Genomic DNA, 55,298 nt, shown 5'->3' with positions numbered 1-55,298 from the left:
CTTCGAGATAGCGGTTGTTGGTGGCGCGCAGCACCGCGATGTGAAATCGCGCGTCGGCCAGGACATATTCGCTGTTCTCGCCGGTATGGGCTTGCATCTGGTCCACCGCGTCGCGGATCGCCGCGAGCTGCGCCGCGCTGCGCCGGCTGGCGGCGTAATAGGCGGCGTCGGGTTCGATCGATTGCCGCAGTTCCATCAGGCTGATCAGCCGCTCGTCCTCGATGGTCAGCGACTGGTGCCACATCAGCACGTCGCGATCGAGCATCTGCCAGTGGCTGACGTCCTGCACCCGGGTGCCGATCCTTTGGCGCACCTCCAGAAGCCCCTTTGCGACCAGCATCTTGACCGCTTCGCGCACCGCCGTCCGGCTGACTCCGAATTCATCGCAAAGCGCGTTCTCGTCCGGCAGGAGCTGGCCGGGCAAGAGCTGGCCGTCGAGAATGCGCTCGCCCAGCTTGCGCGAGATCTGGCCCGAGAGCGAACGGGACAGGGTGGCCGACGCGGGGTTCAGGACGTCTGTGTCAGAGGCGGGCACGATGCGGATACTCCTTTTTGATTAATCATAATACGTTTGTTGCAGAGTTCAACGCGAGTTTGCGCCGCGTTTGGCGCGGCGAGCCCGAGAAATTGCATCTCAATCCCGTCTGACCGAAATTCATTCAAACATAATATGTTTGGTTCTACGGCCCCGCGGCAGTACCAGAGACAACGTTGACCGGAGGGAGGACAGGATGACGAATTTCAAACAGGGCGTGACGGCTTCGGGCCTGGCGATCTGGTTGATCGAACACCCGCGCGCGACTCCCTGAAATCACTTTGAAAGTATCCGCATGACCGCGAAAAACATCATCCTCTTCATCACCGATCAATGGCGCTGGGACACGCTGAACCAGCCCGGCCATCCCTGCAAGCTGCCGCATCTTCAGGCGTTTCGTGACGAGGCCACGAACCACGTCAACGCCTTCACCTCGGTGCCGCTCTGCACGCCGGCGCGCGGCAGTCTCTTTACCGGAAAATGGCCGCATCAGACCGGCACCATGGACAATGTGCAGGGCTCTTCCTTCTATCCGCAGGGCAAGCTCCACCCCAGCCACAAGACCTATATGGAGCGGTTGCAGGAGGCGGGATACGACGTGTCCTTCATCGGCAAATGGCATCTTGGCGCCGGAGCGTTGTCGGATCGCGGCATCGACGCCCAACTGTCGGACGGCGGCAGCGAGCCGCTGATCCCGGCCAATGATCTGGAGTTCGCCTCGCCGCGCAAGACGCCGTTCTACGGCACGATCACCAAAGGCACCCACATGGACGAAAAGCGGGTGATGGCGGGGATTGAAAAGCTCGAGAGCCTCTCGGCCAGCGGCAAGCCCTTCTGCCTGATCGTGTCGCTCCCCGGGCCGCATTTCCCGCATCACGTGCCGGCGGAATGGGTGGGGATGTATGACGATCTGCCCGACGACTACATGCCCGAGAATTTCGTTCCGCAATTCACCGAAGCGGGCAAGCCGCAGGCCCAAGGCGCGCATTACTGGCCCTGTCAGGACACCCGTGGCCTCGACCAGCAGGACTGGCGCCGCACCGCGCAGCATTACTTTGGCTTCTGCTCCTTCATCGACGATCTCTTTGGCCGGTTCCGGCGCGAGATGACGGCGCTGGGGCTGGACGAGACCACCAGCCTCGCCTTCACCGCCGATCACGGCGAGATGCTGGGCGCGCATGGCTGGTTCGACAAGGGGCCGTTTTTTTACGAGGAGGTGATGCGCATCCCGATGCTGATCCGCGAGGCGGGGCAGGGGGCCGGTGCCGTCAACGCCGGGTTCGTGGGCTTCCGTGACCTCTTTCCGACGCTGCTGGCCGAAAGTGATGCGGCCGGTCTGCTGACGCCGGAGGAGGCCGGGCGCAGCTTTGACGCCACCGCGCATGACCACGCGACTTATGGCTACGACGCCTATCAGGGCCGGCAGTTCAAATTCCGTGGCATCCGCGAAGCGCGCTACAAATACGCCTGGAGCCCGCATGACCTCGAAGAGCTCTACGATCTCGAGACCGACCCGCAGGAGCGCATCAACCGGGCGGAGGATCCGGCGCTGAAGGCGGAAAAGGCGCGGCTGAAAACCCGGCTGTTCGACTGGATGCAGGCCGAGGGCGATGCGCTGGCCTTTGGCGGCTATCACCTGCCGGTGGGCAGCTATATCGACGGTCGCCCGGCGCAGGAACAACACGACCATCAGCAACATCTCAATCCGGCGTTGAAGCAATGACAATCACCGAAATCAGGACCTGCATGGATCATCTTCCGGGGGCATGGGATCGGGGTCGACTCCTGTTTCGGCGAGTGTTAAACATATTATGAATGTACTTACAGCCTGCGGAGACGCCCATGGTCCGGCACAAGAAGATGTATATCGGCGGTGAACTGGTGGAGGGGCAGGCCCGCCTCGACGTGGTGAACCCGGCCACCGAGGATTGCGTGGCCACGGTCGCCGCTGCCGGGCTGGACGACGTGGACAGGGCCCTGAAGGCCGCCCGGGCCGCCGCGCCCGGCTGGGCCGCGACGCCGGTGGCCGAGCGCCAGCGCTGGATGCTGAAACTGCGCGGCGCGGTGATCGCCAATCAAGAGATGCTGCGCGAGTGCATCCATCAGGAGATGGGCAAGCCCTGGGGCGGCACGCAGGAGGATTTCGACCTGCTGGAGCGGTCGCTGAAATTCTATGCCGAGGAAATCCAGCGCGTTCACGACGAGACGTTGCGCGATCTCGACGGCACTCACGACCATCGCATCGTCTATGAGCCTGTCGGCGTGGCGGTGGCCTATCTGGCGTGGAACTTCCCGCTCCTGAACCTCGCCTACAAGATCGCCCCGGCCATGGCCGCCGGCTGTCCGGTGATCATCCGCCCCTCGGCCGCGACCCCGGTCTCGGCCTATGCTGTGGGGGAATTGTGCCAGGAAATCGGCCTGCCGGCGGGGGTGGTCAATATCCTGACAACCGATGGCTACGGGCCTTCGGATGCGCTGGCCGCCTCGACCATTCCCAACCTGATCACCCTGATCGGCTCGACCAACACCGGCCGGCATCTGATGAAGGTGGGCGCGACCTCGATCAAGAAATTCTCGATGGAGCTGGGTGGCAATGCACCGGTGCTGATCTATCGCGACGCCGACCTCGACCTGGCGGCAGAGATTGTCACCACGGTGAAATTCAACAACGCGGGCCAGATCTGCGTGACCCCGAACCGGGTCTTCGTGGAACGCGAGGTCCATGAAGCCTTCCGCGACAAGGTGGTGGCACGGGCCAGGGCCGCCAAGGTGGGTTTTGACCGAGAGGCCGATATCCTCACTGGCCCGATGATCGACCGCCGGGCTTGGGCCCGGGTCAAGGGGCTGATCGACGAGGCGGTCGAAAAGGGCGCGACGCTGCTCGCCGGCGGCGACCGGCCCGAGGGGCTGGAGACGGGGCATTTTCTGGCGCCCACGGTGCTCGATCAGGTCACCCCCGAGATGCGGATTTACCAGGACGAGATCTTTGGCCCGGTGGTCAGCCTGATCCCCTTCGACGACCGCGAGGCGGTGCTCGACCGTGCCAATGACGGCGAGGAGGGCGGGTTGGCCTCCTACATCTTCACCGCCGATCTGGCGCTGGCCGAGGCGGTCGCCAAGCGCCTGCGCTATGGCGAGGTGCAGATTAACGGCGTCAAATACGACATCTACCTACCGCATGGCGGGATCGGGCAATCCGGCATCGGGCACGATTGCTCGCGGCTTGCCCTGAACGACTATCTCGTCGTCAAGCGTATCAGCCGGGGGCTGATCTGATGGAGGATTTCATGAAACTCGAAGCAATCGCCAGCTCTCTGAAGATCACCAGGATCACCAGCCACGTTCTTCAATGCGACATGCCCGAAGAGCTGGGCTATTCGCAGCAATACTATTCGAAACGCACCGCCCATATCGTCGAGGTCGAGACAGATCAGGGGATCACCGGCTGGGGTGAATGCTTTGGCCCGGGCAATGTCGCGCTGGCCAACAAGGCGATCGTGGAAAAGGTGATCCAGCCGCTGGTGCTGGGCATGGAACCGATGGACCGCGACGTGATCTGGCACCGGGTCTACAACCTGCTGCGCGATCACGGACAGAAGGGGATGCCGCTGCAATCGCTCTCGGGCGTCGATATCGCGCTCTGGGACATTGCCGGCAAGGTGACGGGCCAGCCGATCCACAAGCTGATCGGCGGCGCGCATCGCAGCCATGTGCGGTCTTATGGCTACGGCATGATGCTGAAACGCGAGAGCACCGCCGATCACGTCGCGCGCTTTGTCGATGAGGCGGCGGCGATCCGCGACATGGGTTTTGCCGCCACCAAGATGAAGATCGGCCTTGGCGCCAAGGACGATGTGAAACTGGCCGAGGCGGTGCGGCGCGGGGTGGGTGAAGATTTCGATTTCATGGCCGACGCCAACCACGCCTATACAACCTCTGACGCCTTCTACGTCGGCCGGGCGTTGGACGAGCTGGGCGCCTTTTGGTTCGAAGAGCCGATCGCCCCCGAGGATCTCGATGGCTACCGCGAGCTGCGCGCCGGGCTCAAGGTCAACATCTCGGGCGGCGAGGCCGAGTTCAACCGCTGGGGCTGGCGGGCGCTGTTGGAGAGCCGCGGGCTGGACATTGCGCAGCCCGAAGTCTGCGCGCTGGGCGGCATCACCGAATACCTGCGGGTGCTGGCGCTGTGCCATGCGCATTTCACGCCGGTGTTCAACCACGTCTGGGGCTCGGCCATCGCCGTGGCGACCAACCTGCACCTGCTGGCGGCCATGCCGCCGATGCCCGGCGGGCTGTTCCCGCGCGAGCCCTGGCTCGAGTTCGACACCACCGAGAACCGCTTTCGCGATCACCTGCTGGCGGAACCGCTGGACATTCAGGGACAGGTCAAACGCAACGACGGGCTGATCGCGGTGCCCACCGGGCCGGGGCTGGGGGTGGAGCCCGACCGCGGCTTCATCGAGGCCTACGAGATCGAAGGGTAGCCGCCGGCCCGACGGCTAGAGCGTTTCGGGAAAACCTTGAATCACCAAAACCCTGCCACGCCTTCGGCGCTCTCGGGCTTTTCGTGATGCTTGATGGCTCAGGTATTCCCCGAAACGCCTTAGGAGCCTTTGTCCGCGTCCGGCAACAGTCCCGCCGGTTCAATGCCGCGTTTTTCGGCGCTGGCGCGCACCGCCTTGCGCAACGCCTTGCTGCGCACGATCAGCCGCCGAAAGCGGTCCTCGTCCAGCACCAGCAGCGTGGTGGGGGCGATGGCATGGGCCTCGGCGCGGATCGATCTCTGCGTCAGGATCGCCATCTGGCCGAACATCTCGCCGCGCCCCAGCCGCCAGGACTGGCCGGCAGACTTCAACTCCACCGCGCCCGAGGCGATGAAAAACACCCGTTTGGCGGCGCTGTCCTTGTGGATGACGACTTCGCCGGCATTGACATAGCGGGTCTCGAGCACCCGCCCGAGCCGCTTTACCGCGCTTTCCTCGAATTCGGCGAACAGCGGGAACTGCCGGACCAGCGTCGTCCTTTGCAGCGCGATATCGAGCCGGGGGCGGGTTTCGGCGGCGGCCCGGCGTGCGGCGAGTTCCTGCATCAGCGCGGTATGGACCTCGGCGCCGATCAGCCCGTCTTCGCGCATCATCATATATTCGCGCTCTTCGAGCCGCAGCGCGGTGCGGCGGATGAAACGGCGCTCGAGCTTTTCGGCATAGCCGGGATATTGCAGGCGCAACCCCTCAAGCGCGGTTTCCACCGATTCGATCCGCCGGGACAGCAGCTCGTTCAGCAACTCGGCCACGCGACGGCCGTGAATCCTGCGAATGCGGCCATCGATAAAGCCGCCGAGATCGCGCAGGATCAGCCGTTGCGACAGCAGCAGCTCGAAGCGGTCGGCGGTCATCCTGGCCAGCGGCGCCGCCAGGCCGATCCGAGCATTCAGCGCGACCGCGGTGCGGAACGCCAGGCCATAGGCAACGCTGCGCCGCGCAGCGCGCTGGTAACCGCTGCGGCCCTGTGATCGCGCGCCCTCGATCAGCCGGTCGGCATCGGAAAGCACCTTTTCCGCCATCCTGGCCGAGATCGTCCGTTCGCGCATCCGGTGCAGGATGGTGTCGCGCTCGTGGCCGGCAAGAACGATCAGGCCCAGGGCAATCCGGTCGCGGTCGAGGATGTCGGCGCTGTCCTCGGCGGTCTTGACCGCCGCGTCGAGCCGTTCGCCAAAGCGTTTGGCTTCCGAGCGCACGATGTCGCGGCTCAAGTCGTAGTTCTCGGTGGTGCGCGCCACGTCCTCGCGCACGGTCTGAAGCGCCACGGCGACCACCTGCCGCGACAGCGCCTGATCGATCGGCGACAACTGGTCGAGGCCGAGCCGGCCGATGATCCAGCGCAGGGTCGTGCCCTGCACGATCAGGGTAAAGAGCGTGAAACCGGTGGCGAGGATGCCCACCACCCGCTGGATGCCGTCGGGCACTCGGAAGCTTTCGGTGACCGCCAGCGCCAGCGCCAGGGTCACCGCGCCGCGCAGCCCGCCCCAGAGGATCGCGACCCGGTAGGGCCGGTCGACCGGCGGCGACAGCTTGAGCCGCGACAGCAGCGGCAGCAGCCCGAACAGGATCACCACACGCGCGGCGATGGCGGCGAGGATCACCACCCCGACCAGCAGGAAATCGGCGAACCTGACCTCTTCCAGAAGCCGCGGGATCAGCAGCGCGGCAAGGATGAAGATCAGCGCCCCGGCCCAATGGGCGAGCACGTCCCAGAGCTCGCGCAGGTTGGCCCAGGCCTGCGGCGGCAGGCGACCAGGGGCGGTCAGGTTCATTGTCAGCCCGGCGGCAACCACGGCGATCACCCCGGAGGCGCCGACGATCTGTTCGGCACCGATATAGGCAAGGTAGGGCAGGGCGACCGAGATCGAGATCTGCGCCAGCTCGTGCCGGCTGAACAGCGCCATGACCCAGACCGCGACCCGCGCCGCGAACCAGCCAGTAAAGGCACCGCCGGCGATCAGCATCGGAAACCGGGCCAGCGCCTCGCCAAGTTCGGGATCGGGCAGGCCCAGCATCACAAAGCCCATGAACAGCCCGAAGAGCGCGATGGCGGCGGCGTCGTTCAGCAGGCTCTCGCCCTCGATGATCCGCGCCAGCCGACGCGGCGCCGAGATCGAGCGGAAGATCGAGACCACCGCCGATGGATCGGTCGTCGAGACGATGGCACCGATCAGCAGGCAGGCCGCCAGCGGCAGGGAACTGGCCCAGGCCAGCGCATATCCGACGCTGAAGGTGGCCACCACCACCGCCACCACCGCAAGCACCAGGATCGGCACCCAGTCGTCCAGCATCCGGCGCAGGTTCATCCCCAGCGTCGCCTGAAATAGCAGCGTCGGCAGAAAGACATAAAGAAAGACATTCGAGCGGATGGGCAGCCCGAGGATCGCCTCGGCCACCGGATTGAGCGCATCGGTGAGCTGGGTGCGCAGGAAAAACGTGGCACCAAGGCCGATCATCACCCCGAGCACCGCGAGGATCACGCTGTAGGGCAGGCGCAATCGCGCCGCCAAGGGCTCGGCCGCGCCGATGACTAGGAACAGCGATGCGATAATGGTGGTGATCAATACGATATCCATGTCTATGGAGTATCAGAAGCATTCCGGGGCGCACGCGAGATTTTGGCATTTCTGCCCGGCACTGGCGTCTTCAGCGAGAAAACCGGCATGCGTGGTTCATCGAATGGCAGAGCCGGAAAATGCGGGCGGGGCCCCGTGGTCGCGAACGAACCAATTTGCAGACCAATCCCATCTGCGGCATAGGGCGGAAACGTCGACGCGAGGAGCCTGGAATGCTGTCTTATGCCGTACTTGTCATCGCGGGCCTTCTGGCCGGGATGATCAACGCCATCGCCGGCGGTGGAACGCTGCTCAGCTTTCCGGCGCTGGTCTGGCTGGGGGTGCCGCCGATCATGGCCAATGCCACCGCCACCCTGACGGCGCTGCCCGGCTATATCGGCAGCGCCTGGGCCTACCGGCACGACATCCGCGCCGAGGGCAGCCTGCCGTTGCGGGCCATCGTGCTGGTCTCGGCTCTGGGCGGCCTGGCTGGGGCGGGGCTGTTGCTGATCACGCCTGGCGACGCCTTTGTCGGCATTGTGCCCTGGCTGCTGCTCACCGCGACGCTGCTCTTTGCACTGGGGCCGCGGCTGGTGGCGGCGGTGCGGGCGCGGGGCCACGCGGTGATCGGCCCGCTGGTGTCGGCCGTGGCGTTGCTTCTGGTGGCGGGCTATGGCGGCTATTTCAACGGCGGGCTGGGGATCATGCTGCTCGCCGCCTTCAGCCTGATCGGCTTCGAGAACCTGCACAACATGAACGGGCTGAAAAACCTGCTGTCGGCCGTGCTGTCGTTGGTGTCGGTGACGACCTATGCCACCGCCGGGCTGATCGCCTGGGAATCGGCCGTGGTGCTGGCGCTGGCGACGACGCTGGGTGGCTATATCGGCGCGCGCCAGGCACGGCGCATCCGGCGCATGGATCTGTTGCGGCTGCTGATCGTCGCCATCGGCGCGGTGCTGACCGTCGTGTTCTTTGCGCTCTGACAGCGGCCGCGCGGGTTGATCCGTCGCGCCGCGGCCCCTAGACAGACAGAAAGCCGCGAGGCGCGCGATGGCGTCGCCGCCGCAGTCGCGCGTCCAAAGCCCGTATTCTCCGTCCTGAACGCCCGGACATCCGGCCCGCTTGCGGGCCTGTCATTCGTGAGGTGATCCATGTCCGACTCGACACTCGGGATGATCTTCATGGCTCTGGCCATGCTGCTGCTGCCCATTGGCGACACCTTTGCCAAGGTGCTGACCGCCGATTTGCACCCGGCCGAAGTGACGCTGGCGCGGTTGCTGGCGCAGGCGCTGTTTCTCGTGCCGGCGGCGCTGCTGCTGCGCCACCGCTTGCGCGGGCCGATGTTTTCGCCGGTTGTCGCCCTGTCCGGCGGCCTGGTGATGGTGACGCTGGGCAGTCTGATCTGGGCCTTCTCGGTGATGCCGATTGCCACGGCGATTGCCATCTTCTTTGTCGAGCCGCTGATCCTGACCGCGCTGGTCGGGCCGCTTCTCGGCGAAAAGGTCGGCGCACGCCGGATGGCGGCGGTGGGCATCGGGCTGATCGGCGCGGTGATCGTGATCCGCCCCGGAGGCGGATTTGGCGCGGCGGCCCTGCTGCCGCTTCTGGCCGCCGTCGCCTATGCGCTGAACATGATCGTGCTGCGCCGCGCCTCGAAGCTGCGCTCGGCCCTGACGGTGCAATGCGGTGCCACCTTCTATGCCTGCCTCGGCATGGGCGGGCTGACGCTTGTCTTCGGGTCGGCAGGGGCGATCACGGCGAGTTTCGCGGCCCTGCCGCCCGCCGGCTGGATGGCGATCCTCGGCGCCGGGGCCTTTGCCGCCACCAGCTTTGTTCTGATCGCCGAGGCCTTCCGCCGGGCCGAGGCCGGCACCTTGGCGCCGTTCCAGTACCTCGAGATCGTCGGCGCCACGGCGGCAGGCTATCTGGTCTTTGGCGATTTCCCCGACCTCTGGACCTGGGTCGGGATTGCCATCATCCTGGGCTCGGGGCTCTATGTCTTCTGGCGCGAGCGGTTGCCGGCCAACCGCCCCGGCATCGCGCCGGGCCGCCGCCGCAGCCGCCGCATCCGCGCCCGCTGATCGCTCAGTCCGGGCCGGAAGAGGCGGCCCTGATCGCCTGTCGCACCAGCGCCAGGTGGCCGGCCATCTCGCGTCGGGCCGCCTCGGCATCACCGGCGGCAATGGCATCGACAATCGCCTGGTGCTGATCGGAATGAACCTGACGAAAGGCATCGACGCCGACCCGTCGGTAGGTGCGGTCCCATTCCCGCTGCCACACCGACCGGCAGCGCGTGCCGGAAAAATGCCGCAGGAGGGCGATCAGCACCGGATTGCGCGTCACCTCGGCGATCGCCTGGTGAAAGGCGTCGTCTGCGCGTTCGCAGGCCGCGTGATCGCCCGCCCGGCGCCCGGCGGCGACCCGGTCGCGCAGATGCGCGATGTCGGCCGGCTCGCGCCGTTCGGCGGCGGCCGCCGCGACCTGCGGTTCGAGCAACACCCGCGCATCCATCAGGTCGAGCGGCGTGGTTGCTTCGATCAGGATCGCATCCCGGAGCGGCTGGCCGATCGGCGCCCGGCCGCGAAAGGTGCCCTGGCCGACCCGCCGCCAGATCTGGCCCCGGGATTCGAGCTCGGCCAGCGCGGCCCGCAGCGTCGCCCGGCTGCATCCAAGTGTCTCGGCCATGCGGCGCTCGGTCGGCAACCTGTCGCCCGAAGCCGGCGCTGCGCGGTCGATCAGCCGCTGCAACCGCCCGAGGGCGTCCTGTTTCGTCATCCGCATGGGATGCGTCCCTCCCTTCAATTGCGGCGTCCCGGCCGCAGTATCGCCCGCTTGTCCGGCGCGCCGGAGTTTCGCCCCGGCCCTGTATACGCTCCGACAGCCCCAGGGCAAACCTGCGCCGTTTCGGTCCTCGTGCCAGGAGGTCGCCACGGACGATCTCGCCGCAACCGCCGCCCCGGCAATCGGATGGGCGGGCCCGAACGACTGGCCCGCAGTGATCCGGGCCGAACCGCCGCCGCCTCTGCGGCCGCGCGTCGTGACCGGGTGCAATCCAGGGCAGGTCCGGCCAGTTGAGAGCTTTTTTCGGCACGGGGCAGTTTTGCCTTGTAATCCAGACGTTGGCTTGGATATACGCGTCGGCGGAGACGTGGCCGAGTGGTCGAAGGCGCTCCCCTGCTAAGGGAGTAGGCGGGAAACCGTCTCGAGGGTTCGAATCCCTTCGTCTCCGCCATTATCCCCATTGCGAACCAGTGACACCGCCCTGACGGGGACCGATTTTTCCGTGTTATCAAAGGGGTTTGCGTGAACAGACCGAACCTCATAGACGAGCGGCATGGCCAAAGCTGGGCTCAGAATGGCCCTCAGTCTCAGTTTGGGCGAACCTCGCCCGTTCCGGTTCGGTCCACTGTTATCGTTACTTTTCAATGCTCTGTTGCCAAACCCCGCCAAAACTCGAACGCGCGTTCCGAACGATATCGATGGCGACATTTACAGAACGCGCAGTAGGCGTGTTGCTCGGGATGCCAGCGTAAACAGGCGGATTTCTTGGGTGGGTTCGTATCCCATTCCCCCGACGAAACTGCTGATGACAAATGATTTTTGCGTGTCTAGCCTGGCCGCATGTCGAACGGGCCTTGGACAGACGCAGAGAATGACCTGATCGTCGCGGATTACTTCGCGATGCTGTCTGCGGACTTTGCTGGCCAGTCCTACAACAAAGCCGCTCACAATCGCGATCTTCAGACCCAGATCGACCGCAACCGAAGTTCGATTGAGTTCAAGCACCAGAACATCAGCGCGGTTCTCAGGGCACTCGGAGAGGACTGGATTCCCGGCTACAAGCCCGCGCAAAACTATCAGGGCACACTAGAAGATGCGGTGGCGCGTTGGTTGGAACTCAACCCCGGCTGGCTGTCCCGCATTCCGGACCGGCCCGCGATGGGCCTCCGCGAGGCGGCTCAACTTTGGATTGGACCGCCCCCGACGCTCAGCAACCAGCCGCCTCCGGCTGAACTTGAGCAAACCATCGCCACCGCCCGCAAATTCGATGTGGCGGAGCGTGATGAGCGCAACCGCGCGCTAGGCCGGGCGGGAGAGGAATGCGCGCTGGCGCATGAGAAAGCGGTGCTGACTGGCTCCGGGCGCTCTGATCTTGCGTCAAAGGTGCGATGGGTCTCGGAGGAGGATGGCGATGGCGCTGGGTATGATATCGCCAGCTTTGCTCCAGATGGTCGGCCCCGACTGATTGAAGTGAAGACGACCAACGGCTGGGAACGCACACCATTCCATATCTCGCGGAACGAGCTGGCTGTTGCCGACGAACGGCGGGCGGACTGGTGCCTCATGCGGCTCTATCACTTTGCGCGCGAGCCGAAGGCGTTCGAACTGCGCCCGCCGCTCGACGCCCACGTGTCGCTGACCGCCACGAGCTTTCAGGCCAGCTTTCACTGACCCTCAGTCAAACACGCGCCCCGGCTGCTCAACCCATGGCAGCTCCGCCACGCCGCAAAGGTCGAAGATCGACAGCACCGTGGGTTCGCGTCGCAGCACGAGCCGTTCCAGCACCGATGGCGAAAGCCATGCCAGCCGGATTACGCGGCTGACATAGCGGTCGGAGATTCCTTCGGATCTGGCGAGGTCGGCGATGGTGTTTACGTCGCCGCGCTCCAGCCTGCGCCGCCAGTTCCATGCGCGGCCGATGGCACGCAGCAGACGGGCGTCCTGGCCGCGTTCCATGGCGGCCTCGATTTCCTTGGGCGGTAGGATTCGAGGGCGGCCGCCGCGATTGCGCATGGTGAGCGGGATGTGGACGCGGAGTGTATCGGGCTCTGCCATCACGCCACCTCCGACTTGGCCGGGGCCATCAGCGCGGCAATCGCGCCTAGGCCCTCGTGGCGCAGATCGACCGCCAACCCGGCGTCGCTGGCGGTGACCCGCGCCACCAGAAGCCTGACCACGCGCGCCTGCTCGGCCGGGATCAGCGCCTTCCACATGTCATCGAAATGGGTGAGCGATGCGCTGATGTCCGCCTCGCCAAGGTCTGGCCGGTCCTTGCGCAGGGTCCGCGACACCCGCGCGGCGACCTCCGGCGTGCGCAGCAGGCGGCGGATTTCGCCGATCACGGCATCCTCGACCATGCCGCCGGGTAGCCGCTGCGGCCCCCGGATCTCGGCCTTGGGCCGTTTCTTGATCGCGTCCATCGAGACATAGTAGCGATAGCGACGCGTGCCCTTCTTCGTGTGGTGCGGGGTCATCGCGACGCCGGTCTCGGTGAAGATCAACCCGCGCAGCAGTGCCGGTGAGGGTTCCTTGGCAACGGCAACCCGTTTGACGCGGTTGTTCGCGATCACATCGTGCACCTCGTCCCAAAGTGCGGAGTCGATGATCGCGTCGTGCTCGCCGGGATAGGCGTTGCCCTTGTGCACCGCGAGGCCGCGATAGACCTTGTTGTGCAGCGTCTTGAGCAGCGAGGTCTTGTCGTAAGGCCTGCCAGTCTTAGTCAGGATCGCGCGTGCGTCCATCTCGCGGATCACCTGCGTCGTGGAGCTGGACCGGGCATAGAGGGTGAAGATCGTCCGCACCGTCTCGGCCTCGGCCGGGTCCACGATCAACTTGCGGTCCTTCACGTTGTACCCCAGCGGCACCGGCCCACCCATCCAGATGCCCTTCTTGCGGGACGCAGCGACCTTGTCGCGGATCCGCTCGCCGATGACCTCGCGTTCGAACTGGGCGAAGCTGAGCAGGATGTTCAGCGTCAGGCGCCCCATGGATGTCGTCGTATTAAAGGACTGCGTGACGGACACAAAGGTAACGCCGTGCTTGTCGAAGATCTCGACCAGCTTGGAGAAATCCATCAGCGCGCGGCTGAGGCGGTCGATCTTGTAGACCACGACGATGTCGATTAGCCCGTCCTCGATATCGGCGATCAGGTCCTTTAGCGCCGGGCGTTCCAGCGTGCCGCCGGAGAAGCCGCCGTCTTCATACCGGTCGCGCAGGCAGACCCAACCCTCGGCCTTCTGGCTGGCGATGTAGGCCTCGCAGGCCTCCCGCTGGGCGTCGAGGCTGTTGAACTCCATGTCGAGCCCTTCCTCGCTCGATTTGCGGGTGTAGATTGCGCAACGCAGGCGGCGGGGTTGTTGCGGCTGTGTATGACGCGTCATTTGCTAATCCTCGGGCGTGGGGTAAAGCCAAAGAACTTCCAGCCATTCCAGTTCGCCCCGGTGATGGCCCGGGCCGCGCCGGAAAGCGATTTGTACCGGCGCCCTTGCCACTCAAAGCCCTTCGTTAGCACGGTGACGGTGTGTTCGATGCCATTCCACTCACGGACCAGCTTGGTACCCGGCACAGGACGTCGTGGGTCGGTCATCACCTGACCGGGTTCGCCGGAAGCCACCTCCGCCGCCAGAGCGTCCAGCGTCCGCCGGGTGTCGCGGCCAATGCCCCCAAGGGCCAGTTCCTGGATGCGATAGCCAAGCCGCAGTTCGAGGTTCTGGCGGCTGGTGTTCGGCGCGGGCGCGTCAAAGACCGCCGCCCATTTCTCACGCAGCTCCGGCACGGTCATGGTCTTCAGCGCGACCAGGTCTGCTAGGACAGCGTGGCCCTGCGCAGGGCAAACGCCTGTTCTCTTTCCTACTGATTTCATTCTGGTTTTCGTCATTCGTCCTCTCCAACTCGGGTTCGCAACTGGTGACGACGACGGCGAACAAGGGTGAGGATGTCCAGCGAACTGTCTCCGCTGTTCGCAGAATTATCGTTTATTGTCGGAGGGTTGGCGCGATCCACGGCTGCGGCGAGGATCCGGGCGAGTTCTGCCAATCGCTCATCGGTGGTGAGCGTTTCAGGTGGAGGGGCGAAATTGACGCTGGTGTCGGGCATGGCGGGCGAACCTCAGGAGCTGTTTTGCCCTGTGATGGTCGCTGTGCTAATGGACTTTCAAGTTAAAACAGAGGGTTGTCGTAACACGTCGTGGTTCTTCGCAAGTCATAGTATCCGCTTGAATCACACAAGCCGACAACTGGCTGGTCCCGCTCACAGTCAATTTAGTGGCATCGAAATTTCGCCCAAGTATCGTCTCTGCCTGCGCAACACCGCCCAGTCTGTGAAAATTGCGCGGTAGAACTAACTAAGTTTAAAAACACAAAAAATCAAAATCGCCACGATGGCTTTGTAGTATATCGGTTGCAGTAAGACTATCGGCAGTTTGAGCGACAAACGGCGGCTCATCCCATCTGTACCCGTCTGGTAATTTTACTTTCGCCAATTGCTCACTGAGTTCCGCGGAAATTACTTGAACATCGACCTCACGATCAGCGGCCGGAAGTAAGATAGCAATCACTGCCAGAGTCTTTTCTGGCGATTCCCAATTTGGAAGAACTCTGAAACGTATCTGATGAATTGAACGGTACACTTTTCCAGGTGGAGAATCTGTTTTGTCATGCCTGGACCAAACTCGGTCCTTAAAATTCTTGAAGGCGGAGTCGAATTCATCTGGGAATGCAAACTGACCAAATTTCCGCTCAAGCGCCGAAGAAAATCTCGCGCGACTAGCTTCGGAAGAAAAGCCATCGAGCCGTGCCCATCCGCGCAAAAGATCTTTGTCTACAGAGAAAGGCCTTCTCAAGTCTGCAAAAACACCGTCCTCAACATTTTCCACGACTGACAGATAGGGCTTTCGCCCCTTGTGAACTTCCTTGATCTCTTGTGGTTCAAGCTTGATGAGAGGGCATACGGCGACATAGTGACGTCCACCGGTCCGTCTCACAATGTCACAAGTCTGACTGATGACGACGAGACCTAGAACTCCTTCTCGAATTTCTCTGGCATCATATAGCTCACCGTCCGTGGAGGCCTCCGCATAGAGAAAGCCTCCAACATTCAACGAGAAGTCGCCTTGCCGCCATTCACTCAAAAAGGCGTAGTCGTCTTCATTTTCATCGTTATCAGACAAAATTTCTACGCCTCACGAGCGCTTGAGCGCCTTCTTTGAAGATGTTGGCTTTGCTTCAAACGATAGAGCCTCCAATTCTTCTGTTCCATCGGCGGCGTCATGAAAAAGAATTCCATCAAACGGTTGAGCTGAATGGTCGGAGCTCATTGGTCGCAAACGATTTACTTCGCCAAACGATAGTTTTCGCTTTACGTCTTCTGCGTTGCCTTCAGCCAACACGTGAAAAGCAGTCCGGGTGCCCGAAATTCTTCTTTCAAGTAGCTCTTGATTCTCCTCGGCATCCCCGCGATCGATGTATCTAATCGCAGACAAGACCATCGCGACATGCGATTGGTTTGCCTCACGTACCGGCCTTCCTTGAGCCCAATTATTGATCGTTCGGCGGTCCACATTCAGAAGTTCGCCAATCTTTGCCCAAGAGAAACCTGTAAGTCGTCTAATTTCAAAAACGTTCTCCGAAGCCATGCTTCTTTCAACGGACCGAGCGCGTGAAATTGCGTTCAGACGCGCTTGACTATCCCCATTAGCAACAGACTGTGGGGCATTGGACGTGTGTGCTTGATAGATCCAGCTATCAAACATTTCTTCCCAAGTGCTGGCGGAAGACGAAAATTGGCTCCAAGCTCGGGTGACGCCAATTTCCTTTTCGCCCCAATCAGAGCGATAGGGTGCGGCGGCGTGGCTTGTGCCAAATTCAAGGGAAAAAGTTTCTGGAGGTAGATCCGTACGTGCATTGTTTGCGACTATTGCCAGCGCTTCGATCATAGCTCGCCTCCATACGATCTTAAGAAGTCATCGCTCACTGCCCATCTAAAGAATCCATGAGATCTAGTAGCTAGCTGCATGGTTCGCTCTCTGACATCTTCTGGGTTAAATTCAATTGGCTCTTTAAAGTCTTGGTACGTGTCTATGTCCAAAAACCATGATGGCACAGCTATTGCTGGCATTAGGCTTGGTTCGTGAGTTTGATTTGCAGGCATGTAACCCCACCTTGAAGAGAGCTTACCACAATCAGTTTCTGCGTGTACTTCAGAAATGGTTCTATCTATGCGGTTCTGTAAGGTCGTGTTGAAGATCCCCATGATTTCCGGACGAACAAACTCTTTCAGATTCGCAAATTGTTCACCGTGTATCCGGTCAACGTACCGAACGCCTAAGCGCGTGAGATATCCAGGGCTGATAGCGCTCTGGAGGGCTGCTGCAAGCTTTGACGTCCGATCGGCGAAGTCGTCTCTTGATGAATATGCGCGTGTTTCTAGAGACAGAAAATCCGTGGTCAACGTAACTCGCCATTTTCTTGCTGCGTCCAGAAACCGCCAGGTCGGGATGCTTGAGTGCTGCGGTCCATCTGGCCCAAAGCTTAGCTGAAATCCATCTTCTTTTACGTGCTGTGGGTACGCTTGGCGAATGGCTTCTTGAAAATCAGCGACAAACGCTGGCTTTGAGATCGAAAGTACCTCGGGAAAACGCATCTGTACCAAAACCCCGGTTAAGGGGGTCTTGGGTAGATGCACGCTTCCAGGCACGTCGCCAAAGAAGGGGTCCCTATCCGCGAATGACACCTAGCACGCCTCCCGAGTGATTTTTTCTGTATGCCTATGGGAAATATAGTGGGAAGTAAAGGTTTCTGCAACGTAAAGCTGGAGTTCTTTGAGCACTTGGCGGAGGGCTCCGTGACCAACGGATGGCCGCTCTTGCATCGGCCTAGCGGGCGTCTACAATCCCGCGAGTCGTCGCGCTGTTGCGCGCTGAAACCGCTGCGCCGCTGCACCGCTGCACAATCAATAGAAAGTGCGGTTCTTCCATACAGGCTTGATGTGCCTCAAATCTCCCGCGCGAACCAGCGGATGCGGCCGATGATGTGGATTTCTTCGGCGCTGCGCTCGTATGGGCTGTAGAAGCCGTTGTCCGAGATCACCCGGACGGCAGGTGGATCGCTGTTCGGCACATGCTCGAGCCGCTTGGCCACCAACCCCATGCCATCGTCCAGCACGAAGATCCCGGGCGGGTTCGGCGCGCGCCGGGTCATGTCGACAAGCACGGTGTCCCCATCCAGCAGGGTCGGTGCCATGCTGTCGCCTTCGACGTGCATGATGCGCAGCTGTGACGGGCTGGCCTTGAGGCTGCCCTTTATCCAGGAGCGGCGGAAATGATAGGCGCGGCCCGGCGTGTCGTGATCCCCTGTCACCACCGCGCCGCCGCCCATCGACGGGCGCGGACTTGCATGCGCGATCGCCACGAATGTCTCGTCGGGGTTCTCGATGAAGGGCGGCTCGCCTTCGACCTCACCGATGCCGTGGATCAGCCACTCGCGCTCGACCTTCAGCACACGGGCGACCTCAGCCAACTTGTCGATCCCCGGCCGCGAAGAGCGGCCGCGCAGGATGTCATAGATGAAGGAGCGATTGACCCCGGCCATCTCTGCGACATGAGCGGGGCTGAGCCCGAGTTGCTGAGCGCGGGCGCGAAGGCGGTCTGAGAGCGTATGATGCTCGGTCATGTTTTCCCCAAGGGGCTGTGGATTCAATAGGATAAAACAGGATTGATCGGAGGGCGTCAAGGATTTAGAACAAACCCTAAACACTCAATGGCAGGAATCGGGGGTCAGATGGAGATCGAGAAAGCGTATTTTACTCTGCCGGAGATCCTTGATCGCTGGTCCATCTCCGAGGCCGACCTGATCTATCTGGCGGAGAACGACAAGCTGCGGCTGTCGGTGCGTGTCTTCAGTGTGCCGTTGGAACTGGGTGACTATGAGGAAACCATTGAAGGCGAGCACTTTCGGGTGCCCACCGAGCAGAGCTACTACAGTGGACTGCTTGAACTCCATGCGCGGGATGTGTTCCAGCTATTTCGGGCCGCTGAGTTGACAGTGAGCGACTTCCGTACGCCCCGGTCGGACTATGCCTCGATCTGGGGAGATCGCGATGGCGTGCCTCTGAGCATTGAGGATTTGCTGCTAAGGCGCGAGGAACGTGACCGTTTCGAAGCCGAGACAGGGTTCTCCGGCGCAGAGACTGGACCGCAGCTGCCGATCTTCAGCGCATCACCTGACTATCACGACGTCCGTTGCGGCGGGCACCAGTTTCGCCTTGGCCCCATCCAGGCGCAGGTTGTCCGTGCACTGCATGAGGCTGCGCGCCGTGGTGAGCCTTGGCAGAGCGGCAAGGCGATCCTGTCGGCGGCGGGCGCGAAGAGCCTGAAGATGTCCGACGTGTTCAAATCCCAGAAGCAGTGGCGGTCGCTGATCGAATCGAACGGTCGCGGCAACTACCGTCTGAACTGCGGCTGATTCCGACCTATCCCGTACCGGCACGCGCGTCCCTCCGGCTCCACAGTGGGATGCGCAAGGGGATGAGAGTGGGGTGACAATCCCCCGCCACGGCGTTCGCCGCAGAGTTGCAAGGCTCAAACTGATCCCCCTCCGTATCCCACTTCAATCCTGACGACATCCCACGGCAGGATTTCGCATCTTCCTCCCAACGCAGCGAGCGACAGGAGACGAAGATGCAGCTCAAACACCTCAATCAGAAAGAACTGGCCCGGCGGTGGAACATCTCGCACCGCACGCTTGAGCGGTGGCGGTGGGCCGGAGAAGGCCCGCAGTTCATGAAGCTGGGCGGCCGTGTGGTTTACCGCATGGAGGACATCACCGCGTTCGAGCAGGACCAGTTGCGCCACAGCACCGGCGCTGATGCGCATGCCGGTGCCGCATGATGGTCCGCCTCGATGATTTTGCGGCCGACCGGGTGGTGCCGTTTTGCGCCGCTAACGGTCTGGACGAGGTCGGGTTCTGCGCCTGGATCGCGCAGGCCGAAACCGGCGAAAAGCTGATCTATCACCGCGGGTTTCTCGCGGTCGATGCCACCGCCGTCCTGTCGAAACTTCCTGCTGACTGTCAGCGCGCCTTACGCCAGGTCGCGGCAGCCGCCCTTCGCGCGGCCGAGCAGAACCTTGTCCATCTAGTACAGGCGCGGATCGGCCCCGACCACTTCGCCTACATCGCCATCGCCCGGCCCAAACCCCGATCCAGCGGTGCCGCCCTGTCGGTCCGCCTGCTCGAGGCCGCGTGATGCCCGCATTTCAATCCTTTTTCACCGATCATGGAGACCATTTCATGCCATTCCCCGAAAACACTCCCACGCCTGACGATCTGCCGTCTCTCAGCGCATCGGACATCGCGGCCCTGCCGGTCGAGTTGCTCGCAATCCTGCAACGCGAGATCGACGAGCGCCTGAAGCGCGACAAGGCTGCCAAGACCCGCTTCGATGCTGGACTGGCCGTTCGCTACGCCACTCGCGCCACCGAGGAACGCCAATCCGCAGGCAAAGACACCGGCACCGTCCGGTTCGACGACGGCGATTTCACCGTGGTCGCAGATCTGCCGAAACGTGTCGATTGGGACCAGGACCGGCTGGCCGACATGGCCGCAAGAATCCGCGATGCCGGAGATGATCCCTCCGAATATGTCGATCTCGCCTACAAGGTGCCGGAGCGCAAATACGCCGCCTGGCCCGAAGCCATCCGGCAGGGCTTCGAGCCCGCACGCACCGTCCGGCCCGGCACGCTGAAGGTCGAGATCGTCCCGCAGGGGGGCGATCAATGAGCCTCCCCATCATCAGCGCCGATAAGCGGCTGGCCGAGCCGCGCGGCATCAAGGGCTGCATCTTCGGGAAAAGTGGAATTGGGAAAACCTCCCTTCTGTGGACCCTCGATCCCAAGCGCACGCTGTTCATGGATCTCGAAGCGGGCGATCTGGCCATCGAAGGCTGGACGGGCGACAGCATCCGGCCGCGCACCTGGACCGAATGCCGGGATTTCGCGGTGTTCATTGGTGGGCCCAACCCGGCTTTGCGGGATGAACAGCCCTATAGCCCGGCCCATTACAAGGCAGTCTGCGATCGCTTCGGAGATCCGGCAGCACTCGATCGCTACGACACCATTTTTGTGGACTCGATCACCGTCGCCGGGCGGCTGTGTTTTGGCTGGTGCAAGGGCCAGCCCGAAGCGCTGTCGGAGAAGACCGGCAAGCCGGATGTGCGCGGCGCCTACGGGCTACACGGCCGCGAGATGATCGGCTGGCTCACCCATCTGCAGCACACGCGGGCCAAGAACGTCTGGTTTGTGGGGATCCTCGACGAGAAGCTCGACGACTTCAATCGCAAGGTGTTCCAGCCGCAAATCGACGGCTCGAAGACCGGATTGGAGCTGCCGGGGATCGTCGATGAGGTGATCACCATGGCGGAGCTGAAGGCCGACGGCGGCGATCCGTATCGCGCCTTTGTCTGCCAGACGATCAATCCCTGGGGCTTCCCGGCCAAGGATCGCTCCGGCCGCTTGGCCCAAGTCGAAGAACCCCATCTTGGCCGCCTGATGGCGAAGGTCCGGACTCCCGCCGCTCCCGTGACGGATCGGCTGACCTACGCCCGGCCGCCTGCCGATCCGGCCGGTGACGACCAATCCCAACCGCAATCCTGAAAAGAGAAGGAGGTTCCCCATGGGTTCCTGGAACGATTTCAACGACGCACAGAGCAACACCAACCTCATTCCCAAAGGCACGCTGGCCAAGGTGCGCCTGACGATCCGCCCCGGCGGGTTCGACGATGCCTCGCAGGGCTGGACCGGTGGTTATGCCACGCGCGGCTCCACCGGGGCTGTCTATCTCAATGGCGAGTTTACCGTGACTGAGGGTCCGTATGCCCGGCGCAAGATCTTCACGCTGATTGGCCTCTACAGCCCCAAGGGGCCGGACTGGACCAACATGGGCCGCAGCCTTGTGCGCGGTATGCTCAACTCGGCGCGCGGGATTTCCGACAAGGACATGTCGGCGGAGGCGCAGGCAGCGCGGCGCATCAGCGGCTTTGCCGATCTTGACGGGATCGAGTTCATCGCCCGCATCGACATAGGTACCGACGCCAGCGGCCACGACAAGAACGAGATCCGCAGCGCCGTCACGCCCGATCATCGCGACTATGCGCAGGCAATGGGCGCGGCACCATCGCTGGACCAACAGCCGCCAGCCCACAATACCGCGCCTGCGCCGCAACCCGCCGCACCTGTGCCGGGTCGTCCGGCATGGGCGCAGTAAGGGGCTGCGCGATGCGCCTTCGTCCGCGCCAGAGCCTCTTCGTGGAGCGCAGCCTTGCTGCGCTCTGCGATCATGGCAACACGCTCAGCATCGCTTCTACCGGCTTCGGCAAGACGATCGCGCTCTCCGCCGTTGTGGCGCGCTCCATCGAGGGCAGCGACGCGAAGGCGTGCATCCTCGCCCATCGCGACGAGCTGACGTCCCAGAACCGCACCAAGTTCGGCCGGGTCGCGCCGAAGATCACGACCTCTGTTATAGACGCCGGAACCAAGGATTGGGCCGGTCAGGCGACCTTCGCCATGGTGCCAACGCTGACGCGTACCTCCAATCTCACCGCGATGCCCGCGCTTGACCTGCTGGTCATCGACGAAGCGCACCACGCGGTGGCTGATAGCTATCGCCGGATCATCGACCGGGCACGAAACACCAATCCCAACTGCCAGATATTCGGCGTCACCGCCACGCCGAACCGGGGTGACCGCAAAGGTCTGCGCGAGATTTTCGACAATGTGGGCGACCAAGTCCGGCTGGGCGAGTTGATCGCCTCGGTCCATCTCGTGCCGCCGCGTACCTTTATCATCGACGTCGGCGTGCAGGACGAACTGCGCGAGGTACGCAAGAAACTGTCGGATTTCGACATGAACGAGGTGGCGGGCATCATGAACCGCGCCCCGGTCACTGACGAGGTGATCCGGCATTGGCGCGAGAAAGCCAGCGACCGGCCAACGGTCGTCTTCTGCTCCACCGTTGCCCATGCCGAGAATGTCGCCGCGGCGTTCAACGACACCGACATCGCGGCGGCCATCATCCATGGCGATTTGGACGGGGCGACCCGGCGCAGGATCCTGGCCGCTTATGCGTTGGGCGAGATCCGCGTCATCGTCAACGTCGCCGTGCTCACGGAAGGCTGGGACCATCCGCCGACCTCCTGCGTCGTGCTGCTGCGACCCTCGTCCTACAAATCCACCATGATCCAGATGATCGGCCGCGGACTGCGCACCGTCGATCCGGAAGAATACCCGGGCGTCGTCAAGACAGACTGCATCGTGCTGGATTTCGGGACGTCGAGCCTGACCCACGGCACGCTGGAACAGGACGTAGACCTGAACGGCCGCGAACCGGTGCACGGGCCAGCCCCAAGCAAGATTTGCCCTGAATGCGAGGCGCAGATCCCGATTGCTGTCACCGAATGCCCGTTCTGCGGCGCCGACCTGTCGCGGGAGGGTTCCGCACCGATCCACAGCTTCATCATGTCCGAGATCGATCTGCTGAAACGCTCCAGTTTCGCATGGGTCGATCTCTTCGGCGACGATGCAGCCCTGATGGCCAACGGGTTCAACGCCTGGGGCGGGATCTTCTTCCTTGAGGGCCGTTGGCACGCTGTCGGCGGCGGCAAGGGTCACACGGCCCGACTGCTTGGTGTGGGCGAACGAGCGATCTGCCTCGCGCAGGCCGATGACTGGCTTAACACCAATGAAACCGACGAAAGCGCCTTCAAATCGAAGGGATGGCTGAAACAGGCCGCGACCGAGAAGCAGCTGCAATACCTGCCGACGGAATTTCGCAGCGACTATGGCCTCACCCGTTATCGCGCCTCGGCGCTGATGACCTTCAAATTCAACAAGCGCGAAATCCGCGAGCTGGTCGCACGGGCCGCCCCGTCCCTCGGGAGGGCCGCGTGAGCCATGTCCCGCAAATCCCATCCACGCCCACAGCGGCTTCGGATCGACCGAGCGTTGATAGCCTCTGGCATCCGCGCCCGCTGCTCTGTGCCGTCTGCACATCCCGCGCACAGGGTTTTGGCTGGTTCGATCCCCACCGGCCGCGCCCGCTCCGAACCCGCCGCTGGTTCTGCTCAATGTGCTGCCAGGCGGCTTTCACACTCAAAGCTCGGAAAGGATTGAGCATGGTCGATTTTACAGAAGAGGAAATGCAGGCGCTGCCCGCCGTGATGCGCGCGCTCGGCCCAGAGATGGAGCGGATCGGCTGGGACCGGCCGCTGGGCCAGCTGACTCAGAACGACATGCACCGTCTGATCGTGATCACCGTCGAGGCGTTCCGTGCCGAAATCGCCGACATCGCTGCCCAGTCGGAGATCCCGTTCTGATGCTGGATTTCAACCCACGCCCCTCCATGGCCGAGCGGATCAACACACTGGTCGACGCAGCCCTCATTGCCGAACGCGAGGCCACGCCACCCCGGACCTATCTCGGCGCGTCCCGCCTCGGGCATGCTTGCGAACGCGCGCTTCAGTTCGAGTTCGCGGGCGCGCCAAAGGATGACGGTGCCGACTTCGGCGGGCAGACGTTGCGGATCTTCGCCATCGGCCACCAGCTCGAGGACCTTGCGATCCGCTGGCTGCGGGCCGCTGGTATCAATCTGGTCACCCAGAAACGCGATGGCGGCCAGTTCGGCTTCTCCGTCGCGGGCGGTCGTATCCGGGGCCACGTCGACGGGATCATCGCCGATGCCCCGGCAGCGCTTGGCATGCGCCCCCCGGCGCTCTGGGAATGCAAGACCATGAACGCGAAGAACTGGCGCGCCTGCGTCAAGGACGGCGTGACGATCTCCAAGCCTGTTTATGCCGCCCAGATCGCGATCTACCAGGCCTACATGGAGCCTTCGGTGCCCGGGATCTCGGCCGCGCCAGCGCTGTTCACAGCGATCAACAAGGACACAGCCGAGCTTCACCACGAGCTTGTCCACTTCGATGCCGAACTGGCGCAGCGTATGTCCGACCGCGCGGTGCGGATCCTGCAGGCCACCGACGCGGGCGAACTGCTGCCCCGTATCGCGCAGGCCCGCGATTTCTTCGAATGCCGGTTCTGCGCCCATGCCGAACGGTGTTGGAGCCTCACGGCATGACCGACGAGCCCAGCGATCCATCAGATCCCGACCAGGACACAGCCATGCGCGACGACACAACTTCAGATACGCCCACGGAAAACATCGTCCATTTCAACCCGTGGCGCGATTTCAACGACGCGGCCCCGCAGATCGACGTCTTCGGCGACGAGCCTGATCCGGAGCAGATCGCGCAGTTCATGCAGGTCGTCTTCGGCTACTGCGACGGGCTGATCCCGGTCCGCAGTTTTATCGACAAGGGTCAGGGCATCGATGGTCGCCCGCACAACATCTGGCTCGAGGCGGATCAGGCCGCCCCGGAGAAGATGGCCACCTTCGCAACATGGGCCTCGCGTGAGGGTGCGGCGGTCTACGTGATCCCCGGCACCGTGGTCGCGCCCGGTCAGGCCAAGGCCGCCGAGATCATCCAGATGCAGACCGTTGTGGTTGATCTCGACACAGGAGATATCGCCGCCAAACGGGCCCATCTGGAGCGCCACCTCGGCGCTCCAACCATGGTGGTGCAAAGCGGTGGCGTGACACCGGAGGGTCAGCGCAAAGCACACATCTGGTGGACACTTACTGAGCCTGCCGAGGGTGATGACATTGCCCGCGTCTGCCGTCTGCGCGGCGACATCGCGGCCAAGGTCGGCGGCGACATGCATTTCCGCTCGGCGCATCAGCCGATCCGAGTGGCGGGCTCTGTCTATTACAAGAACAGCCTCAAGACGCAGGTGCGGATTGTCGAGCTGAACGCCGACCGTGAACGCGATCTGGCCGAGTTCATTGAAGCCGCGACCGACATGCCGCCCGCGCCGGGCATCTCCCTGCAGCCCGAATTCGCTCATCCGGACAAACCGGCCATGGACGAAGTGCTGGTGACCCCGGTGCGCGAGGGCGCGCAGGACGACTGGTCGCGCTTCGAAGGGGCATCAGCCGCGATCGGTCATTTCATCCGCATGGTCCACGAGGGCCGGATGACAAACGACGAGGGCTGGGAAGGCATCTGTGGCTACAACGCCGCGATGCTGCGGCCGCAGTGGCCGGTCGAACGGTTAAAGCGCGAGTCCGAGCGGCTCTGGAACCGGCATGTCGAGAATTATGGGCCGCCGCTGATCCGTCTGACCAACGGCGCACCGGGGCCTCAAGAGATGTCTGCATTCACGCTCGGCGCGTTGCTGGACGACAAGAGCCCGATGCCCGAGGACATCATTGCGCCGCGTGTGCTGACGCCAGGCGGGCTGCTGGTACTTGGTGGCGCGCCCAAGGTGGGCAAAAGCGATCTGCTGATCTCCTGGCTCGTCCACATGGCCGCTGGCGTGCCGTTCCTCGGCTTCACCCCGCCACGGCCGCTGCGGGTTTTCTATCTGCAGGCGGAAATCCAGTATCACTATCTGCGCGAACGCCTGAAGCAGATCGCCCTGCCATCAGAGGTGTTGGCCGCTGCGAGGGACTCCTTCGTCGCAACGCCGAAGCTGAAGATGCTGCTCGACAACGAAGGCAGCGTGCGGGTTGCCCGCGCTGTCCAAACGGCCTTCCCCGATGCGCCAGTGGACATCATCTGCGTCGATCCGATCCGGAACCTCTTCGACGGCGGTCCCGATGGCGGCGGCGAGAACGACAACACCGCCATGATGTTCTTTCTGAAGGAACGGGTGGAGGTCCTGCGCGATCATATCGACCCCGATTGCGGGGTCATCCTGATCCACCACACCAAGAAGCTCAGCAAGCAGCAGGTCAAGGACGATCCCTTCCTCGCGCTTTCCGGCGCCAGTGCTCTGCGCGGGTTTTACACCTCTGGCCTCATCCTGCATCGCCCGGACGAGGACTTGTCGGAGCGAAAACTGGAGATCGAGCTGCGCAATGGACCCGCGTTGCCGCCAAAGGTGATCGACAAGGTCGGCGGCCAATGGGTCGAGATCAACCCGATAAATGAGCGGTTGGTCCGCCAGGAAGTTGGCGCGAAACATGATGCCGAGCGGGATCGAAAGCGCGACGTCATTGTCGGCATATTGTTCGAAGAAGCAGCTGAGGGCCGCCTGTATACGACTATGCAGTTCGCCGAAAAGTTCGAAAACAAGGGCGGTCTGGGAAGCAAATACACGATCAGGGAACGCCTGAGTGTCCTCGCCACGAAAGGTTTTGTGAAGTTTCTGAGGAACGGATCCGCGTTTGGCTACCCGGTGGTGCGGTCACGGTTCGGCTATCTGGCTGTCGAGGGTATGCATTTTGGTCCCGAGCAGTCGGTTGATCCTGAGACCGGAGAAGTGCTGGAAACCACCCGTCCTGTCCTCCCGAGCCACTACAAATGCCCGCAATCCGGGGTCTGCCTACAAGTCGAAAACCCTTCGGTCTGGGTCTACCCGATGTCAGGCAAAGATGACGGAAAATCAGGCCCAACTCCTAAGAGTGAGGCCTAACTCCTATGTCCTCACCAACTCCTCAATCAATGAAAACAATGACTTGTGCGCCGCGAGGAGTTTGGGGGCTAACTCCTCCCTCACTCCTCGCGGATCCTGATTTTCAGTTTGAGATCAGTTTCTTACCCACATCCGAGGAGTTAGGTGTGAAACCCCCATACTACGTATGGGGAGGCCAACCGGCAGGTTTGGCCTCTCCTCCCATACGTCGAGGGGTATCCGCGCGCGCGGGCTCTGACGCTCCCATCACATTCCGATCCGACGACGGCGGCCCGTACCGCCAAGCACATGACCGCCGTCGTCTTCCACCCCCGCAGCCAACCCGAAAAGGAGACCACGATGGCTGAAGCGACTCTGACCACCAGGATGCAGGAGGCAATCCCCGATCTGCCACCTGCTTTCCGCGCCGACCGTACATTGCTCGCGCTCGATCTCGGCACGACCACAGGCTGGGCCCTGCATGGCGCAGACGGGCTGATCACCAGTGGCACCGTGTCCTTCCGACCTGGCCGTTTCGACGGCGGCGGCATGCGCTACCTGCGCTTCAGCAACTGGCTGGGCGAGTTGGACCGGCTGTCCGGCCCAATCGCGGCCATCTGGTTCGAGGAGGTTCGCCGCCATGCGGGCACCGACGCAGCCCACGTCTATGGAGGTCTGATGGCCACCCTGACTGCATGGGCTGAAAAGCGCGTCGTGCCATACGAGGGCGTACCCGTCGGCACCATCAAACGCTTCGCCACCGGCAAGGGCAACGCCAACAAGGATGCCATGATCGCATCCGCCCGGGCGCGCGGCTTCAGCCCGGCCGACGACAACGAGGCCGATGCTATTGCGATCCTGTTCTGGGCGCTGGAGACCAAGGGGGGCATGCAATGAGCGGAATGCGGTTTATGCCCAAGGGCTATGGCGGACATCGCCGTAGTCCCGACGAGGTAAAGCGCGAAGGCTGGCAGGAGCAAGGCCTGCTGGCCGTGGCCATCGACGACCACCGCCTGACCTGGCCCGAGCGGGAATTGGTCCGGCAACTCGGCGAGAAGCTGTACGGGCAGTGCCCGCGAGATCGGGAGGTGTCGCAATGACAGACTGGACACCCGACCTCGTGGAGGAACGGCTGGCCGAGGCCGCCTTCGTTCTCAAGCGCCTGCCTGAACCGCGCAGGCAGGGGTATTTCAGCACATGGCCTGAGATGGTCTACAGCTTCGCCGACAAGGTGGGCCAGGAGCCGAAGCCCATGCGCGTGCTGCCCTCGCCGCAGGCAATCAGCCGGATGGAGGAGACGCTGACCTGGACCGCCTGCCTCGAGCCCATCGACGGCAAGATCGTCTGGATGAAGGCGCACGGCGAACGCTGGAAGGAGATCTGCTGGGCGGTCGGTTTGCAGCGCTCTGCCGCCCACCAGCACTGGCAATTTGGGATTTCCGTTATCGCGCTCACCCTCAACAGGCGACGGTTCAACCGAAACATGTCGAAGCGCCGCGTGATCGAACTGGCCGCTGGCGCGTAAGCGCCCGCAGCTACTAGGAAAGTGTCCGGCGGACAGTTTTCGATGAGACAGAAAGCCCGGCTGGGGGTTAGAAAAGGGATATACTCGGGAGAGGCGCGCGCGGGACGACCCGCGCCGCTGGACCCCGGGGTCCACCGAAGGATCCACTCGGGATCCAATCGGGTAACCCACTGAATTCGCGGGTCCTTCCTGGCCCCAAACGTATACGGGCGGGCGAAGCGCGCAATATCGCTAGCGACAGGGCCGGTTTTTTGGGAAGCCACCCCGGCGAGCATCCACCCGAGATCCGCTGAAAACCACAACAAAACAAACCTTTGGCACCGGAAACACCTGGTGGCCGCTGGACCCCTCTTGGAGTCCAGGCTGGCCGCCGGTGTCCGGAGTCCACCCGATTGAGGCGAACCGACCCGCATGACCCTGAGCTTTGCCCCAGACGCGATCGAGACCTGGCCGCTGGCCAGGCTCCAGCCCTACGCGAACAACGCAAAGGCGCACGGGGCCGACCAGGTCGCGAAGATCGCTGCGAGCATGGCGGAGTTCGGCTGGACCGTTCCCTGCCTCGTCGCCGACGACGGCGAGTTGATCGCAGGCCATGGTCGCGTGCTGGCCGCTACGCAGCTCGGGCTGACCGAAGCGCCTGTGATCGTTCTGGGCCATCTGACCGACGCGCAACGCCGGGCCTATCGCATCGCTGACAACAAGCTGACGGAACTCGGTACCTGGAATGAGGCGCTGCTGTCGGCCGAACTCAACGACCTTCTGGCCGAGGATTACGACCTGTCGATCATCGGCTTCGACGATGCCGAACTCGAAGCGCTGTTGGCCGGCGAGGTCGATCCTGAAACTGCCACCCGAGAGGGCGAGGACGAGGTTCCGGAGGCCCCCGAGACCCCGATTAGCCGTCCCGGCGATCTCTGGGTGCTCGGCAAGCATCGATTGCTCTGCGGGGACGCGACGGTGGCAACAGACGTCGAGCGTCTGCTCGGCGATGTGACACCGCTGCTGATGGTGACCGATCCGCCCTATGGCGTCGAATACGATCCCGGCTGGCGCAACAAGGCGGGAGCCGCCGCAACCAAGCGCACCGGCAAGGTGCTGAATGACGACCGCGCTGACTGGCGCGAGGCCTGGGCGTTATTCCCGGGCGACGTGGCCTATGTCTGGCATGGCGCGCTGCATGCGACGACAGTCGCCGACAGCCTCGAGGCCTCCGGTTTCAATATCCGGTCTCAGATCATCTGGGCCAAGGATCGCCTCGTGCTCAGCCGCGGCGATTATCACTGGCAGCACGAGCCCTGCCTCTATGCCGTGAAGAAGACCGGCAAGGGTCATTGGGCCGGCGACCGCAAGCAGACAACGCTCTGGCAGATTGCCAACAAGGATCAGGATGCGGAAACCGTGCACGGGACCCAGAAACCCGTCGAATGCATGCGCCGGCCGATCCTGAACAATTCAAGCCCCGGTCAGGCGGTCTACGAGCCCTTCATGGGATCCGGCACCACATTGGTCGCGGCCGAAACCACGGGCCGCGTCTGCCTCGGGATCGAACTGAACCCGGCCTATGTCGATGTCGCCGTGCAGCGCTGGCAGCAGTTCACCGGCCAAGAGGCCGTGCTGGACGGAACCGGCCAGACCTTCGCCGATCTGACGGCCAACCCACGCTGAGGCGATGCATGACCTGGCTTTACATTCCTCCGGACGTGCTTCCGGAGCCGGCGACCTGTTCGGCCTCTCGCTCTGCTCCGGCGCAGGCGGGCTCGACCTCGGGCTCGCCATCGCCATGCCCGGATATCGAACTGTGGGCCATGTCGAACGGGAAACCTACGCCGCGGCCATTCTCGTGGCACGGATGGAAGAGGCGGCCTTGGATTGCGCGCCTGTCTGGGACGACGTTGGAACCTTCGACGGCCGCCCGTGGCGCGGCGCGGTGGACATCGTCACTGCGGGCTATCCGTGCCAGCCGTTCTCCGTCGCGGGCAAACGCCGGGGCGCGGATGACCCGCGCCACCTCTGGCCGCATGTCGCGCGGATCATCGGAGAGGTCGAGCCGCCGTTCATCTTCCTCGAAAACGTCGCCCATCATCTCCGCCTCGGATTCCCCGAAGTCGCCGGAGGACTGGTCGGCATGGGCTACCGCCTTGCGGCAGGCCTCTTCACGGCGGCGGAAGTCGGTGCGCCCCACAAACGCGAGCGGCTCTTCATCCTCGCGCACCGAGCGGACTGCGAACTGGCCGACCCCGCGTGCCTGCTCCGGGACCCGCTCGAGCGGTGGGAACCGGACGGAGATGCTGCGGCTCTGGCCAACGCCACGCGCCAGCGCCAACGAAAACCGGCAGACCAAGCCGACGCCCTCGCAGGAAGCGGGCAAGCACGGGATGAACCTGGCGACCTCGGCCGCGATGTGGCCAACCCCGCAGACGGACAGCTTTCGGAGCCGGGGCGGCGACCGGAAGCACGAGAAGGGTCTGGATGGCATGGCACGGGACTGGCCGACGCCGATGGCGACCGACGGAAACAAGCCGAGCGCGGGCAATCGCAAGACGGCCGATCTGACCCACACCGCTGCCATGTGGATGACGCCGACGGCGCGCGATCACAAGGACGGGGCGACCACATTGGCGAACACGCCGGTGAACGGCCTGCTTGGCCGCCAGGTCCTGGTGACGCCGACGGCTGGGAGCGATACCTCCGAGCCGCGTCGGACCTTGAACCCGCTGTTCGTCGAGGCACTGATGGGCTGGCCCACCGGGTGGACCGGCTTCGCCTCTGCGGCAACGGCGTGGTCCCCTTGGTTGCGGCGCATGCGCTGCGAACTCTCGCAGCTCAATTGCTGGCCGATGGATGAGGCGGCAGGATGAAGCAGTCGCGCCTCATGTCGCTGGTCGAGGCCGTCGCCAACGTAATGGTCGGCTATGGCGTCGCGGTCGTGACGCAGATCCTGATCTTCCCCGTCTTCGGGCTGCACACGACGCTGGCGCAGAACCTGAAAATGGGGGCGATCTTCACCGTGGTGAGCATCGCCCGATCCTTCGCATTGCGGCGGGTGTTCGAGGCGATCCGTATGCGGTAGCCGCCGTCTGCTATTCGGACGGGGAGGACACACACTGAGGGGTCAGCCGAGCGGTTCTTGGGAGTCCGCCCAGTCGAAGGTACGTTGCCGTTCTGAGAAATAGAACTCTCTTATAGACATGCCCGAGGGCACACGAATTCCGGTATCGTCCAGCCCTTTTTGGAACCCTGCAAGAATACTCTCTGTCACCCCCTGTGTTGTTTCGATCAACGCAGTGATAGCAGGCAGGTCGTGGGTGTGGGCATAGTCGACGATTTGGGACAGCGGGATCTTCCGGGCCATGTGTTGGTGCCAAACGTCGCCCGGCTTCAGCACACCGCCAGCTTCGGCCAACTGCCGATAGTTAACCGGATGCTTGTCGTGCGCCGCTTGCAACAAGAATTCGATGCCGGCCTTGAAGTTGAACACTTTGTTACGTCGACCTTGTTCTTCAATAGCCGCTACGGCCAGCGGGGCGTCGAGCTTCCCGGCGCGGCGATGGTTCTCGATCAGATTCTGAATTTGTTTGTCTGTTTTCTCGGTCATATCCATGACACCGCACTTTCTGCGGGAAAGAGGCTATTGTCCATCGAGCCGCAGCAGAAATGCCTCGGAAGAGCCGAAACGGATGCCACCGCTCGGGCGTGTACTTCTTCCCTATGCCTCAGTGCGGACGGAGTTTGTTCGATGCCTCGATCCAATCTCTAATGGCGCCAAAGTCCGAACGAGGCACTTCGTCTCGATTTGGTTTTTTACCGGGAATGATCAACCGCCGCCCCGGTGGGACGGCGGTCATGAACTTCTCGGGGTCGCTTGCGTCAGGCTGCAGGGAGTTTGTAAACGCGCCCCCGATCCTCGACCTTCTCGGAGGTCACCTCGAGCCCGAGCTTTTTCTTGAGCGCGCCCGACATCGCGCCGCGCACTGTATGCGACTGCCATCCGGTTGCGGCCATGATCTCCTCGATGGTCGCGCCCTCGGGCTCGCGCAGCATCGCGATCAGGGTGGCCTGCTTGGTGCCCTCGCGTGGGGTGCGCGTCTTGGGTCCTGCATCCTCGGTCGGTTTGGGCTCCGCGCTCTTGGCCTCAATGCCGATGGCGGTAAGGCCTGCTTCGGTGGCGATCAACGTGACGCCGTGACCGTCGCCGGTTTCGCGCCAGACGGGCTCGCCTTTGCGCATGTCGGCCTCGACCTCTTCAAGGAAACCCTTGGCGAGCAAAGCGCTGACCACCTTGGAGGCGGCCCCGCCGCGCAGGCTGTCGGGCAGCGGCAAGGCAATGCGGTCCTCGTTTTGGGCCGCGCGGGACAGGATGATTGTCTGGGTGTTGGAAAGCTTGGTCATGGGGTCGTCTCCGTGTTCGGACCGCGACCGTCGCGGTCTTCTACGACCCCAAGCCGCGCAACGGCGCGGCCGGAGTTGGGGGGGCCCAAGGTCAGATCAAGGCGAGGTCCTTCAGGCAGGCGGCCGCATCAATCAGCTGATTGGTCGGCACCTCGATGGTGATCGTCATACTGTCGGCGAAGGCGCGGACATAGACGCCGCCGTCGTCCATCAGGGCGCTTTCGATTTCGTCGAGGACTGTGGTGATGCGGCTGGGGTCGAAATGATCGGGGAGCTTGCGAATGGCAATGCGGATGGTGCTGGTTTCCATGGTGCTTACTCCGCGTGCTCGCCTTCGCCAAAGGCGCTGTCGGTGATGCGCTTCAGGAGGCTGGCGTAATGCTCAAGGGTGCCGACATGGCCCCAGTTGATCTCGTCGGGGTGGGCGCTGAAATGGTCGTCGCTGAGGCTTGCCAAGCGGGCGAGCATGTCGTCGATCTCGGCTTTCTTGCCGATAAAGGCGTTCAAGGCTGCTTCTTTGTTCCGCGCAGCCTTCTCGGCGTGCAGTTGATGGCGGGGCGTTGTCTGGGGATTCAGGCGGGTCATCGTGGCGGCTCCGTGGTGAGTTGCATCGTTTCTGTAGGATCAGGTTCGCTCTGGTGCGGAGGCTTATCAACTACATAAGCGCATGATTTTGAATGATAATCGGAGCGCGCAATGGAGGGTCTGAGCGAGCGCCAATACGCCGCCCGTGTCGGTCTTTCACGTGGGGCAATCCAGAAGGCCAAGGCGACGGGACGCGTGGTGTTGCACGCTGACGGCAGCATCGACGCGGTGGCCAGCGATGCTCTTCGCGCGCAGGCAACCGACCCGTCGAAAACCCGCAAGGCACCGAAGCCGAAGCTCAAGCCCGTCCCAGATACGGCGGTCTCTGCCGTGGGCGAAACGTTGCGCGAACAGGGAATGGCCGCACCTCCCGTCGGCAGTGGCACCACGTTTCTACAGGCCAAGACGGCCAATGAAGTGCTGAAGGCGCAGGAACGCCGTCTCCGGCTGCAGAAGCTCAAAGGCGAGTTGATCGACCGCGCCCGCGCGCTGTCGCTGGTCTTTCGGCTGGCGCGGCAGGAGCGAGATGTCTGGGTGAACTGGCCCGCGCGTGCGGCGGCGTTGATGGCGGCCGATTTAGGTGTAGAGCCCGCCGCGATGCAGAAGGTTCTGGAGAAACATGTCCGTGCCCAGCTCGACGATCTTGCCGAGGTCAAACCCGATCTCCGGTGATGAAGCCTTTGAATTCGACGGTGCGGCAGAAATCCTGCGCGCCTGGGGTGCTGGCCTCACACCTGATCCGGACCTTACCGTGTCGGAATGGGCAGATCGACACCGAATGCTGTCGGGTCGCGCATCGGCTGAACCGGGCCGGTATCGCACCGCACGCACGCCCTATATGGGCGAGATCATGGACCGGCTTTCGCCCGGCGACCCGACACAGCGGATCGTGTTTATGAAGGCCGCGCAGGTCGGCGCGACCGAGGCGGGCAACAATTGGATCGGGTTTGCGATCCACCAGGCACCGGGCCCGATGCTCGCGGTCCAGCCGACGGTGGAACTGGCCAAGCGCAATTCGCGCCAGCGGATCGACCCGCTGATCGACGAAAGCCCGGAGCTGCGGGAGCGGGTCAAACCGGCGCGCTCGCGCGATGCGGGCAACACCATGCTGTCCAAGGAGTTCGCGGGTGGCATTCTGATCATGACGGGCGCGAACTCGGCGGTCGGGCTTCGGTCCACCCCGGCGCGATACATCTTTCTGGACGAGGTCGATGCCTATCCGGCATCGGCGGATGAGGAAGGCGATCCGGTAACGCTGGCTGAGGCGCGGTCACTGACTTTTGCCCACCGGCGCAAGGTGTTCCTGGTCTCGACGCCCACCATCCGGGGGCTGAGCCGGATTGAGCGGGAGTTCGAGGCGAGCGATCAGCGGCGGTTCTTCGTGCCGTGCCCGCATTGCGGAGCGATGCAATGGCTGAAGTTCGAACGGCTGCGCTGGCAGAAGGGTCGCCCGAAGACGGCGGAGTATCACTGCGAGGGCTGTGAGACGGCCATCGCAGAGCACCACAAGACAGCGATGCTGGAGGGCGGCGAATGGCGAGCAACCGCGACCGCCGCAGATCCGATCACGGTCGGGTATCACCTCTCGGCGCTCTATTCGCCCATCGGCTGGCTGAGTTGGGAGCGGATCGTGCGGGCATGGGACGCAGCACAAGGCTCGGACGAGGCGATCAAGGCGTTCCGCAACACGATCCTCGGCGAGACATGGGTCGAGACCGGAGAAGCCCCCGACTGGCAACGGCTCTACGACCGCCGCGAGCGCTGGAAACCTGGTATGGTGCCTGCGGGCGGGCTGTTCCTGACCGCCGGGGCTGACGTCCAGAAGGACAGGATTGAGGTCGATGTCTGGGCCTGGGGCCGAGGGCTGGAAAGCTGGCTCGTCGATCACATCGTGATCGAGGGCGGTCCGGACCGGCATGAGGCTTGGGGAGACCTGACTGCGTTGTTGAACCGGACGTGGCCGCACGATCGCGGCGCGCATCTGAAGATCGCGCGGTTTGCCATCGATACCGGCTACGAGACCCCAGCGGTCTATTCCTGGTCGCGGGCGCAGGGCTTCGCGCAGGTGGCCCCCGTGAAAGGCGTCGAAGGTTTCAATCGGGCAAGCCCGGTGTCGGGGCCCACTTATGTGGACGTGACCGAGCGCGGCAAGCGGTTGCGCCGGGGCGCACGCCTCTGGACCGTGGCGGTGTCGACCTTCAAGGCCGAGACCTATCGCTTCCTGCGACTGGAACGGCCAACCGACGAGGAACGCGCCGACGGCGCGGCATTCTCACCCGGCACGGTGCATCTGCCGCATTGGGTCGAAAACGAATGGCTGAAGCAGTTCGTGGCCGAGCAGCTGGTGACGGTGCGTACCAAACGTGGCTTCGCCCGGCTGGAATGGCAGAAGCTGCGCGAGCGGAACGAGGCGCTGGATTGCCGGGTCTATGCCCGCGCCGCCGCCTGGATCGCGGGCGCGGACCGCTGGACGGATGAAAAATGGCGCGATCTCGAGGACCAGCTTGGGGTCGCCGATAACTCGGCGGATCCGGCGGGGCAGATTAATCGACAGGCGCAGGTGTCGCAGGGGAAACGGCGGTCTGACTGGCTTGGACGGCGTGGAGGATGGTTTTGATGACCGATTGGACGGAAACCGAGCTTTCGGCGCTGCGCCGGGCCTATGCCAGCGGCACGACCCGGGTCAGCTATGATGGGAAATCCGTCGACTATGGCTCGGCTGAGGATCTGCTGGCGCGCATCCGGACCATCGAGCGGGCCATCGCGGGCACGACCCGGCCATTGCCGGTCGCTGGTCTCGCGGGCTTTTCGCGCGGAGATCGGTAATGTCAGCCAACTGGTTTGACCATGCGATTGCCTCGGTAGCCCCGCGCACAGCCGCGCGCCGCGTTCTTGCCAGGCAGGCGTTCGAAACCATGACGCGGGGCTATGATGGCGCTGCCAAGGGGCGGCGCACCGAAGGCTGGCGCGCACCTGGAACGTCCGCCGACACCGAGGTTGGCGTGGCCGGGGCACTCCTCCGGGACCGGATGCGTGATCTGGTCCGCAACAACCCGCATGCGGCAAAGGCCGTTGCGGTGCTGGTGAACAACATTGTCGGCGCGGGCATCATGCCCCGGGCGGCCAGTGGTAACGACAAGCTGGACCGCAAGGTCGATGCACTGTTTGCACGGTGGTCAGATGCCGCCGACGCCGACGGCCAGCTCGACTTCTACGGTCTGCAGACGCTGATCTGCCGCGAGATGGTCGAGGCCGGGGAGGTGCTGGTACGTCGACGTCTGCGCCGCGCAGCGGATGGCTTGCCCGTCCCGCTGCAATTGCAGGTGCTGGAGGCCGACTTCCTCGACGCGACGAAATCGGGCGCGCTCGGCACAGGACGTCTAGTGCAAGGGATCGAGTTCGACCCGGTCGGCAAGCGCCGGGCATATTGGCTGCATGCCGAGCATCCGGGCGACGCCTATGGGGCGCTGCAGAACGGGTTGCAGAGCCGCCCGGTCCCGGCAAGTGAGATCGCCCATGTTTATGAGAAGCAGCGCACGCAGGCGCGGGGCGTTCCCTGGGGTGCGCCTGTCATACGGTCCCTGCGTGACCTCGACGACTATGAAGTGGCCGAATTGGTCCGCAAGAAGACCGAGGCCTGCGTCACCGCCATCGTGTTCGGCGACGACGAGGCGCAACAGGGCATCGCGCCGTCCGTGGTGGACGCGGATGGCAACCGGGTGGAGCAGTTCGAACCGGGCCTGATCGCCTATGCGCGCGGTGGCAAGGATATCCGCTTCAACCAGCCGTCCGCCACCGGAGGCTATGGCGAATACAAGCGGGCCAGCCTGCACACGATCTCGGCCGGGTTCCGGGTGCCCTACGAGTTGCTGACCGGGGACCTGTCGCAGGTCAACTATTCCTCGATCCGGGCGGGGCTCGTGGAGTTCCGCCGCCAGATCGATGCCGTGCAGTGGCAGCTGTTCATCCCGATGTTTTGCGCGCCGGTCTGGCGCTGGTTCACCGAGGCCGCGTGGGCGGCGGGGCAGATCCCGTCGCCGGATGTACCGGTCGAATGGTCGCCGCCGAAGTTCGAGGCGGTCGATCCGCAGAAGGACGCGATGGCCAACCTGCTGTCGATCCGCTCGGGCACCATGACGTTGGCCGAGGTGATCGCGAAACAGGGCCGCAACCCGGACGCCGTGCTGGCCGAAATCGCCGCGACAAACGCCAAACTCGATGCGCTTGGGCTGGTGCTCGACAGCGATCCGCGCCGCGTCACCAAGACCGGCAGCGCGCAGACCGGCGATATGGGCAACGACCCAGCCAATGAACCGGGGAGCGATCCGGCTGACGATCCCGAAACGGGCGTGGCGCAGCCCAACTCCGACCAACAGGACTGACCAGCATGGACACGATGATCGAACTACCGGCCTTGCGCCGGTCGGCGGAGCTTGCGCCGAACTCAGCCGATACCGACGCCCGCACCGTCGAGGTAATCTGGTCGGCGGGCGCGCGTGTCTGTCGGTCGACGCTGTTTGGCGAGCCCTATGACGAAGAGCTCAGCCTCGATCCGACCCATGTGCGGCTGGATCGGCTGAATTCCGGCGCGCCGTTTCTGAAAGTGCACGAGGTCGACACGCTCGATGCTGTGATCGGCTCGGTCGTGCCGGGCTCGGCGCGCATCGAAAACGGCCGCGGCGTTGCGCAGGTCCGGATCAGCGAGCGCGCAGATGTCGAACCAATCTGGCGCGATATCCAGGCGGGCCACATCCGTGCGGTCTCCATCGGTTACCAGGTCCATCGGTTCGAGGTGTCGAAACCCGAGGCTGCCCGCGAGCTTTGGCGCGCGGTGGACTGGACGCCCTTCGAGGTCTCCGCCGTGCCCGTTGGCGCGGACCCTGCCGCAGGGTTCCGCGCCCAATCCCCACTTCACGACTGCGTCCTCCATCGCCGGGACGTCTCACCCACCCAGACAGGAGCCATCCCGATGACGGACAAATCCAACGCCCCGGCCGCAGAGGCCAAAGACCAGCCTAACGACACTCTCGCGACCGAGGACACCACCATGACTGAACCCAAGACGCCTGTGGCCGAACCAAAAGATGGCGCCAGCGAAACCCGCGCGCAGCCGAAGCCGCAGAAGGCCGACTCTGCGGCGGCACCCGATACCGAAGCCGTCGCAAACCGTGCCCGCGAGGGCGAGCGCGACCGCGTGTCCACGATCTACGATCTGGCCGGGCGGCTGAACCTCGAGCGCAGCTTTGCCGAAGATCTGGTCAAACGCGGCACGGATATCGGTGAGGCGCGCCGTCTGATCCTCGATCAGGTTGCCGCAAAATCCGAGGAAACTCGCACCTTTAGTCAAGTGTCGATTCCGCTGGGCGGGCGCGATGAGGCGATCACCCGCCGCGACGCCGTGGCCAATGCGCTGCTGCACCGATACAGCCCGACGCTCTTCCAACTCGAGGACGCCGCGCGCCAGTATCGCGGCATGACGCTCATGGAACTGGCCCGCGAAAGCCTCGGCAATGCCGGGGTCAATACCCGCGGCCTGTCGCGCGACGAGGTGGCAACGCGAGCCCTGCATTCGACCTCCGACTTCCCCGAGATCCTGTCGGCGGTGACCAACAAGACCCTGCGGCAGGCCTACGACGCCTATCCCCGCACCTTCATGCTGTTCTGCCGCCAGGTGCTCGCCACCGACTTCAAGGCCATGCACCGGGTGCAGCTCGGCGAAGCGCCGCAGCTGCTGGAAGTCGGCGAAAGCGGTGAGTTCAAACGCGGCACGCTCGGCGAGAGCAAGGAGAGCTACAAGGTCAAGACCTATGGCCGGGTCGTCGCGATCACCCGCCAGACGCTGATCAACGACGATCTGGACGCCTTCACCCGGATCCCGGCGATGTATGGCAACTCCATCGCTCAGCTGGAATCGGACGTGGTCTGGGGCATCATCACCGCCAACCCGGCGATGGCCGACGGCAACGCCCTGTTCCACACCAGCCACAAGAACCTTGCGGGGACCGGCGCAGCGTTGGCGGTCGATGCCGTGGGCGCGGCCCGCGCGGCCATGGCCAAGCAGACGGGTCTCGACAAGAAGACGGTCCTGAACGTCCGTCCCGCGTTCCTGATCGTGCCCGCGTCGCTGGAACTGAAGGCCGAGCAGATGGTCGCCCAGAACCTTGTCCCCGCCGCGACCGCCAACGTGGTGCCGCAATCGATCCGCACGCTCGCGCCGATCAGTGAGCCCCGGCTCGATGCCGCCAGCGAGACCGCCTGGTATCTGGCGGCCAGCCCGAACCAGATCGACACAATCGAATACGCCTATCTCGAGGGCCAACAGGGCGCATACATCGAGACGCGCAACGGGTTCGACGTCGACGGGGTGGAGATCAAGTGTCGCCTCGACTTCGGCGCCAAGGCCATCGACTGGCGCGGCCTCTACAAGAATCCGGGGGCATAACCGGGCGTGCAGCGACGCCCCGACCTTTATTGCGAATTAGATGAACGATAGACTTCGCCAACAATACCAATGGTGTGGTTGGCGAAGTTGAAACAGGTGATTCTTGTATCGTGTGTGGCTGGAAAGAAGCCTGCTCTGAACCGAGCAGCTGATCTCTATACGTCGGCGTGGTTTATCAAGGCACGTCGACTGGTCGAGGCCGCCGGTGCGCCTTGGTTCATCCTTTCAGCAGAACACGGGCTGCTTGACCCCGAAACAATGGTTGGGCCGTATGACAAGACTCTGAACACAATGTCTGCTGCTGAGAGGCGGGCGTGGGCCAAGCAGGTCCGGCACCAGATGGATGCGACACTGCCGGACGCTGACGAAGTCGTGGTTTTGGCGGGGAACCGCTACCGGGAGTGCCTGATGCCGTATCTACGGGCGTGCTTTCCAGAGGTTTCAGTGCCTATGCAGGGACTGACGATTGGTCGGCAGTTGAGCTGGATGAGTAATGCAAAGACGCTTTGATCTCGACACCTTCTATGGCGTGCTGGCCGAGCTTGAGAGCCGGATCGGCGGGCGGCGGCTTCTGGGAGACTGTCATGGTCGGATGAACTGGCCGGAACGCGGAGTCTATTTCTTCTTCGAGCCGGGAGAGACGCGAGATAGCGCTCCCCTGGCCTCCCGGGTCGTGCGGGTTGGCACTCATGCCTTGATCTCGAAATCCCGGACCACATTGTGGAAACGGATCAGCCAGCACAGGGGCACGACCAATCCTCGCGGCGGCAATCATCGGGGCTCGATATTCCGGCTTTTGTCTGGGGAAGCCTTGATGACCCGAGATCCTGCACTGCAAATTGAGAGCTGGGGGAGGAAGTCCTCCGCAACCCGCGAAATCAGGGCCGGCGAGCGTCAACACGAGGCTTTGGTCAGCCAATACATCGGAGCAATGACGCTGTTGTTCGTTTCGGTGCCGGACGCTTCTGGTCCGGAAAGCGCCCGCGGCATCATTGAGCGGAATTCCATCGCATTACTCAGCAACTACCGCGAAGCGACGCCGGATCAACCAAGTTCCCGTTGGCTGGGCAAATTCAGCGGTCGGGATCGGGTGCGTCGATCCGGGCTTTGGAACAATAATCATGTCGATGAGGAATACGACCCAGCTTTCCTTGGACTGCTGGAGGAATTGGTGCTGCAGACACCTTCGACCTGACCCTAAGCAAGAACGCACAACTTTCCGAAGGGCGGCCACCAGGCCGCCCTTTCTCATTTCTGAAAGGATCCTCGCCATGAAAAACTACGTCCAGCCCGGCAACACCATCACCCTGACCGCGCCCTATGCGGTCACATCTGGCGACGGCCTGCTCGTCGGCTCCATCTTCGGCGTGGCCGCCGGGGATGCCGCCAATGCCGAGACCGTCGAGGCAGCACTCGTCGGCGTCTTTGATCTGAACAAGGTCGCATCCCAGGCTTGGTCCGCCGGTGACAATGTCTATTGGGACAACACCAACAAGGAAGCCACGAAGACTGCTACGGCGAATACGCTGATCGGCGTAGCCGTTGAGGCTGTTGCGGGCGGCGCGGGCGACCTGATCGGCCGTGTGCGCCTGAACGCGAGCTTCTGATGACGGCGTTTGCCGCCATTCTGGATGCGTTGTTCGTGGATCCCAATATCGGGCGAGAGGCGGTCTACACCTCCGACGGCGGCGCGCCCGTGCTGGTGCGCGTCGTTTCCCGGCAGGCCGATGCGATAACCGACTTCGGCGACGCGCGGCTTTGGTCGGAAACGACCCGGATTGACCTGCGCGTCACGGAGGTTCCGGCGCCGCGCCCGGGCGACCGCCTGGAAATGGACGGCGACGCCTTCCTCATTCAGGGTGAGCCGGCGCGGGATCGCGAGCGGCTGGTCTGGACCGTGGCCCTGAGGCCTGCGTGAAACTGAAGCTCGACATCAATCCCGACATCGTCGCCATGATGGCAGCGGAAGTTTCTGCGGGCGAACGCGCTGTGACCGCAGCAATGCGCGAGGCCGGGAGCGGGCTCAAGACCGCCTGGCGCGCGCAGATTTCCGGGGCGGGGCTTGGACGAAGGCTTGCCAACTCGATCCGCAACCAGAACTTCCCGAGGTCGGGCGAAAGCCTGGATGCCGCCGCGCTGGTCTGGTCCAAGGCCCCGGTCATCGTCGGCGCACACGACACCGGCCCGTTGATCCGCTCGAAAGACGGGTTCTGGCTGGCGATCCCATTGCCCGCCGCCGGTAAGTCCTCCCGTGGCGGCCGGATCACCCCCGGTGAATGGGAACGGCGGCGTGGTCTGCGCCTTCGCTTCGTTTATCGCCGGACAGGCCCGAGCCTGCTGGTGGCGGAGAGTCGGCTCAACACAAAGGGCCAGGCGGTGGTGTCGCGCTCGAAGACCGGGCGCGGAAGGGTCACCGTGCCGATCTTCCTGCTGGTCCCGCAGGTTAAGTTGCCGAAGCGACTGGATCTCGCGCGGGATGCGACGCTGGCGCATGACGCCGTGCCGGGGCTGATCGTGGCGAACTGGGTGGACGGGCGGACTTGACCCTATGGGCTAGGCGCGACCTTGTTTCGATGCTTTTTCAGACGCATAGCGGCCGCAGCCACGTTGCGGAGTAGATCCCGCCCATCAATCGCCAAGGACTTCGCGTCAGCATCAATCTGCTCGATCGTTAAAGAGCCATCCGCCATGGCATGCATGAGATCATTTCTGCGCTTCCCCCATGCCTCGACTTCAGTTTTAGGAAAATTTGCGGCTAAGAGTGGATCACCACTCTGGCGTTTATCCAATTCGCCAATTTTCGGACCAAGCATCTTTATTGGCTTCCCGCTCGCGAATGTAGACCCGCCAGACTGTTGAAGCATAGAAATCAGGCGATCCTCAAGGGCCGCATATACATACCACGAGGCCTCAAAGAAATGATCTGACGCAATGCTCGCGTCGATCCGATCGATGAACTCTTCATATAGTGTCCGCTTGTTCGACATATCTTTCGGTCTCGCCCTCGGTTGGCATTGAATGGTGCGCGTGGTCACGACTTAACCAGCCAGACTAACCGGTCCGGATCGGAAGAAACAGCAAAGCTTCATTTACGATGCCCACCTCCCGAGAAACCATCCTCACCGCGCTGCACGCGCGGCTCTCAACGCTACCCGCCACCGCCCTGCGCGGTGAAGTGCTTCCCGAGCGCGTTCCGACCGATGGCCTGCTGATCCTGCGCGATGGCGAGCCGGGAGAGCCCGAGGTGACACTGTCGCCACTGCGCTACCACTACCAGCACCGGGCCGAGATCGAAGCGGTCGTGCAGGGCATCGACCGTGACGCAGCCTTCGATACGCTGACCGCTAGTATTGGAGCAACAATTGCAGCGGACCGCACGTTGGGCGGCCTCTGCGACTGGGGCGAGGCCGAAGCGCCACGCCCCGTCGATCTGCCGGTCGAGGGTGCGGCGAGCCTTAAGGCTGCCGTGATCCCGGTGGTGCTGCATTATTCAACGGCCGACCCGCTGGCCTGATCCCGACAACCCGAGGAGAACACAATGGCACGAGCCCAAGGGGCGCGGGCGCAGATGGCGCTTGCGTTCGAGACGACTTATGGAACGCCGCCCGTGGGCGGTTTCACGAAGATGCCCTTCGCCAGCACGTCGCTGGGGGCAGAGCAGCCACTGCTGAACTCGGAGTTGTTGGGCTATGGCCGCGATCCGCTGGCCCCGATCAAGGATGCAGTGACAGCAGATGGTGATGTTGTGGTGCCGCTTGACGCTGAGGCCTTCGGGTTCTGGCTGAAGGCGACTTTTGGTGACCCAACCACGACCGGCACCGGCCCCTGGACGCACGAGTTTCAGTCGGGGTCCTGGACGCTGCCCAGCATGTCCATCGAGACGGGCATGCCGGAGGTGCCGCGCTACGCGATGTATTCCGGATGTGTGCTTGACCAGATCAACTGGCAGATGCAGCGATCAGGGCTGCTGACCGCGACGGCGCGGCTGGTGGCGCAGGGCGAGACCGTGGGCACGACGACCAGCGCGGGGACGCCAGCTGCGCTCGAGTTGAAGCGCTTCGGCCATTTCAACGGGGCGATCACGCGGAACGGCTCCGCCCTCGGCAATGTGGTTTCAGCCGACATCACCTTCGCCAACAACCTCGACCGTATCGAAACCATTCGCTCGGACGGCCGCATCGACGGTGCAGACCCCTCCATCGCCGCGCTGACTGGTTCCATCGAGGTGCGCTTCGCTGATCAGACGCTGGTGACACAGGCGATCAATGGCGATCCCTGCGAGCTCGAGTTCGCCTATTTGCTGCCCTCCGGCGAAAGCTTCACATTCACCGTGCACGCCGTCTACCTGCCACGGCCCCGGATCGAGATTTCCGGACCGCAGGGCGTGCAGGCGACCTTTGACTGGCAGGCCGCGCGCGACAGCACGGTCGGCCGGATGTGCACCGCAACCCTGATCAACGACATTGAGGTATATTGATGCTAACGCTCGACCTGACCAATGCACCGCGCTGGCATGACCTTGCGCCCGGCGTGCGTGTGCAGCTGCGCCCGCTGACCACGGCGCTGATGGTTGCAACGCGCAGCGATCCGGCCGTCGAGGCGGTTCCTGAGGATGCTTCCGACGAGGAACGCGCTGTTGCCTTCGCCAAGGCGCTGGCGCGGCGGGCAGTTCTCACTTGGGAGGGCATCGGCGACGCAGATGGCAATCCCATCGACCCCAGTCCCGAGGCCGTCGACGCGCTTCTCGATATCTGGCCGATCTTCGAGGCCTTCCAGCTGACCTACGTCTCCAAAGGCTTGCTGCTGGAACAGGAAAAAAACGCCTCCGCGCTCTCGCCGAATGGTCCTTCGGCGGGGGCGAGCAATACTGCCAAGCCTGTGCGCAAGCCTGCCCGGACTGCCCGGCAAGGCTGAACCGGCCCCTTACGCATGAGGGTTGGCAGGTATGGGACCTTGTCGGACGTCTCGGCGGTCAGCTCCGTGTCCTGCCCGGCGCCGTCGTCGGCTGGGACATGTCGGCGGCACTGGCGCTCGGTAACGCCCTCGGCGTGCCGCCGCTCGCCATGGCTGAACTGCTGCCGGTCATCGAAGCGGTGATGGTGGCCAAACTCAACGAACAGATGGAACGTCCCGATGGCTGAAAAGCGTGTGTCCGTCCGCCTCGCCGCGGTTGGCGGCCGACAGGTGCGCGCCGAACTGGAAGGTGTCGGTGAGGCCGGGGCGCGAGGGTTCGGGCGGCTCAGTCGGGAAATGGAAGCGGCCAACACGCGGCTTGCCGGTTTCGCGCGCCGAGTGCGCGTTGCGGCTGCAGCTGCAGTCGCTGCCGCAACGGCCGCAGGCGTCGCCATGGTGCGGTCCGGTCTGCAGACGGTAGATGCGCAGGCGAAGTTGGCGCAGTCGCTCGGCACCACGGTCGCCTCGATCCAGACGCTCGAGCGTGCGGGCGAGTTGGCGGGCGTTTCGATGTCCGGGATCGAGCAGGCCACCAAGGACCTGACGCGCCGTCTCAGCCAGGCGGCCGCCGGAGCCGGTCCGGCTGCCGACGCACTCGACCGGCTGGGCCTTGCCGCCAATGACCTGATCGCTCTGCCGCTGGACCAGCGGGTTGGCGCGATCAACGCCGCCATTGAGGACTTCGTGCCTGCCGCCGAGCGCGCGGCGGTCGCGGGCCAGCTCTTCGGCGAGGAAGGCTCCATCGCGATGAGCCGGATCGACACCGCGACGCTGCGCCAGGCGACCGAGGACGTGCGCGCCTTCGGGGTCGTGGTCTCGGAACAGGATGCCGACCGGATCGAGCGGACGAACGATGCGATCTCTCGACTCGGTCTCATCTGGCGTGGCCTGTCGAACCAACTGGCTGTCGCCGCAGCACCAGCGCTGGAAGCGGTCGCGAACGCGATGGCGGCCGTGGCCAGCCGCACCGGGCCACTCGGCATCGCGATCCGTGGGCTGTTCGACAACATCGGCCGTCTGACCACCTATGCCGCCACGTTTGTGGCCTTTCTTGCGGGGCGTTGGGTCGCCGGGATGGCTGTCGCAGCGCTTTCGGTCCGTGGCTTTGCAACCGCGCTCGTCGTTTTGCGCGGCGCGCTGATCCGGACCGGTATCGGGGCGCTGATCGTCGGCGCTGGCGAACTCGTCTACCAGTTCACCCGGCTTGTGTCGGGAGCTGGCGGCTTTGGCGAGGCAATGTCGCTCCTAAAGGACCTTGCCGTCGAAGTCTGGGATCGGATCAAGATGGGGGCTGCGGCGGCGGGCGCTGCGACCACGGCGATGTTCTTCGATCTGAAGGCCGATGCCGCCTCCGGCATGCAGAGCGCCATCGAGAGCGTCGTGGCCTTTGGCAATACGGCGGCGAACACCTTCGAGGGGGCCTATGAGGCGATCAAGGCGATCTGGGGAATGCTGCCAGCCGCCATTGGCGACCTGGCGTTTCAGGCGGCCAACAGCCTGATCGACGGCGTCGAGGCGATGCTGAATGGCGTCGTTTCGCGCATCAATACATTCATCGGCGGGATCAACCAGGGCCTTGAAGCACTCGGCTCCGAGCGGCGCATCTCGATCATCCCCGATCTCGAACTGGGCCAGATCGAGAACCGTTTTGAGGGTGCCGCGACGGCCGCGACCACGGCTGCACAGACTGCTTTTGACCGGGTTTTCGAGAACAACCCGCTTTCCGCACCCGACTTCGGACTCACCGAGGTGGCCAACACCGCACTTGCAACAGCCAACACCTATCGTGGGGCCGCACGCGACCTCGCCGAGGGCGCGCGTGCTCCACTCGCCAGTTCGCAGGCATTGCGCGATGCGGTGCGGGGCAGCAATGAGGGTAGTGCAGACGCGCTGACCGAGGCCACAGGCGCGGCCGAGCGGCTGGAGACGGCGCTTGGCGATGCCGGACAGGCGGCCACGGGTGCGGGCGCAGCGACCGGGGCTGCTGCCGCTGTCGCCGTACCAGACACCGACGCCGCAGTTTCCGGCTGGCAGGCGGTCACGGCGGCGCTATCCGACTATGCCACGAAAGCCAGCGAGATCGGCGGTGATATCGGACAGAGCCTCGTCAGCGCGTTTCAGTCGGCCGAAAATGCCGTCGGCGAGTTCGTGAAAACCGGCAAGCTGGATTTCCGCGATCTCGTCACCTCGCTGCTGGCCGATCTCGCCAAGTTGGCGGCGCGGCGGTTCGTTCTCGGGCCGATCGCCAACGCGCTCTCCGGTGCGCTAGGCGGTGCGGGCGGCATCTTCGCGAACATCCTGCATGCAGGCGGCATGGTAGGTGCCTCCGCATCAGGCCGGATGGCTCCGGCCATGGCCTTCGCGGCCGCACCCCGGATGCATTCCGGCGGTGTGGCGGGGCTGCGCCACGATGAAGTCCCGGCCATCTTGCAACGCGGCGAGCGCGTGCTGTCGCGGCGTGAAGCACAGAGCTACGGCGGCGGTGGGGTCAATGTCACCATCATGGCCCGCGACGCTGAAAGCTTCCGGCAGTCGCGCACGCAGGTCGCCGCCGACATCGCCCGTGCGGTCTCGCTCGGGCGGAGGGGTATGTGATGGCGTTTCACGAGGTCCGGTTTCCCGACAACATCAGCCGGGGCGCGCGGGGCGGGCCGGAGCGGCGCACCCAGATCGTCGAGCTCGCCTCGGGCGACGAGGAGCGCAACGCCAGCTGGGCCAACTCTCGCCGACGCTACGATGTCGCCTACGGCATCCGCCGCGCTGATGATCTTGCGGCGGTCGTGGCCTTCTTTGAAGCACGGAACGGGCGGCTGCATGGCTTCCGTTTCAAGGATTGGGGCGACCACAAGTCCTGCCTGCCCTCGGGCACGCCTTCGCCGCTGGATCAGCCAATCGGCACCGGCGACGGAACGACGACCGCCTTCCAGCTGATGAAGCACTACACCTCCGGCGCGCAATCCTGGACGCGCGGCATCGCCAAGCCGGTGTTGGGCAGCGTACGCATGGCGCTGGCAAGCGTCGAGCAGCCCTCCGACTGGTCGGTCGACACCGCCACCGGCATCGTCACCTTCAGCGCTGCGCCGGGCGCTGGCGTCGCGATCACCGCAGGCTTCGAGTTCGACGTGCCGGTCCGCTTCGACTCCGACGTGCTCGACGTGACACTCGATCTTGAGCGGCTGGGCTCGATCACCTCCATCCCGCTGCTGGAGATCCGGCGATGAAGACCCTCGATCCCGCCCTGCAGGCCCATCTCGACGAGGGCACCACGACGCTCGCCTGGTGCTGGCGGATCGCGCGTGCCGACGGCGTCACCTTCGGCTTCACCGACCACGACCGGACGCTCAGCTTCGACGGCACGGAGTTCGAGCCCGAGAGCGGGCTGACGGCATCAGAGGTCCGCTCGGGCTCGGACCTGTCGGTCGACGCGCAGGACGCCGAGGGCGTGCTGACCTCGGAACGCATCACCGAGACCGACATCCTCGACGGCCGTTGGGACAACGCCGAGGTCGAGGTCTGGCGGGTGAATTGGGCGGACACGGGCCAGCGCGTGCTGATGCGGCGCGGGGCCATCGGCCAGATGCGGCGCGGGCGGCTGGCCTTCGTCGCCGAGGTCCGCTCACTCGCGCATGTGCTGGGCCAGACCGTAGGGCGCACCTTCCAAGCGACCTGCGATGCGGCACTCGGCGATGCCCGCTGCGGCGTCGATCTCGAGGATCCCGCCTTCAAGGGCACTGGCGCTGTCATCGATCTTCTGCGTGATCGGGCTTTCACCGCCTCGGGGCTTGGCAGTTTCACATCTGGCTGGTTCACCTTTGGCACCGTCGAATGGACCAGCGGCGCAAATGTGGGGCGGCAGGCAGAGATCATCGCGCATGACCTGACTGACAGTATTGCAGTGCTGACGCTGCTCGAAGCACCAGTGCGATCTATTGCGGGTGGTGATGCTTTCACCATTCGCGCAGGCTGCGACAATTGCATCAAGACCTGCAGCGCCAAGTTCGCCAATACCGCGAACTTCCGAGGCTTCCCGCATATCCCGGGTCAGGATGCGGTGCTGCGCTATGCGACGAAGGACGGCGGGCACGAGGGGTCCGTGCTTTGACCTCCGCTGATCCCGCATGCGTCATCGCCATCGCGCGGTCATGGCTCGGCACGCCATACCACGACCAGGCCAGCCTTCGGGGTGTCGGCTGCGACTGCCTTGGATTGGCGCGCGGCGTCTGGCGCGAAGTCGTCGGGCCAGAGCCGTTCCCGATCCCGCCCTACAGCCGCGACTGGGGCGAGACCGGCCCGCGCGAAGTGCTGGTCGAGGGCGCTCGGCGCATGATGCCAGAAATCGCACCATCAGAAGCGGGTCCCGGTGCGCTGATTCTCTTCCGGATGACGCCCCGCGCCATCGCCAAGCATGTCGGGATCCTCACCGGCCCCGACAGTTTCCTCCACGCTTACGAGCGTCTCGGCGTGGTCGAGGAACTGCTCACCCCGTCCTGGCGGCGGCGCATCGCCTTCGCCTTCCTGTTCCCGCAACGCTGAGACCCCCACATGGCCACCCTCGTTCTCGGTGCCGCTGGCGCTGCCATTGGCGGCAGCATTGGCGGCGCAATCCTTGGCGTCAGCGCCGCCACCATCGGTGGCTTCATCGGCTCGACCATCGGTTCGGTCGTCGACAGCTGGATCATCTCATCACTTGCGCCGACACAGCGGATCGAAGGCGCGCGGATGGACAATCTGCGCATCACCTCGGCCACCGAAGGGGCAGTGATCCCGCGCCTCTATGGCCGTATGCGGATCGGCGGCAACATCATCTGGGCGACGGATTTCCGCGAGGAAACCAAGACCACCACGCAAGGTGGCGGCAAGGGCGGTGGGGGTGGCGGCAAGGTCAAGACGACCGAGTATTTCTACTATGCGAGCTTCGCGGTCGCGCTCTGCGAGGGTCCAATCACCGGCATCGGGCGCATCTGGGCCGACGGCAAGCTGCTGGATACCGCCGGGACCACATGGCGCTGGTATCCGGGAAACGAGAGCCAGATGGCCGATCCGTTTATTTCCGCAAAGATGGGCGTCGCGAACACGCCAGCCTATCGCGGCACCGCTTATGTCGTTTTCGAGGACCTGCCGCTCGGCAACTATGGCAACCGCATCCCGCAGCTGAGTTTCGAGGTGTTCCACCCGCTTGCCGATCCGGACACGGCAGAAGGTCTTACGCAGGCCGTGACCATGATCCCGGCCTCAGGTGAGTTCGCCTATGCCACGCAGGGCATCCGGAAGGGCAGCGGCGGGTCGTCCGAGCCCGAGAACCTGAACGCGCTGACTGACACCGCCGACATGGTGGTAGCACTGGACCGGCTGCAGGCGATGGCGCCTGCGGTCGAGAGCGTCAGCCTCGTCGTCGCCTGGTTCGGCGACGATCTGCGGGCAGGCAATTGCAAGGTGCGGCCGGGTGTCGAGGTCACCGCCAAGACCACCACGCCGTCGGCCTGGTCCGTGAATGGGACCAGCCGCGCCAATGCCTTCTTGGTCAGCCGCGACGATGAGGACCGCCCGGTCTATGGCGGCACGCCCGCCGATTTCGCCGTGGTGCAGGCGATCCAGGAAATGAAGGCGCGTGGGCTGCGCGTCACCTTTTATCCGTTCATCCTGATGGACGTGCCGCCCGGCAACACGCTGTCGAACCCGTATTCCGACAACACCGCCGAGACCGGCCAGCCCGCGTTCCCTTGGCGAGGCCGGATCACCTGTTCGCCGGCTGCGGGCTATGCCGGCACGGTGGACAAGACCGCCACGGCCGCAACGCAGGTTTCTGCGCTGTTCGGCGCGGCGACGCCCGCGAACTTCAGCGTCTCGGGTCAGTCGGTTTCATGGACCGGGCCGTCCGGCGACTGGGGCCTCCGCCGCATGGTGCTGCACTACGCTCACCTCTGCGCGGCGGCAGGCGGGGTCGATGCCTTTCTGATCGGCACCGAGATGCCGGGGCTGACGACGATCCGATCGGGCGCCAGCAGCTATCCGGCGGTGCAGGCCTATCGGGATCTGCTCGCGGATGTGCGCTCGATCCTCGGGTCCGGCACGGACATCGGCTATGCGGCTGACTGGTCGGAATACTTCGGGCACCAGCCGGGCGACGGCTCGGGTGACGTGTTCTTCCACCTCGATCCGCTCTGGGCCGATCCGGAGATCGATTTCATCGGGATCGACAACTACATGCCGCTGTCGGACTGGCGGGACGGCTTCGAGCATACCGACGCGGCCGAGGGCTGGCCCGCCATCTACGACCGGGCTTACTTGCAGGGGAACATTGCGGGCGGCGAAGGCTTCGACTGGTTCTATGCCAGACCTGCCGACCGGTCGGCGCAGATCCGGACGCCGATCACCGATGGCGCGGCCGGCAAGCCATGGGTCTTCCGCTACAAGGATCTGCAGAATTGGTGGTCGAACGCGCATTACGACCGGCCCGGAGGGATCGAGAGCGGGGTGCCAACCGCATGGGTGCCGCAGTCGAAGCCGATTTGGTTCACCGAACTTGGCTGCCCGGCCGTCGACCGGGGCACGAACCAGCCGAACGTCTTCTTTGATCCGAAGTCCTCGGAGAGCTTCACACCACATTTCTCGCGGGGCTGGCGCGATGACGCCATCCAGCGCGACTATCTCGAGGCGACCTATCTCTGGTGGGGCGAGGCCGCGAACAACCCTGTGTCGTCCGTCTACAGCGACCGCATGGTGCATGTGCCGGAATGCGCCGCCTGGACCTGGGACGCGCGGCCCTATCCGTTCTTCCCAGCGCTGACCGACGTCTGGACGGACGGGGCAAACTGGCGGCTGGGCCACTGGCTGACCGGACGGCTCGGCGCGGTGTCGTTGGCAGCGCTTGTGCGGCACCTCTGCCTGCGCGCCGGGCTGCCCGAGTTCAGGATCGACGTCACCGGCCTTTGGGGCGCGGTGGAGGGCTATGCGATTGGCGCACTCGAGTCCCCGCGTGCGTCCATCACCACGCTGTCGCGCCACTTTGGCTTCGACGCAGTCGAGACCGAGGGCGTGATCCGTTTCGTCATGCGGGGCCGAGCCACGGTGGCCACCGTCAGCCCCGACGATCTCGTTGCCCCCCGCGAGGGCGACCTGCTGGAGCTGACGCGCGGCCAGGAAACCGAACTTCCGCAGGCCCTGAAATGGCAGGTCGCGCGGGCCGACGAGGATTACGACGCGGCCCTCGTCGAGGCGCGGCGCATCACCGTCGACACCACGCGCATCGCGTCCGAGTCCTTTCCGATGGCCGTGCCGCCCGAGGAGGCCGAGCGGCGCTGCCGCCGCGCGTTGATGGAAGCCTGGACTGGGCGGGAAACAGCCGCGTTCCGCCTGCCGCCCTCGCGCCTCGCGCTCGATCCGGCCGACGCGATCCGGCTGGAGCATGACGGGCGGCTGGTCGATCTGCGGCTCGTCTCCATCGCCGACGCCGAGGCGCGCGGCATCGAGGCCGTGCGCCAGGACCGGGCGATCTACGATCTGCCGCCCGGCGATCCCCGCGCGGCGTCATTGACGCGGGCTGTCGTGTTCGGCGCGCCGGATGCGGTGCTGATGGACCTGCCGCAGCTGACCGAGGACCAGCCCGCGCATCGTCCCTTCGCAGCGGCGCATGCCGTACCCTGGCCCGGCGAGATGGCGGTGTTCCGCAGCCCCTCGACGGACGGGTTCGAGTTGCTGACCACCTTCGGAACGCGGGCTCGGGTCGGGGCGCTGGTCTCCGACTTCTACGCGGGGCCCACCTCGCGCTTCGATCTCGGCAATGCGCTGGTCGTCGATCTGCTCACCGGCACGCTGGAAGGCGTCACCGACCTGACGCTTTTCGGCGGCGCCAACGCGCTGGCCATCGAGAGCGCGCCGGGTGTCTGGGAGATCGTGCAGGCTGGCGCGGCCGAGCTGCTCGCGCCCGGCCGGTACCGGCTGACCCGGCTCCTGCGCGGGCAGCGCGGCACCGAGGGCGCCATGGCCAACCCGGCGGCTGCGGGCGCGCGTGTGGTGGTGCTGGACACCGCGCTGGCGGCGCTGCCGATCGCCGAGGCCGACCTCAGTATCCCGTGGAACTGGCGCATCGGCCCGGCAAGCCGGTCTGTCAGCGACGAGACCTATGTGGCGAAGAGCTTCACAGCGGTTGGCGTGGGTCTGAGGCCGTTTTCGGTCGCCCATGTCGAGCAGCCGTGGCGCAGGCCGCGCACGCCCGGCGATCTGACCATCCGCTGGACGCGGCGGTCCCGGGCCCTCGCAGCCGACAACTGGGGCGCGGTGGAGGTGCAGCTGATCGAGGAGGTCGAAGCCTACGAGGTCGAGATCCTCGATGGCAGCACGGTGAAGCGGGTGTTGAGCACGGCCACCACAAGCGCTGTCTACAGCTCCGTCGAACAGACCGCCGACTGGGGCGCACCTCTCGGCCCCGGCGACACGCTCGACATCCGCATCTTCCAGCTCTCCGCCCTCGTGGGGCGGGGCGCGCCGAAAACCGTCACGCTCACATTCTGAGGGCCCCATGTCCGACACCACTTCGCATCTGCTGCTCCCGTACATCCTGGCGGCGCAGGCCCAGAAACATGTCACCCACAACGAGGCGCTGCGGCTGCTCGACGGGCTGATCCAGCTCTCCGTACTCGACCGCGACCTGACCGCTCCGCCTGGCAGCCCCGCCGATGGCGACCGTTACATCGTCGCATCAGGCGCGACGGGCGACTGGGTGGGCTGGGACCTGAACGTGGCGCTGTTCACGGATGGGGCATGGCTGCGCCTGCCACCGCGCTCCGGCTGGCGGGCGTGGGTCGAGGACGAAGGCCTGCTGCTGGTCTACGACGGCGCGGGCTGGGTCGGCACCACGCCCACGACGCTGCAGAACCTCGCCCTGCTGGGGCTCGGGACCACCGCGGATGGGGCGAACCCGTTCTCGGCCAAGCTCAACGCTGCGCTCTGGACGGCGAAGACCGTCGCCGAGGGCGGCACCGGAGATCTGTTCTACACCATGAACAAGGAGGCCGCAGGCGACGATCTCGGGCTGACGCTGCAGACAGGCTTCGTGACAAAGGCGCTGGTCGGGCTGTTCGGCTCCGACAGGTTCCGGCTTGCGGTCTCCGCCGACGGCAGCACCTTCTTCGACGGGCTCAGCGTCGACAACGCCACAGGCATCGTCGATCAGCCGCAATTGCCGCGCTTCAAGGCGTACACCAACTACGACAACTATGTCGGCGTCGGGACCTGGACAAAGATCGGTCTGAACAACACCGACACCAACGATCAGGGCGGGTTCGATGCCGGGACCAACCTGTTTACAGCCCCCGTGGACGGCACCTACCTCTTCGGCGCGACGCTCCTTTACAAGGTCAACTCCAGCACCTCGGCGCGGATGCGCGGTCGTCTCGTGCTGAACGGCGCGTCTGAAATCCGAGGGTCTTATGGCGAGATCAGTGCCGCGCATGTCTCGGAGGCAACGGCGCTGTGGCTGCAGACGATGGTGCCGCTGACTGCGGGCGATACCGTTGAGCTCCAGGGTTATTTCCGCGCGCAGGATGGGTATTTCGCGGCCGATCACACGTCCCTTTGGGGCTGCAAGATCGGCTGATCGGAGAGAGGATTACCCCATGACACCACCCCGATCCGATCAGGGTTTCGTGCGCATGCCCGACGCCGAGTTCGAGGCGATGCTGGCACGCGCTGCCGAGAAAGGCGCCAAGCGCGCGCTCGCCGATGTTGGCCTCGACGGTGAAGAAGCGGCGCTCGATATACGGGATCTGCGATCATTGCTCGACTGCGTCCGGCTGGTGCGCCGCACCGCGATGCAGACGGCCGTCCGCATGATCACCACTGGCGTCATGTTGGCGCTGCTGGCGGGCATCGCGATCAAGCTGAAAATCTTCGGCGGCGGTCCATAGCCGCTCACGCTCCCAATACATCAACCCACCGTGACCCGCCCTTGTGGCGGGTTTCTTCGTTTCCGGAGGACACCATGACCACGACCTTTTACGACCATTGGCGCGACGTGCCGGATAAAGCCTGGCGCTGGACCAACTTCTCGCCCGCCGAAATCGCCTGCCGCGGCACAGGCAAGCTGCTGATCAACGAGCCCGCGCTCGACAAGCTTCAGGCGCTGCGCGACCGTCTGGGCAAGCCGCTGATCGTCCGCTCCGCCTATCGTAGTCCGGAGCACAACCGTGCTGTTGGCGGTGCCACCCGGTCCAAGCATATGAACGGCGCGGCCTTCGACATCGCGATGTCCAACCATGATCCGGTGGCGTTCGAAGCGGCGGCAAAAGAAGTCGGCTTCCTCGGCTTCGGCTTCTATCCGCGTTCGGGGTTCATGCATGTCGACTTGGGCCCCGCGCGACAGTGGGGCGAGCGATTTCCGGTCCGGGCGACCGCATTTGCGGAGGACGTCCAACCGGCGCGCGAGGTGTTGGCTGAGAGCCGCACCATGAAAGGTGAGCTACCCCCCGAAATTCGGACACTGACATAAGCTACGAT

The 55,298-nt window shown here is 64.2% G+C and carries 59 protein-coding genes, 1 tRNA gene and 2 pseudogenes (1 of these 62 running past the window's edge); 46 read left to right on the top strand and 16 right to left on the bottom strand.

The features are described 5' to 3' along the window. Positions 1 to 535, bottom strand: the 5' portion of a protein-coding gene (locus PVW49_RS12485) for a FadR/GntR family transcriptional regulator (protein ID WP_048532515.1). It extends 215 nt beyond the left edge of the window; only the first 535 of its 750 coding nucleotides appear in the window; the start codon lies at positions 533 to 535; the stop codon falls past the left edge of the window. A 295-nt stretch (positions 536 to 830) separates the two neighbouring features. Between PVW49_RS12485 and PVW49_RS12480 the strand changes: the two genes are divergently transcribed. From PVW49_RS12480 to PVW49_RS12470, 3 genes are all read left to right on the top strand, one after another. Continuing rightward, the gene (locus PVW49_RS12480; RefSeq protein ID WP_274590685.1) at positions 831 to 2,258 is read left to right on the top strand and encodes a sulfatase-like hydrolase/transferase; all 1,428 of its coding nucleotides are present in this window, start codon (positions 831 to 833) and stop codon (positions 2,256 to 2,258) included. 119 nt (positions 2,259 to 2,377) lie between these two features. Beyond that, a complete protein-coding gene (locus PVW49_RS12475) occupies positions 2,378 to 3,811 on the top strand; it encodes an aldehyde dehydrogenase family protein (RefSeq protein ID WP_074838982.1) in 1,434 nt (477 codons plus the stop codon). A 38-nt stretch (positions 3,812 to 3,849) separates the two neighbouring features. Beyond that, positions 3,850 to 5,019, top strand: a complete 1,170-nt coding sequence (locus PVW49_RS12470) for a mandelate racemase/muconate lactonizing enzyme family protein (RefSeq protein ID WP_274590717.1) — start codon at positions 3,850 to 3,852, stop codon at positions 5,017 to 5,019. Between the two features lie 119 nt (positions 5,020 to 5,138). On the opposite strand, the gene PVW49_RS12465 is transcribed toward PVW49_RS12470, so the two are convergent. Next, positions 5,139 to 7,652: a cation:proton antiporter gene (locus PVW49_RS12465; protein WP_048532511.1), complete on the bottom strand. Its 2,514-nt coding sequence runs from the start codon at positions 7,650 to 7,652 to the stop codon at positions 5,139 to 5,141. A 212-nt stretch (positions 7,653 to 7,864) separates the two neighbouring features. Here PVW49_RS12465 and PVW49_RS12460 point away from each other — a divergent pair, with 212 nt between their 5' ends. Next, the gene (locus PVW49_RS12460) at positions 7,865 to 8,614 is read left to right on the top strand and encodes a sulfite exporter TauE/SafE family protein (protein WP_074838984.1); all 750 of its coding nucleotides are present in this window, start codon (positions 7,865 to 7,867) and stop codon (positions 8,612 to 8,614) included. A 168-nt stretch (positions 8,615 to 8,782) separates the two neighbouring features. Continuing rightward, complete coding sequence (locus PVW49_RS12455; protein ID WP_244526570.1) at positions 8,783 to 9,712, top strand: DMT family transporter; 930 nt, start codon at positions 8,783 to 8,785, stop codon at positions 9,710 to 9,712. A gap of 4 nt (positions 9,713 to 9,716) precedes the next feature. Here PVW49_RS12455 and PVW49_RS12450 read toward each other — a convergent pair whose 3' ends face one another. Beyond that, positions 9,717 to 10,412, bottom strand: a complete 696-nt coding sequence (locus PVW49_RS12450; protein WP_274590684.1) for a FadR/GntR family transcriptional regulator — start codon at positions 10,410 to 10,412, stop codon at positions 9,717 to 9,719. A gap of 361 nt (positions 10,413 to 10,773) precedes the next feature. Here PVW49_RS12450 and PVW49_RS12445 point away from each other — a divergent pair. Next, a tRNA-Ser gene (locus PVW49_RS12445) sits at positions 10,774 to 10,863 on the top strand. A 389-nt stretch (positions 10,864 to 11,252) separates the two neighbouring features. Further along, the gene (locus tag PVW49_RS12440) at positions 11,253 to 12,083 is read left to right on the top strand and encodes a DUF3883 domain-containing protein (RefSeq protein ID WP_274590683.1); all 831 of its coding nucleotides are present in this window, start codon (positions 11,253 to 11,255) and stop codon (positions 12,081 to 12,083) included. A 3-nt stretch (positions 12,084 to 12,086) separates the two neighbouring features. On the opposite strand, the gene PVW49_RS12435 is transcribed toward PVW49_RS12440, so the two are convergent. The 8 genes from PVW49_RS12435 to PVW49_RS12400 all read right to left on the bottom strand — a co-directional run bounded on the left by PVW49_RS12435 (position 12,087) and on the right by PVW49_RS12400 (position 18,079). Continuing rightward, complete coding sequence (locus PVW49_RS12435; RefSeq protein ID WP_274590682.1) at positions 12,087 to 12,467, bottom strand: hypothetical protein; 381 nt, start codon at positions 12,465 to 12,467, stop codon at positions 12,087 to 12,089. Beyond that, entirely contained in the window at positions 12,467 to 13,792 is a 1,326-nt protein-coding gene (locus PVW49_RS12430) for a recombinase family protein (RefSeq protein WP_274590681.1), read from the bottom strand. The genes PVW49_RS12435 and PVW49_RS12430 overlap by 1 nt, the downstream gene beginning before the upstream one ends. Beyond that, complete coding sequence (locus PVW49_RS12425) at positions 13,789 to 14,289, bottom strand: DUF2924 domain-containing protein (RefSeq protein ID WP_338020388.1); 501 nt, start codon at positions 14,287 to 14,289, stop codon at positions 13,789 to 13,791. Before PVW49_RS12425 ends, PVW49_RS12430 begins: the two co-directional genes overlap by 4 nt. Then, positions 14,286 to 14,507, bottom strand: a complete 222-nt coding sequence (locus tag PVW49_RS12420; protein ID WP_274590680.1) for a hypothetical protein — start codon at positions 14,505 to 14,507, stop codon at positions 14,286 to 14,288. Before PVW49_RS12420 ends, PVW49_RS12425 begins: the two co-directional genes overlap by 4 nt. A gap of 253 nt (positions 14,508 to 14,760) precedes the next feature. Then, positions 14,761 to 15,579, bottom strand: a complete 819-nt coding sequence (locus PVW49_RS12415) for a hypothetical protein (protein WP_274590679.1) — start codon at positions 15,577 to 15,579, stop codon at positions 14,761 to 14,763. 12 nt (positions 15,580 to 15,591) lie between these two features. Then, positions 15,592 to 16,344, bottom strand: a complete 753-nt coding sequence (locus PVW49_RS12410) for a hypothetical protein (RefSeq protein WP_274590678.1) — start codon at positions 16,342 to 16,344, stop codon at positions 15,592 to 15,594. Next, positions 16,341 to 17,093, bottom strand: a complete 753-nt coding sequence (locus PVW49_RS12405) for a TIGR04255 family protein (protein ID WP_274590715.1) — start codon at positions 17,091 to 17,093, stop codon at positions 16,341 to 16,343. Before PVW49_RS12405 ends, PVW49_RS12410 begins: the two co-directional genes overlap by 4 nt. Positions 17,094 to 17,401: 308 nt before the next feature. Further along, positions 17,402 to 18,079, bottom strand: a complete 678-nt coding sequence (locus tag PVW49_RS12400) for a LexA family transcriptional regulator (RefSeq protein WP_274590677.1) — start codon at positions 18,077 to 18,079, stop codon at positions 17,402 to 17,404. A 108-nt stretch (positions 18,080 to 18,187) separates the two neighbouring features. Here PVW49_RS12400 and PVW49_RS12395 point away from each other — a divergent pair, with 108 nt between their 5' ends. From PVW49_RS12395 to PVW49_RS12315, 17 genes and pseudogenes are all read left to right on the top strand, one after another. Continuing rightward, positions 18,188 to 18,871 (top strand): hypothetical protein, encoded by a 684-nt coding sequence (locus PVW49_RS12395; protein WP_274590676.1) that lies wholly within the window; start codon positions 18,188 to 18,190, stop codon positions 18,869 to 18,871. Between the two features lie 215 nt (positions 18,872 to 19,086). After that, positions 19,087 to 19,296 carry a helix-turn-helix transcriptional regulator gene (locus PVW49_RS12390; protein WP_029058679.1) on the top strand — a complete coding sequence of 70 codons (210 nt, stop codon included), beginning with the start codon at positions 19,087 to 19,089 and terminating at the stop codon, positions 19,294 to 19,296. Next, positions 19,296 to 19,652: a hypothetical protein gene (locus tag PVW49_RS12385; protein WP_274590675.1), complete on the top strand. Its 357-nt coding sequence runs from the start codon at positions 19,296 to 19,298 to the stop codon at positions 19,650 to 19,652. Before PVW49_RS12390 ends, PVW49_RS12385 begins: the two co-directional genes overlap by 1 nt. Before the next feature lie 44 nt (positions 19,653 to 19,696). Then, on the top strand, positions 19,697 to 20,185 hold the full coding sequence (locus PVW49_RS12380; RefSeq protein ID WP_274590674.1) for a hypothetical protein: 489 nt from the start codon (positions 19,697 to 19,699) through the stop codon (positions 20,183 to 20,185). Further along, positions 20,182 to 21,057 (top strand): ATP-binding protein, encoded by an 876-nt coding sequence (locus PVW49_RS12375; protein ID WP_274590673.1) that lies wholly within the window; start codon positions 20,182 to 20,184, stop codon positions 21,055 to 21,057. Before PVW49_RS12380 ends, PVW49_RS12375 begins: the two co-directional genes overlap by 4 nt. 19 nt (positions 21,058 to 21,076) lie before the next feature. Further along, positions 21,077 to 21,667, top strand: coding sequence for a hypothetical protein (locus tag PVW49_RS12370; RefSeq protein ID WP_274590672.1), 591 nt, complete (start codon positions 21,077 to 21,079; stop codon positions 21,665 to 21,667). A gap of 11 nt (positions 21,668 to 21,678) precedes the next feature. Beyond that, positions 21,679 to 23,349: a DEAD/DEAH box helicase gene (locus PVW49_RS12365; protein WP_274590671.1), complete on the top strand. Its 1,671-nt coding sequence runs from the start codon at positions 21,679 to 21,681 to the stop codon at positions 23,347 to 23,349. A gap of 224 nt (positions 23,350 to 23,573) precedes the next feature. After that, the gene (locus PVW49_RS12360; RefSeq protein WP_274590670.1) at positions 23,574 to 23,774 is read left to right on the top strand and encodes a DUF6511 domain-containing protein; all 201 of its coding nucleotides are present in this window, start codon (positions 23,574 to 23,576) and stop codon (positions 23,772 to 23,774) included. Further along, positions 23,774 to 24,532 (top strand): hypothetical protein, encoded by a 759-nt coding sequence (locus tag PVW49_RS12355; protein WP_274590669.1) that lies wholly within the window; start codon positions 23,774 to 23,776, stop codon positions 24,530 to 24,532. Before PVW49_RS12360 ends, PVW49_RS12355 begins: the two co-directional genes overlap by 1 nt. Then, entirely contained in the window at positions 24,529 to 26,931 is a 2,403-nt protein-coding gene (locus PVW49_RS12350; RefSeq protein ID WP_274590668.1) for an AAA family ATPase, read from the top strand. Before PVW49_RS12355 ends, PVW49_RS12350 begins: the two co-directional genes overlap by 4 nt. A 339-nt stretch (positions 26,932 to 27,270) precedes the next feature. Beyond that, positions 27,271 to 27,807: a crossover junction endodeoxyribonuclease RuvC gene (locus PVW49_RS12345; protein ID WP_442757207.1), complete on the top strand. Its 537-nt coding sequence runs from the start codon at positions 27,271 to 27,273 to the stop codon at positions 27,805 to 27,807. After that, entirely contained in the window at positions 27,804 to 28,010 is a 207-nt protein-coding gene (locus tag PVW49_RS12340) for a hypothetical protein (RefSeq protein ID WP_442757206.1), read from the top strand. The genes PVW49_RS12345 and PVW49_RS12340 overlap by 4 nt, the downstream gene beginning before the upstream one ends. Further along, positions 28,007 to 28,435 (top strand): DUF6362 family protein, encoded by a 429-nt coding sequence (locus PVW49_RS12335; protein ID WP_274590667.1) that lies wholly within the window; start codon positions 28,007 to 28,009, stop codon positions 28,433 to 28,435. Before PVW49_RS12340 ends, PVW49_RS12335 begins: the two co-directional genes overlap by 4 nt. Before the next feature lie 411 nt (positions 28,436 to 28,846). Then, a complete protein-coding gene (locus tag PVW49_RS12330; RefSeq protein WP_274590666.1) occupies positions 28,847 to 30,100 on the top strand; it encodes a site-specific DNA-methyltransferase in 1,254 nt (417 codons plus the stop codon). Between the two features lie 4 nt (positions 30,101 to 30,104). Then, positions 30,105 to 30,608 (top strand): annotated as a pseudogene (locus tag PVW49_RS12325) (DNA cytosine methyltransferase); the annotation flags it as partial. Positions 30,609 to 30,720: 112 nt separating this feature from the next. Next, a complete protein-coding gene (locus PVW49_RS12320; RefSeq protein ID WP_274590719.1) occupies positions 30,721 to 31,293 on the top strand; it encodes a hypothetical protein in 573 nt (190 codons plus the stop codon). Continuing rightward, entirely contained in the window at positions 31,290 to 31,505 is a 216-nt protein-coding gene (locus tag PVW49_RS12315; RefSeq protein WP_274590665.1) for a DUF7220 family protein, read from the top strand. Before PVW49_RS12320 ends, PVW49_RS12315 begins: the two co-directional genes overlap by 4 nt. A gap of 42 nt (positions 31,506 to 31,547) precedes the next feature. On the opposite strand, the gene PVW49_RS12310 is transcribed toward PVW49_RS12315, so the two are convergent. The 4 genes from PVW49_RS12310 to PVW49_RS12295 all read right to left on the bottom strand — a co-directional run bounded on the left by PVW49_RS12310 (position 31,548) and on the right by PVW49_RS12295 (position 33,409). Continuing rightward, positions 31,548 to 32,036 carry a hypothetical protein gene (locus tag PVW49_RS12310; RefSeq protein WP_274590664.1) on the bottom strand — a complete coding sequence of 163 codons (489 nt, stop codon included), beginning with the start codon at positions 32,034 to 32,036 and terminating at the stop codon, positions 31,548 to 31,550. Positions 32,037 to 32,302: 266 nt separating this feature from the next. Then, a complete protein-coding gene (locus tag PVW49_RS12305) occupies positions 32,303 to 32,824 on the bottom strand; it encodes a DUF3489 domain-containing protein (protein WP_274590663.1) in 522 nt (173 codons plus the stop codon). Positions 32,825 to 32,915: 91 nt separating this feature from the next. After that, positions 32,916 to 33,134 (bottom strand): hypothetical protein, encoded by a 219-nt coding sequence (locus tag PVW49_RS12300; protein ID WP_274590662.1) that lies wholly within the window; start codon positions 33,132 to 33,134, stop codon positions 32,916 to 32,918. 5 nt (positions 33,135 to 33,139) lie between these two features. Then, positions 33,140 to 33,409 (bottom strand): hypothetical protein, encoded by a 270-nt coding sequence (locus PVW49_RS12295; RefSeq protein WP_274590661.1) that lies wholly within the window; start codon positions 33,407 to 33,409, stop codon positions 33,140 to 33,142. Between the two features lie 111 nt (positions 33,410 to 33,520). Here PVW49_RS12295 and PVW49_RS12290 point away from each other — a divergent pair, with 111 nt between their 5' ends. The 10 genes from PVW49_RS12290 (at position 33,521) to PVW49_RS12245 (ending at position 42,395) form a co-directional block, all read left to right on the top strand. Further along, positions 33,521 to 34,081 (top strand): hypothetical protein, encoded by a 561-nt coding sequence (locus PVW49_RS12290; protein ID WP_274590660.1) that lies wholly within the window; start codon positions 33,521 to 33,523, stop codon positions 34,079 to 34,081. Continuing rightward, positions 34,029 to 36,026 carry a phage terminase large subunit family protein gene (locus PVW49_RS12285; RefSeq protein ID WP_274590659.1) on the top strand — a complete coding sequence of 666 codons (1,998 nt, stop codon included), beginning with the start codon at positions 34,029 to 34,031 and terminating at the stop codon, positions 36,024 to 36,026. The genes PVW49_RS12290 and PVW49_RS12285 overlap by 53 nt, the downstream gene beginning before the upstream one ends. Then, the gene (locus PVW49_RS12280) at positions 36,026 to 36,235 is read left to right on the top strand and encodes a phage head-tail joining protein (protein WP_028030714.1); all 210 of its coding nucleotides are present in this window, start codon (positions 36,026 to 36,028) and stop codon (positions 36,233 to 36,235) included. The genes PVW49_RS12285 and PVW49_RS12280 overlap by 1 nt, the downstream gene beginning before the upstream one ends. After that, positions 36,235 to 37,791: a phage portal protein gene (locus PVW49_RS12275; protein WP_274590658.1), complete on the top strand. Its 1,557-nt coding sequence runs from the start codon at positions 36,235 to 36,237 to the stop codon at positions 37,789 to 37,791. The genes PVW49_RS12280 and PVW49_RS12275 overlap by 1 nt, the downstream gene beginning before the upstream one ends. Before the next feature lie 5 nt (positions 37,792 to 37,796). Next, positions 37,797 to 39,851, top strand: coding sequence for a prohead protease/major capsid protein fusion protein (locus PVW49_RS12270; RefSeq protein ID WP_274590657.1), 2,055 nt, complete (start codon positions 37,797 to 37,799; stop codon positions 39,849 to 39,851). A 96-nt stretch (positions 39,852 to 39,947) separates the two neighbouring features. Continuing rightward, entirely contained in the window at positions 39,948 to 40,361 is a 414-nt protein-coding gene (locus PVW49_RS12265; RefSeq protein ID WP_338020389.1) for a DUF6884 domain-containing protein, read from the top strand. After that, positions 40,345 to 41,046: a hypothetical protein gene (locus PVW49_RS12260; RefSeq protein WP_274590655.1), complete on the top strand. Its 702-nt coding sequence runs from the start codon at positions 40,345 to 40,347 to the stop codon at positions 41,044 to 41,046. The genes PVW49_RS12265 and PVW49_RS12260 overlap by 17 nt, the downstream gene beginning before the upstream one ends. Positions 41,047 to 41,122: 76 nt before the next feature. Next, entirely contained in the window at positions 41,123 to 41,458 is a 336-nt protein-coding gene (locus PVW49_RS12255) for a DUF2190 family protein (RefSeq protein ID WP_274590654.1), read from the top strand. After that, positions 41,458 to 41,769: a head-tail joining protein gene (locus tag PVW49_RS12250; protein ID WP_274590653.1), complete on the top strand. Its 312-nt coding sequence runs from the start codon at positions 41,458 to 41,460 to the stop codon at positions 41,767 to 41,769. The genes PVW49_RS12255 and PVW49_RS12250 overlap by 1 nt, the downstream gene beginning before the upstream one ends. Beyond that, complete coding sequence (locus PVW49_RS12245; protein ID WP_274590652.1) at positions 41,766 to 42,395, top strand: DUF6441 family protein; 630 nt, start codon at positions 41,766 to 41,768, stop codon at positions 42,393 to 42,395. The genes PVW49_RS12250 and PVW49_RS12245 overlap by 4 nt, the downstream gene beginning before the upstream one ends. 2 nt (positions 42,396 to 42,397) lie before the next feature. Here the strand turns inward: PVW49_RS12245 and PVW49_RS12240 are convergent, their stop codons facing one another. Continuing rightward, on the bottom strand, positions 42,398 to 42,838 hold the full coding sequence (locus PVW49_RS12240) for a hypothetical protein (RefSeq protein WP_274590651.1): 441 nt from the start codon (positions 42,836 to 42,838) through the stop codon (positions 42,398 to 42,400). A gap of 107 nt (positions 42,839 to 42,945) precedes the next feature. Here PVW49_RS12240 and PVW49_RS12235 point away from each other — a divergent pair, with 107 nt between their 5' ends. From PVW49_RS12235 to PVW49_RS12180, 12 genes and pseudogenes are all read left to right on the top strand, one after another. After that, entirely contained in the window at positions 42,946 to 43,365 is a 420-nt protein-coding gene (locus PVW49_RS12235; protein WP_274590650.1) for an acyl-CoA transferase, read from the top strand. A 24-nt stretch (positions 43,366 to 43,389) separates the two neighbouring features. Next, positions 43,390 to 44,328 (top strand): phage tail tube protein, encoded by a 939-nt coding sequence (locus tag PVW49_RS12230; RefSeq protein ID WP_274590649.1) that lies wholly within the window; start codon positions 43,390 to 43,392, stop codon positions 44,326 to 44,328. Further along, the gene (locus PVW49_RS12225) at positions 44,328 to 44,765 is read left to right on the top strand and encodes a hypothetical protein (RefSeq protein WP_274590648.1); all 438 of its coding nucleotides are present in this window, start codon (positions 44,328 to 44,330) and stop codon (positions 44,763 to 44,765) included. Before PVW49_RS12230 ends, PVW49_RS12225 begins: the two co-directional genes overlap by 1 nt. Positions 44,766 to 44,863: 98 nt before the next feature. After that, a complete protein-coding gene (locus PVW49_RS12220) occupies positions 44,864 to 44,992 on the top strand; it encodes a DUF7697 family protein (protein ID WP_274590647.1) in 129 nt (42 codons plus the stop codon). Further along, on the top strand, positions 44,985 to 47,399 hold the full coding sequence (locus tag PVW49_RS12215) for a phage tail tape measure C-terminal domain-containing protein (protein WP_274590646.1): 2,415 nt from the start codon (positions 44,985 to 44,987) through the stop codon (positions 47,397 to 47,399). The genes PVW49_RS12220 and PVW49_RS12215 overlap by 8 nt, the downstream gene beginning before the upstream one ends. After that, positions 47,399 to 48,025 carry a DUF2460 domain-containing protein gene (locus PVW49_RS12210; RefSeq protein ID WP_274590645.1) on the top strand — a complete coding sequence of 209 codons (627 nt, stop codon included), beginning with the start codon at positions 47,399 to 47,401 and terminating at the stop codon, positions 48,023 to 48,025. The genes PVW49_RS12215 and PVW49_RS12210 overlap by 1 nt, the downstream gene beginning before the upstream one ends. Beyond that, positions 48,022 to 48,906: a DUF2163 domain-containing protein gene (locus tag PVW49_RS12205; RefSeq protein ID WP_274590644.1), complete on the top strand. Its 885-nt coding sequence runs from the start codon at positions 48,022 to 48,024 to the stop codon at positions 48,904 to 48,906. Before PVW49_RS12210 ends, PVW49_RS12205 begins: the two co-directional genes overlap by 4 nt. Beyond that, the gene (locus PVW49_RS12200) at positions 48,903 to 49,337 is read left to right on the top strand and encodes an NlpC/P60 family protein (protein WP_274590643.1); all 435 of its coding nucleotides are present in this window, start codon (positions 48,903 to 48,905) and stop codon (positions 49,335 to 49,337) included. Before PVW49_RS12205 ends, PVW49_RS12200 begins: the two co-directional genes overlap by 4 nt. Positions 49,338 to 49,346: 9 nt before the next feature. After that, positions 49,347 to 53,315 (top strand): baseplate multidomain protein megatron, encoded by a 3,969-nt coding sequence (locus tag PVW49_RS12195; RefSeq protein ID WP_274590642.1) that lies wholly within the window; start codon positions 49,347 to 49,349, stop codon positions 53,313 to 53,315. A 7-nt stretch (positions 53,316 to 53,322) separates the two neighbouring features. Beyond that, positions 53,323 to 54,399, top strand: a complete 1,077-nt coding sequence (locus tag PVW49_RS12190) for a DUF2793 domain-containing protein (RefSeq protein WP_274590641.1) — start codon at positions 53,323 to 53,325, stop codon at positions 54,397 to 54,399. Positions 54,400 to 54,418: 19 nt separating this feature from the next. Further along, positions 54,419 to 54,709: a DUF6127 family protein gene (locus PVW49_RS12185; protein ID WP_037207576.1), complete on the top strand. Its 291-nt coding sequence runs from the start codon at positions 54,419 to 54,421 to the stop codon at positions 54,707 to 54,709. A gap of 74 nt (positions 54,710 to 54,783) precedes the next feature. Continuing rightward, positions 54,784 to 55,284 (top strand): annotated as a pseudogene (locus tag PVW49_RS12180) (YcbK family protein); the annotation flags it as partial. Between the last annotated feature and the right edge of the window lie 14 nt (positions 55,285 to 55,298).

The sequence above is a fragment of the Marinovum sp. PR37 genome (assembly GCF_028807375.1).
GTDB classification, from domain to species: domain Bacteria; phylum Pseudomonadota; class Alphaproteobacteria; order Rhodobacterales; family Rhodobacteraceae; genus Marinovum; species Marinovum algicola.
The sequence above is the reverse complement of the archived record's forward strand: the minus strand, read 5'-3'. Positions and strand labels throughout refer to the sequence as shown.

Coding starts and splice junctions, on each gene's coding strand:
- PVW49_RS12190 (WP_274590641.1), top strand. CDS start 53,323: ATGTCCGACACCACTTCGCATCTGCTGCTCCCGTACATCCTGGCGGCG.
- PVW49_RS12315 (WP_274590665.1), top strand. CDS start 31,290: ATGAAGCAGTCGCGCCTCATGTCGCTGGTCGAGGCCGTCGCCAACGTA.
- PVW49_RS12210 (WP_274590645.1), top strand. CDS start 47,399: ATGGCGTTTCACGAGGTCCGGTTTCCCGACAACATCAGCCGGGGCGCG.
- PVW49_RS12395 (WP_274590676.1), top strand. CDS start 18,188: ATGGAGATCGAGAAAGCGTATTTTACTCTGCCGGAGATCCTTGATCGC.
- PVW49_RS12450 (WP_274590684.1), bottom strand. CDS start 10,412: ATGCGGATGACGAAACAGGACGCCCTCGGGCGGTTGCAGCGGCTGATC.
- PVW49_RS12355 (WP_274590669.1), top strand. CDS start 23,774: ATGCTGGATTTCAACCCACGCCCCTCCATGGCCGAGCGGATCAACACA.
- PVW49_RS12195 (WP_274590642.1), top strand. CDS start 49,347: ATGGCCACCCTCGTTCTCGGTGCCGCTGGCGCTGCCATTGGCGGCAGC.
- PVW49_RS12260 (WP_274590655.1), top strand. CDS start 40,345: ATGCAAAGACGCTTTGATCTCGACACCTTCTATGGCGTGCTGGCCGAG.
- PVW49_RS12205 (WP_274590644.1), top strand. CDS start 48,022: ATGAAGACCCTCGATCCCGCCCTGCAGGCCCATCTCGACGAGGGCACC.
- PVW49_RS12335 (WP_274590667.1), top strand. CDS start 28,007: ATGACAGACTGGACACCCGACCTCGTGGAGGAACGGCTGGCCGAGGCC.
- PVW49_RS12250 (WP_274590653.1), top strand. CDS start 41,458: ATGACGGCGTTTGCCGCCATTCTGGATGCGTTGTTCGTGGATCCCAAT.
- PVW49_RS12230 (WP_274590649.1), top strand. CDS start 43,390: ATGGCACGAGCCCAAGGGGCGCGGGCGCAGATGGCGCTTGCGTTCGAG.
- PVW49_RS12320 (WP_274590719.1), top strand. CDS start 30,721: ATGCTGCGGCTCTGGCCAACGCCACGCGCCAGCGCCAACGAAAACCGG.
- PVW49_RS12480 (WP_274590685.1), top strand. CDS start 831: ATGACCGCGAAAAACATCATCCTCTTCATCACCGATCAATGGCGCTGG.
- PVW49_RS12475 (WP_074838982.1), top strand. CDS start 2,378: ATGGTCCGGCACAAGAAGATGTATATCGGCGGTGAACTGGTGGAGGGG.
- PVW49_RS12275 (WP_274590658.1), top strand. CDS start 36,235: ATGTCAGCCAACTGGTTTGACCATGCGATTGCCTCGGTAGCCCCGCGC.
- PVW49_RS12440 (WP_274590683.1), top strand. CDS start 11,253: ATGTCGAACGGGCCTTGGACAGACGCAGAGAATGACCTGATCGTCGCG.
- PVW49_RS12425 (WP_338020388.1), bottom strand. CDS start 14,289: ATGACGAAAACCAGAATGAAATCAGTAGGAAAGAGAACAGGCGTTTGC.
- PVW49_RS12220 (WP_274590647.1), top strand. CDS start 44,864: ATGTCGGCGGCACTGGCGCTCGGTAACGCCCTCGGCGTGCCGCCGCTC.
- PVW49_RS12385 (WP_274590675.1), top strand. CDS start 19,296: ATGGTCCGCCTCGATGATTTTGCGGCCGACCGGGTGGTGCCGTTTTGC.
- PVW49_RS12330 (WP_274590666.1), top strand. CDS start 28,847: ATGACCCTGAGCTTTGCCCCAGACGCGATCGAGACCTGGCCGCTGGCC.
- PVW49_RS12290 (WP_274590660.1), top strand. CDS start 33,521: ATGGAGGGTCTGAGCGAGCGCCAATACGCCGCCCGTGTCGGTCTTTCA.
- PVW49_RS12465 (WP_048532511.1), bottom strand. CDS start 7,652: ATGGATATCGTATTGATCACCACCATTATCGCATCGCTGTTCCTAGTC.
- PVW49_RS12235 (WP_274590650.1), top strand. CDS start 42,946: ATGCCCACCTCCCGAGAAACCATCCTCACCGCGCTGCACGCGCGGCTC.
- PVW49_RS12270 (WP_274590657.1), top strand. CDS start 37,797: ATGGACACGATGATCGAACTACCGGCCTTGCGCCGGTCGGCGGAGCTT.
- PVW49_RS12370 (WP_274590672.1), top strand. CDS start 21,077: ATGGGTTCCTGGAACGATTTCAACGACGCACAGAGCAACACCAACCTC.
- PVW49_RS12410 (WP_274590678.1), bottom strand. CDS start 16,344: ATGATCGAAGCGCTGGCAATAGTCGCAAACAATGCACGTACGGATCTA.
- PVW49_RS12185 (WP_037207576.1), top strand. CDS start 54,419: ATGACACCACCCCGATCCGATCAGGGTTTCGTGCGCATGCCCGACGCC.
- PVW49_RS12380 (WP_274590674.1), top strand. CDS start 19,697: ATGCCATTCCCCGAAAACACTCCCACGCCTGACGATCTGCCGTCTCTC.
- PVW49_RS12300 (WP_274590662.1), bottom strand. CDS start 33,134: ATGGAAACCAGCACCATCCGCATTGCCATTCGCAAGCTCCCCGATCAT.
- PVW49_RS12240 (WP_274590651.1), bottom strand. CDS start 42,838: ATGTCGAACAAGCGGACACTATATGAAGAGTTCATCGATCGGATCGAC.
- PVW49_RS12365 (WP_274590671.1), top strand. CDS start 21,679: ATGCGCCTTCGTCCGCGCCAGAGCCTCTTCGTGGAGCGCAGCCTTGCT.
- PVW49_RS12430 (WP_274590681.1), bottom strand. CDS start 13,792: ATGACGCGTCATACACAGCCGCAACAACCCCGCCGCCTGCGTTGCGCA.
- PVW49_RS12375 (WP_274590673.1), top strand. CDS start 20,182: ATGAGCCTCCCCATCATCAGCGCCGATAAGCGGCTGGCCGAGCCGCGC.
- PVW49_RS12460 (WP_074838984.1), top strand. CDS start 7,865: ATGCTGTCTTATGCCGTACTTGTCATCGCGGGCCTTCTGGCCGGGATG.
- PVW49_RS12215 (WP_274590646.1), top strand. CDS start 44,985: ATGGCTGAAAAGCGTGTGTCCGTCCGCCTCGCCGCGGTTGGCGGCCGA.
- PVW49_RS12295 (WP_274590661.1), bottom strand. CDS start 33,409: ATGACCCGCCTGAATCCCCAGACAACGCCCCGCCATCAACTGCACGCC.
- PVW49_RS12305 (WP_274590663.1), bottom strand. CDS start 32,824: ATGACCAAGCTTTCCAACACCCAGACAATCATCCTGTCCCGCGCGGCC.
- PVW49_RS12340 (WP_442757206.1), top strand. CDS start 27,804: ATGAGCGGAATGCGGTTTATGCCCAAGGGCTATGGCGGACATCGCCGT.
- PVW49_RS12285 (WP_274590659.1), top strand. CDS start 34,029: ATGTCCGTGCCCAGCTCGACGATCTTGCCGAGGTCAAACCCGATCTCC.
- PVW49_RS12345 (WP_442757207.1), top strand. CDS start 27,271: ATGGCTGAAGCGACTCTGACCACCAGGATGCAGGAGGCAATCCCCGAT.
- PVW49_RS12420 (WP_274590680.1), bottom strand. CDS start 14,507: ATGCCCGACACCAGCGTCAATTTCGCCCCTCCACCTGAAACGCTCACC.
- PVW49_RS12350 (WP_274590668.1), top strand. CDS start 24,529: ATGACCGACGAGCCCAGCGATCCATCAGATCCCGACCAGGACACAGCC.
- PVW49_RS12310 (WP_274590664.1), bottom strand. CDS start 32,036: ATGGATATGACCGAGAAAACAGACAAACAAATTCAGAATCTGATCGAG.
- PVW49_RS12455 (WP_244526570.1), top strand. CDS start 8,783: ATGTCCGACTCGACACTCGGGATGATCTTCATGGCTCTGGCCATGCTG.
- PVW49_RS12360 (WP_274590670.1), top strand. CDS start 23,574: ATGGTCGATTTTACAGAAGAGGAAATGCAGGCGCTGCCCGCCGTGATG.
- PVW49_RS12225 (WP_274590648.1), top strand. CDS start 44,328: ATGCTAACGCTCGACCTGACCAATGCACCGCGCTGGCATGACCTTGCG.
- PVW49_RS12280 (WP_028030714.1), top strand. CDS start 36,026: ATGACCGATTGGACGGAAACCGAGCTTTCGGCGCTGCGCCGGGCCTAT.
- PVW49_RS12390 (WP_029058679.1), top strand. CDS start 19,087: ATGCAGCTCAAACACCTCAATCAGAAAGAACTGGCCCGGCGGTGGAAC.
- PVW49_RS12400 (WP_274590677.1), bottom strand. CDS start 18,079: ATGACCGAGCATCATACGCTCTCAGACCGCCTTCGCGCCCGCGCTCAG.
- PVW49_RS12435 (WP_274590682.1), bottom strand. CDS start 12,467: ATGGCAGAGCCCGATACACTCCGCGTCCACATCCCGCTCACCATGCGC.
- PVW49_RS12255 (WP_274590654.1), top strand. CDS start 41,123: ATGAAAAACTACGTCCAGCCCGGCAACACCATCACCCTGACCGCGCCC.